Source organism: Herbidospora cretacea (assembly GCF_001570605.1).
Taxonomy (GTDB): Bacteria; Actinomycetota; Actinomycetes; order Streptosporangiales; family Streptosporangiaceae; genus Herbidospora; species Herbidospora cretacea.
Window position 1 is genome coordinate 16,566 of record NZ_BBXG01000028.1, and the last position, 55,969, is coordinate 72,534.

Sequence of the window (55,969 nt, forward strand, 5' to 3'; positions counted from 1 at the left end):
TTCGTGGAGGCGGTACCTGCGGTGTCTTTCGATGGGCGGGGTGGTGTGCGGGAAGGGGCGGCTTTCGGGGCGCTGCGAGAGCGGTGCCTTGGGACGTGACGGCACGGGCTTGGGGCTTGGCTGTGCCTTGTTGGGCGGGCGTGCGTGGTCTGACGTGATGTGAGAGCGATGTCCCGGTGTTGTGGGCATCCGGGTTGATGAGGGGCTCAAATGATCACTGGGCTGGTGGGGCTGTGTGTCGGGCTGGCCGTGTGGGTGGCGTGGGGGCCCTCGGTTCCGGTTGTGCGGTTGGCGCAGCTGACGCGGACTGTTGGCCCGGGGTTCTCGCTGCCCGAATTGGTGAAGGCTCGGCGGTCGCGTGCGGGGCTGGTTCGGGCCTGGCGGGGTGGAACGGTCGAGTTGTGTCAGGCGGTCGTGGCGGAGTTGGCGGCTGGGCGTACGTCCGGTGAGGCGCTGTCTCGGGCGATCAAGTCCGTTGAGGGGCCGCCGGAGTTGGTGGAGGCGCTCCGGCCGGTTGCCCGGGTTGCCCGCGATGGAGGGGATGTCGCGGCGGCGCTGGTGGATGCGGCGCCCGCATCCGGCGGTGAGGGGTTGCGGCGGCTGGCTTCCTGCTGGGAGGTCGGGGTGAGTGTGGGGGGCGGGCTCGCGCCGCTTGTGGAACGGGTGGGTGGGGCTCTGCGGGACATGGAGAACCATCGGCAGGAGATCTCGGCGCAGCTTGCCGGGCCCCGGGCCACTGCCCGGATGCTGGCGGGGCTGCCGGTGCTGGGGCTGCTGATGGCGGCCGGGCTGGGGATGCAGCCACTGCCGTTCCTCTTCACGACGCTGCCCGGGATCGGGTGCCTGGTCGTGGGGTTGCTGCTCAATGTGACGGGGCTGCGGTGGACGGACCGGATGGTGCGGAAAGCGGAGGACAGCGTGCGGTGACCGCCGGGAGGCCGCCTTGCTTGCGGCGACCCGCGTACGGAGTCGGCTTCTGAGGGAGAGCGTGGTGGTTGGGGTTCTTTCCGGGCTGTGCGTGACGCTTGCCGTTGTGTGCTGGCCGGTTCGGCGTAGTGCGGCCGATCGGCTGCGGGCGGTTGTCGCGCCTCCTGCGCCTCGGGTCGCCGTGACGGAGAATCCGGTCGGGCGGATGGCCATGGTCGCGGGGCCGGTGCTTGTGCTGGTGGTTCTCGTGGTCGGTGGGGTGGCCGGCGTCGTGATGGGCGTGGTGCTGGCTGGGCTTGTCGTCGCCTACTTCAGGCGGAAGGAGCCTCCGGAGGATCGGCGCCGCAAGGAACTCGTCCGGGCTGATCTGCCGTTCGCCGCGGATCTCGTCGCCGAGTGTCTGCGGGCTGGTCAGCCGCTCGTGGGGGCTGTCGAGATCGTCGCGCGGGTGGTGGACGGCCCGTTGGGGGAGCGGTTGCGGTGGGCGGGTGGGCAGATGCGGCTGGGCGCCGATCCTGTCGAGGTGTGGCGTGGGCTCGCCGCCGAGGAGTCCTTGGCCTTGCTGGCCCGGGCGATCGCGCGGGCGGTCGAGTCGGGGGCGCCTGTCGCCGATGTGCTGACTCGGGTCGCCGAGGACGCCCGCCAGGCCGGCCGAGCCGCTTCTTCGGCGGCTGCGCGGCGGGTCGGGGTGCAGGCGGTGGCGCCGCTTGGGCTGTGTTTCCTGCCGGCGTTCTGCTTCCTCGGGATCATCCCGGTGGTCGCGGGTCTGGCCGCCCAGGTTCTTGCGCCCTGACATGGCATGGCAGCACGTGTTCTAGTCACGCACCGGCAACACCAGAGCCGACTCTGGCTCTCGGATGGCGTGGCGCGGATCGGGCCTGCCATGATCTCCGCGCGAGATGTCGGAGGCGTGTTCGTGCTCGCGTCGGCATGTTCCCCAGTTCTGCACAGCCTGTGGACAGAAGTTGTCCACAGGTGTGGATAACGCGATGCCTCTATGCGGGCTGTCGCTTTGAAACCCCCGTACAGCATGGGCTTTTGGGTTATCCACAGGCCATCGGTTATCCACAGCTAGGGCTCGGGGGCGGTGGAAAGGTCGTCCGGGTCGGCAGGGTGGCTGTGCCGGGGCGGAGGGTCCGGTCCGGTGACAGGAGGACGCGTGAACGTCAAGACCAAAGGCATCTCGTGGACCAGGGCCGCCGCCTCCCTGACCGCCCCCGACACCATGGCAGTCCCGGACGATGCCACCGCCGACGCCAAGCGGGCTCGGGCCTCCGCCCGGTTGCGGGAGGCGGCCGCCCGGGCGGCTCGGGTGCTGGGCGAGCGGAACGGCGCCCTGCGGCCGGACGCCGGGATGTCGACCGCCGAATACGCCGTCGGCACGATCGCCGCCTGTGGCTTCGCCGGGCTGCTGTTCAAGGTGGTGACGTCGCCCGATGTTCAGCAGATGCTCGTCTCGCTCGTGCAGAAGGCGCTGGCGCTGGCCGGATGATCCGGCGTGACCGTGGATCGGTCACGGCCGAGACGGCCGCGGCGCTGCCCGCGCTGGTGGTCGTTCTCGGGGCGGCCCTGTGGGCGGTGGCCGTGGTGGGAGCGCGGCTGGAGTGCGTCGACGCCGCTCGGGCCGGTGCGCGTGCGGCGGCGCGGGGAGACGCGGTTCCGGCCGTACGGGAAGGGGCTCTGGCGGTGGCGCCGGCCGGCGCTTCGGTCGACGTGACGGTGGGTGCGTCGCTCACGGAGGTGACGGTGCGGGCGCATGTTCGTCCGTCGTGGGCGGTGATGCTTCCCGGCGTGACGGTGTCCGCGTCGGCGACCTCGGCGACGGAGAAGGGCGTTCTGCCCTGACATTGATCGTGGTGAGAGCGGGAGTCAGGCAGTGGATGCGTGTGAGGGTCGAAGTGTCCGGGTGAGACGTGATCGGGGGTCGGCGACCGTGTGGGTCGTCGCGGCCATGGCCTTGGTGTGGGGGCTGGCTTATGTGTTCGTCCAGGTCGGAATGGCGAGAGTGGCCGTCCACGCGGCCCGTACCGCCGCCGACCTGGGCGCCCTGGCCGCGGCCGAGCTGGCCGTCGCGGCTCCGGGCGAGGCTTGTGAACAGGCGGCGGAAGTGGTCGCCGCCAACGACGCGCGGCTCACGTCGTGCGAGATCAAGGACGGGGTGTCCGAGGTGACCGCTTCGGTGGAGTTGCGGTTTCCGGGGCTGAGGCAACGCGAGGCCTCAGCGCAGGCCCGGGCGGGGCCGGTGTATCTGAACGCCGAGCGCTGAGGCCACCGGCTGCGGGCCAGGGCGTGTGGATGCGACAGCACTACGACGCCCTGCCATGGGTCTCCAGAACTTCCACCCAGGTGCCTCTCAACGCTTCCGGCCGGGTTCGCCTGGTCCAGGTGGCGGATGCCGCGCAGCATGGCAGGGCAGTCGTAGTGCTGTCCGGCCGGGTTCGGCCTGGACCAGGTGGCGGATGCCGCGCAGCATGGCAGGGCAGTCGTAGTGCTATCTGACCGGGTTCGCCTGGTCCAGGTGGCGGATGGCGCGCAGCATGGCAGGGCGTCGTGGTGCTGTCCGGCCGCTATTCCGGACGTCCGGAAACCGGCTTCCTGCAAGCGCAAGACCCAGCGACTTCGTCGAACCGCCTGAGCTCCACCAAACCCTCGGCCGGAACGGCGACCGCCTCTCCATAAGTGCGGGCACCATCCCGTGGGGCCGGGTGACCTACTTTTGGCCTCGTCGCTCTGGGCCGGATCATCCGGCCGGGATGATCGACGCTGCGGATGCCTTTCCCGCCTTCAAGGCTGCCTGCGTCGCGACTCAGGCAGTTCGGCCGACACTGTCGACCTCATCCCGTCCGGGGACATCGCTCATCGGGCTCTCATCAACGACCGCATCGCGCCCAGCTCTATGCCCTGCACCGCTTTCACTTCGCCGAGGACGCCAACATCCAGCCCTAGCTGGGAAGGAAGGCGTCACAGGTGGTCGGCGTCCTGGACCGGCTCGAAGAGGAGCGCCATGGGACAGACAGGGTCATCGGGCGCTTCGCCAGCTCGTGTTTTGCACCCACTCCATGAGCTTCCAGACGCCAATCCGAATCTGGTGGAGGGGGAGAGATCGTCTCGCTGACCTGGGTGCACATGCGCCATCCGTTGAAGGGAGTCGGGCGAAGAAGGTCACCAAGAGCCACCGCCGAGGCCTTCCCTTCGTCGCCGCTTGGGCCCTCGACGCCGCCACCTCGAACAGCACGACCGCACCCATAGAACCGCCCGTAGAACCGCCCAGTGGCAAGCCGTTCTCCAACGCCTGAGCTGGCGTCATACCTACGAGCGCCAAGCCCCTTCGTTTTTTGGCTGGCCGAAATGGTCAAGGAGTGCAGCCCAACTGCCCCATTTGAGATCGGCATCGTGCGACACCGCTGAGCCTTGTACATGACATCCGGATGGCATCAGTGGCGAGCAGCCATGACATCCCAACCACCGGAATCAGCCAGACAGGAGTCCTTGTTCCGTGGCCGGAATCGCGCCGCCCCCGTTTCGAGGTCGACCTCCACGAGATCGCCTTGGCCAGGCGTGCCCGGCGACCCCGGGGTCGGGCTAGAAGACTCGGCCGATCGGAGCTCGTCCAGCTCGGTCTGCCTTGAGGCTGGGCCTCGTCCCCTGTCCGAAGGGCCGGTAGACGCCTCGCCCAGCGCTTCAGGTCACTAGTTCAGCAGGACGTCAAGAAGCTCCAGCGCCCCCCGCTTGCTCAAGGGTTCGTTGCCGTTGCCGCACTTCGGGGACTGGATGCAGCTCGGGCACCCGTGCCCGCACTCGCACGACGCGATCGCGTCCCGCGTCGCCGTCAGCCATGCCACCGCGTTTCCGAAGCCACGCTCGGCGAACCCCGCCCCGCCCGCGTGCCCGTCGTACACGAAGACCGTCAGTCGCCCCGTGTCGGGATGCAGTTCCGTCGACACCCCGCCGATGTCCCAGCGGTCGCAGGTCGCGAACAGCGGCAGCAGGCCGATGGACGCGTGCTCGGCCGCGTGGGCGGCCCCGCCCAGGTCGCCGATGCCGGCGGGCAGGGACTCCGGAGGCAGCGTCCACCACACGGCTTTGGTGCGGAGGCTGCGCGGCGGCAGGTCGAGGGGTTCGTCGCCGAGCATCTCGCCGGTCGACATCCGCCGTTTCAGGTAGGAGACCACCTGGCGGGTCACCTCGACCGAACCGAAGTGGAGTTCTCCGGGGCCGAGCGCATGAGAGCGGAGCGACTCGATGACGGCGATGTCGGTGACGTCGCGGGCGAAGGTCGAGTAGTCGGGGGTTCCGGCGGTGACGAGGGCCACGCCCATCTCCAGGTCGAGTTCGTCGACGACGAACGTCTGGCCCTGGTGGAGGTGGACGGCGCCGGTGTGCACCGACGTGTGGGAGGAGGCCTCGTCGCAGGTGCCGAGCAGGCGGCCGGTCTCGTTCTCGACGATCTGGACCGGGGAGCCGCCGGAGCCGCGGATGTCGGCCAGGTCGGCTGCCCGGTCGCGGCTGGTCCAGAACCAGCCGGTCGGGCGGCGTCGCAGGAGGCCGTCGGCCACCAGTTCGTCCAGGACCGACAGGGCCGCCGGGCCGAAGATCTCCAGGTCGGCCTCTGTCAGGGGGACCTCGGAGGCGGCGGCGCACAGGTGGGGGGCGAGCACGTAGGGGTTGTCGGGATCGAGGACGGTCGCCTCGACGGGGCGGCCGAAGAGGGCCTCGGGGTGGTGGACGACGTAGGTGTCGAGGGGGTCGTCGCGGGCGATCAGCACGGCCAGGGCGTCCTGGCCGTCGCGGCCCGCGCGGCCGGCCTGCTGCCAGAGGGACGCCCGGGTGCCGGGCCAGCCGGCGATCAGGACCGCGTCGAGGCCGGACACGTCGACGCCGAGTTCCAGGGCGTTGGTCGTGGCGACGCCGAGCAGGTCGCCCGACCTCAGGGCCTTCTCCAGCAGGCGGCGGTCTTCGGCCAGGTAGCCCGCCCGGTAGGCCGCGATCTTGTCGCCGTGGGGCACGCCGGCGTCGTCGAGGTGGCCCCGCGCGGTCAGGGCCACGCTCTCGGCCGCCCGGCGTGACCGGACGAACGCCAGGGTCCGCACCTCGTCGATCACGAGGTCGGCCAGCAGGTCGGCGACCTCGGCCGTGGCGGCGCGGCGAATTGGAGCTCCACCTTCACCGCGCAGATCGGTCAGGGGCGGCTCCCACAGGGCGATCGTCGTCCGGCCTCTCGGGGAGGCGTCCCGCGTCACCTCGGCCATCTGGAGGCCCGTCAGGCGCATGCCCGTCGTCGCCGGGTCGCTCGCCGTGGCCGAGGCCAGGAAGAACACCGGCGAGGAGCCGTATTTGGCGGACACCCGGCGGAGCCGGCGCAGGATCTGGGCCACATGGGAGCCGAAGACGCCCCGGTAGCCGTGGCACTCGTCGACGACCACCAGGCGCAGGCGGCGCCAGAACGACGTCCAGGCCGAGTGTCTGGGCAGCATCGAGCGGTGCAGCATGTCGGGGTTGGTGAGCACGTAGTTGGCGTTGCGCCGGATCCAGGCCCGTTCCTCGTGGGGCGTGTCGCCGTCGAAGGTGGCCGCCCGGACGCCGTCGAGGCCCAGATTCGCCACCGAGCGGAGCTGGTCGGCGGCCAGCGCCTTGGTCGGCGTGAGGTAGAGCACCGTGCCGCCGGAGAGGACCTCCGTGAGGGCCGGCACCAGATAGGCCAGCGATTTCCCCGACGCGGTGCCTGTGGCGATGATCACGTTTTGGCCACGCCTGACCAGGTCGGCCGCCTCTGACTGGTGACTCCACAACCCCTGTATCCCGTGTCCCTCCAAACCCTCCCTCACCAGGTCGGGAACCCAGGAAGGCCAGTGGGCTTGACCTGCCTGACGTGCCGGAACATGCTCCACATGGGTGACCCGCCCGTGGCGGCCCGGGACCGTGACGAGACGGTCGAGAAGAGGGCCGCCTCGGTTTGGCGTACGCTCTCGGGGAAGAGCTGGGGATGTCGGCGAAGTCATGGGTTTCCATCCTGGCATCTCGGGGGAGAGTCGCCCGGAGTCGTGATTTCGTATAGACACAGGGGCGTGGCGTGGTTGAATGCCGCGCGTCGGGGTCGTGCTTCTTCAGGATGCACGATCCGCATCGGAACCTACGCAGGCAAGGCGCTGGAGGATCTGTGGATCTGAAGTTGGACCACCGTACCGAGGACCGACTCACCATCGTCGAGGTTGAGGGTGAGATCGACGTCTACACCGCGCCCAGATTGCGTGAGCTGCTCATCGATTTGGTGAACAAGGGGAACTTCCACCTTCTCGTCAACATGGAGAAGGTCGACTTCCTCGACTCGACCGGCCTTGGTGTGCTGGTCGGCGGGCTCAAGCGGGTGCGGGCGCACGATGGCTCCCTGGAACTCGTCTGCACTCAGGAGCGGATTCTGAAGATCTTCCGGATCACCGGACTGACCAAGGTCTTCGGGATCTACGCCTCGGTGGAGGAGGCCAAGGAAGCCCACGGCCGAGACAAGTAGTCATGGCCACCGTCGAGCTGACATTCAGCGCGCTCCCGGCCCACGTGCGGACCGCTCGGTTGGTCGCGACGGCCATCGCCCGCCGCACGGGCGTCGCCGAGGCGCTGCTGGACGAGGTGCGGCTCGCCGTCGGAGAGGCGTGCTCCCGGGCCGTGGAGGCACACCGTCTCCACTGCCCGGGGGAGCCGATCCGGATCGAGCTCAAAGACGACTCGGGGCGGTTCGAGGTCACGGTGACCGACGCCGCCCCCAGTGACGATCTGAAAGCCGTCGACTCATCCGACGGCTATCGGCTCGTCGACGCGATGCTCGGGATAGTGCCTGAGATGCCCGGCCTCGGGATCGCGGTGATCGCGGGCCTGGCCGATGACGTCGAGGTCTCACCCGGTCCGACCGGTGTGAAGATCCGAATGAGCTGGCCGGCCGCCCCGACTCCCAACGGGCTGGCCGCGGTCTGAGGTCTGAAGTGAGACACGATCGGCCGACGGCCGGTCGTGCCTCCCACCTCTGATCTGCCTCCGAGTCAGGTTCCCGGTCAGGTGGGAGCCCTTTTTTACCTGAGCGCAATCCCCACGACATACGGCGATGCCCATTCCGCAGCCGATCTGTTCACCAATTTGCGGGGCGCAGGGGGTTCATATATGGCGAAGCGCTGCGTAGAGTACCCGGCACCGGCCAAGGTATTGCGGAACGCAACCGGAAGCGGCACTGCCAATGACCCGGAAGTGCGCCGCCGGAGCTCTCCTCCAACGGGGCAGCCGTAACATTTTGGGGCAGCCACTCCCGGGCAGGACCTACCCGTCTGGCCGAGGAGGACGGATTGTCTGCTCCTGCACATTTTCTAGCCGTGGATGATGGCACGGCGGTTTCCCTGAGCGGTGGTCACCTCACTCTCGTTGTCGTGGTGGCGGCCGTGGCCCTGCTCGCCCTCGCTGTCGCGGGCGGGCTCGTACGCGAGGTTCTCGCGGCAGGCCAGGGCACCGAGCGCATGCAGAACATCGCGAAAGCGGTGCAGCAAGGCGCGTCCGCCTATCTGACCCGGCAGTTCAAGACGCTTGCCATCTTTGTCGTCCTGATCCCTCTGGTGCTCCTTTTGCTGCCGGCGGCGACGACGGAGGTACGTATCGGCCGCAGCGTCTTCTTCGTGGTCGGCGCGGTCTTCTCCGCGCTGACCGGATTCATCGGCATGTGGCTGGCGGTGCGCGGCAACGTCCGCGTCGCCGCGGCGGCCCGCGAGTCCGGTGAGAAGGTGGCGATGCGCATCGCCTTCCGCACCGGTGGTGTGGCGGGCATGTTCACGGTCGGCCTGGGCCTGCTGGGCGCGGCGATCGTGGTGTTCTTCTACAAGGGGGACGCCCCCAGCGTCCTTGAGGGCTTCGGTTTCGGCGCCGCGCTGCTCGCGATGTTCATGCGGGTGGGCGGCGGCATCTTCACCAAGGCCGCCGACGTCGGCGCCGACCTGGTCGGCAAGGTCGAGCAGGGCATCCCCGAGGACGACCCGCGCAACCCGGCGACCATCGCCGACAACGTGGGCGACAACGTGGGCGACTGCGCCGGCATGGCGGCCGACCTGTTCGAGTCCTACGCGGTCATGCTGGTCGCCTCGCTGATCCTGGGCAAGGTGGCCTTCGGCACCGAGGGTCTGGTGTTCCCGCTGATCGTCCCGATGATCGGTGTTCTCACCGCGATCATCGGCATCTTCATCACCGCCCCCCGGGCGGGTGACCGCAACGCGATGGCGGCGATCAACCGCGGCTTCTTCATCAGCGCGGTCATCTCCGCGATCCTCGTGGCCGTCGCCGCGTTCCTCTACCTGCCGGGCAGCTTCTCCGAGCTGAACGGCGGCGTGCAGACGCTCGACGCCGACCCGCGCTGGATCGCCATCGGCGCGGTCCTGATCGGCCTGGTGCTGGCCAGCGCGATCCAGATCCTCACCGGCTACTTCACCGAGACGAACCGCCGTCCGGTGAGGGAGATCGGCGAGAGCTCGCTGACCGGCCCGGCGACCGTGATCCTGGCCGGCATCTCGGTCGGCCTGGAGTCGGCGGTCTACTCGGCGCTGCTCATCGGCGGCGCGGTGTACGGCGCCTTCCTGCTCGGCTTCGGCAACGTCACCGTGGCGCTGTTCGCGGTCGCGCTGGCGGGCACCGGCCTGCTGACCACAGTCGGCGTGATCGTGTCGATGGACACCTTCGGCCCGGTCTCCGACAACGCGCAGGGCATCGCCGAGATGTCCGGCGACGTCGAGGGCGAGGGCGCCGCGGTGCTCACCTCGCTCGACGCCGTGGGCAACACGACCAAGGCGATCACCAAGGGCATCGCGATCGCGACGGCCGTGCTCGCCGCGACGGCGCTGTTCGGATCGTTCCGGACCGCCGTCGAGGGAGCGCTGGCCGACGCCTCACCGGCGGTCAAGGACATGCTGGGCGGCTTCTCGACCTTCTCGCTGAGCGTCGACGCGCCCAACGTGCTGGTCGGTCTGATCATCGGCGCGGCCGTGGTGTTCCTGTTCTCCGGTCTGGCGATCATGGCGGTCGGGCGCGCCGCGATGCGGGTGGTCTTCGAGGTCCGCGACCAGTTCCGCAGCAAGCCCGGGATCATGGCGGGCACCGAACTGCCCGACTACTCCCGCGTGGTCGACATCTGCACCAAGGACTCGCTGCGTGAGCTGGCGACGCCGGGTCTGCTGGCCGTCATGACGCCGATCGCGGTCGGTTTCGCGCTGGGTTACGCGCCGCTGGGCGCCTTCCTGGCCGGTGCGATCGCGGCCGGCACGCTGATGGCGGTCTTCCTGTCGAACTCGGGCGGCGCCTGGGACAACGCCAAGAAGCTCGTCGAAGACGGCCACCACGGAGGCAAGGGCTCCGAGGCCCACTCCGCGACCGTCATCGGCGACACCGTCGGCGACCCGTTCAAGGACACCGCCGGTCCGGCCATCAACCCGCTGATCAAGGTGATGAACCTGGTCGCGCTGCTGATCGCGCCGGCCGTGGTGACCTACTTCGACAACGCCGCGCTGCGGATCGGCGTCACCGTCGTGGCCGTGGTCATCGTCGTCGGGGCGATCATCGTGTCGAAGCGCCGCCGGGTGACGATCGACAACCCGAACACCGACAACGAGAAGAAGCTGGAGCCGGTGGTCAACTAGTCCACCGGTCCGGCGGCCCCCCGGCACCCGTGTGCCGGGGGGCCGCCGCACGTTCATAGACTCGTGAACCATGGAAGAGAAGCCGACGTCGAGCGGCCGTGCGCTGGTGGGCATCCTGCTGGGCATGGCCCTGATGTTCGCCGTGATCGTGTCCCTCGCCGTGTGGGCGATGCCCTGATACGGAGCAGACCGGATGAAGAAGCTGATCGTGCTGCGCCACGCCAAGGCCGAGCACACTCCCGGGGTCCTCGACTTCGACCGGGTGCTGACGGCGCGGGGCGAGCGCAACGCCCGTGAGGCCGGTGAGCTGATCGGGAAGCTGGCGCCCGACCTGATCGTGTCGTCGCCCTCGGCCCGGACCCGGCTGACGGCCGAGCTGCTCGGCCTCGACGGTGTGCCGATCGAGTTCGAGCGGGACATCTACGAGGCCTACACCGAAGACCTGGTCGAGATCGTCCGGCGGACCGACCCCGAGGTCGGCACGCTGGTGCTGGTCGGCCACAACCCGTCGGTCCACGACCTGGTCGTCCAGCTCGCGGGGCCCGAGACCGACACGTTCAAGCCGGGGGCGTTCGCGGTGATCGAGTTGCCGGGGCCGTGGGAGGAGCTCGACCCGGGCACCGGCACCCTCCTCGATGGCCACCAGCCTTAGAGACCGCGGCCTCGCCGTCGGCTACGGCCTCGTCGGCGCGGCCTGCCTGCTCATCCCGCTGCTCGTCGGCCTGGCCGCCGGGCAGCCCGCCCAGGGCGGCGTGGTGGCGCTCGGCGCGTTCCTGGTGACCATCAGGGCCAACCCCGATCCGCCGGGCGTGACGCTCGGCTTCATGCTCGCCGGCGTCCTGGTGCTGGCCCTGGGCTCGATCGCGGGCGTCTTACTCGTCGGCCACGACCTGCTGCTGATCCCGGTGGCGACGGTGGCGGCGGCGCTCGCCATCCGGTTCCCGGTGGTCGGCTTCACCGCGCCGCTGGCGCTGCTGCTGACGGCGGCCAACCCGCTGCCGGTCGATCCGGTGCCCCACCTGCTTCTCCAGATGGCCGGCGGGCTCCTGGCCGCCTTCCTGCTGACGCTGCCGTGGGCGTGGCGGCGGACCCGTCCGCTCGCGGCAACCCTGTCGGAGGCCGCCGGGATCCTGGCCGACCTGGTCGAGGCGACGTTCGACGAGGAGCGGTGGGAGGAGCTGCGGGGCGAGGTCGCCGACGCGCTCCAGAAGGCCCGGACCGCCTGCGCCCGCCACCGGTGGGAGCGCCGCTCCCGCGACGCCGAGAGGATCACCACGGCCCTGCGGCGGGTCTTCTACGAGGCGATCACGCTGCGCGAGCTCGCCGAGGCGGCCGGGACACGCGAGGAGATCGAACCGCTGACCGCCGAGCTGGCGGCGCGCATCCGGGCCCTTTTCCGTGACGACGTCGAGGTCGCCGAGGTCGACTTCGCCGCCCGGATCGACGACCTGCGCGGCGACCGGCCCGACGACGAGCGGGAACTGCTGCGGCTGGTGCTGCTGCGGCAGATCGACCATGCCGCCACCCGGATCAGAGCCACCCTCGACCACGTCAGGGTCCCGGCGATGAAACTGAAGTCGGTGCTGATCCCGATCCCGCGGCTGCCTGCGGAGAGCCCGGTCACCGACGCCATCATGATCGTTCCGAGATCCCCGGCGATGCGGATGACCAGGGACGATCCACAGTTCCGTCATCTGCTGCGGGCGACGCTCGGTACCGCCATGGCGTGTGTGATCATCGCGATCTTCACGCCGGAGCACGCGCAGTGGCTCGCGCTGGGCGTCCTGCTGACCATCCAGCCGACCTACGGCGAGACGCTCGACAAGGCGGGCGCCCGCGTCGGCGGCAGCATCGCCGGGGCGCTGGTCGCCGCCGTGGTGCTGCTGATCGCTCCCGGGTACGGCTGGCTCGCCGCCCTCATCGTCATCAGCGCCGGCCTGGGGTACGGGCTGTACGCCGTCCACTACGCCTACTGGGCCACGTTCATGACCATGTGCGTGCTGCTGCTGATCGACATCCAGGCCATGCAGAGCTGGGAGATCGCCGGGTTCCGGATCGGGCTGAACGTGCTCGGCGGGGCGATCGCGCTGGCCTGCGTGCGGCTGATGTGGCCGCGCGGGGAGGCGGTCCGGCTCAGGACGCGGCTGGCCGGGCTGCTGAAGGCCCATGCGACAGCGGCCCGGACACTGGCCGAGACGACCCGGGGACGGCGGCCGGAGGGCGCCGCCGAGCTGGCCATCAGGAAGGCCGCCGACGAGGCGGAGAGGGTCGAGTCGGCCATAGCGGCGATGGTCCACGAACCCGGCGTGGGCGAGACCGGGCACATCGCGGAGCTGCTGGAGGAGGTCACCCGGGTCCGAGACGGGCTCATCACGCTGACCTCGGTGCTGCGCGAGGATCCGGGCAACGATGTCGGACCAGCTCCGGCTGTGCTGCACGCGGTGGCGGATCGGCTGGAGCGGGGGGCGGAAGCCGTAAAAGAGAACGGCTCTTACGAACCTGGGGGCGAAGTGGACCAGAAGCTTTCCGACCTGCGGATGTGGCTCGGGAAGCTGGCTCTCAAAAGACTGGACGAGCTCGACGGCGACCCGGTCGACTCCCGCACCGAGGTCAGGAGGGCCCTGCTCCACGCGGCCGCCGCCGACCACGCGCTCAAGGCCCTCGCCGACGACTCGGCGCGGGTGGTGATCCTGGCTACCGGGGACCGGTGAGGCCGTCTTCGGCGTCGGCCGCCTCGACTTCCTCGCGGGAGATGCCGAGCAGGTAGAGGATCGAGTCGAGATAGGGCACGTTCAGCGCGGTGTCGGCCTTGGCCCGGACCACCGGCTTGGCGTTGAAGGCGATGCCGAGCCCGGCGACCTCCAGCATGTCGAGGTCGTTGGCGCCGTCGCCGACCGCGACCGTCTGGCTGACCGCGATCCCGGCCTGCTCGGCGAAACGCTCCAGGGCGCGCGCCTTGCCGGGCCGGTCGACGATCTCGCCGACGACGCGGCCGGTCAGCCGCCCGTCGACGACTTCGAGGGTGTTGGCGGCCGAGTAGTCGATGCCCAGGTCGGCCACGAGGGTGTCGGTGATCTGGGTGAACCCGCCGCTGACGATGGCGAACTTGTAGTCGAGCCGCTTCAGCGTGCGGACCAGGGTCCGGGCGCCGGGAGTGAGCACGACCTCTTTGGCGACCTTCTCGAAGACCTCCTCCGGCAGCCCTTCGAGCAGGGCCACCCGGCGGACGAGGGACTCGGCGAAGTCGAGCTCGCCGCGCATCGCCTCCTCGGTCACCCGGGCGACCTCGTCGAGGTTGCCCGCGTGGCGGGCCAGCAGTTCGATGACCTCGCCCTGGATGAGGGTCGAGTCGACGTCCATGACCACCATGCGCTTGGCCCGGCGCAGGATGCCGGTGCGCTGGACGGCCACGTCGACCTGCTGGTGGCTGGCCTCGACGGCGAGCTCGGCCCGCAGCATCCTGGAGTCGGCGCCGGAGACGGCCATCTCGATGCACGTCACCGGATAGGACGACAGGCGTTCGATGCGGTCGATGTTGGCCCCGCTCGCGGCGATGCGGCCGGTGATGCCGGCCATCGCGGCGGGGGTGAGCGGGTTGCCGAGCACCGAGATGTGCAGGCGTCCTCGCCTGCGGGCCTCCTTGGAGGCCGTTCCGGTGGTCAGTTCGAGGTCCATGTCCAGGTCGGCGGCGACCTGCTCGATGGCGGTCCACAGGCCGCCGATGGTCTCACCGGTGCCCTTCGGTTTGCCCCCCGCGTAGGCCACCAGGACGCCGAGCGTCAGGCGGCCACGGATGACCACCTGCTCGACGTCGGCGACGGTCACGGGGAAACCGGAGAGTACGGAGAACAGTCGGGAGGTGACCCCAGGGCGGTCAGGACCGGTGAGCGTGATCAGAAGAGTGCGCTGTTTCATCCCGGATCTCTGGGCGTAGGACGGTTCCGTCGTCTCAACGCTACTGGGCCTGCTACACAGGGCGTACACCAGGTTCACCATGCGGACGCCGACACGCCCGAAAAGTGAGAGATCTTCGTCACTTCCCCATGTCGTCATTTCAGGCATGAAGACTGAAAGGGAACTTCACCTCACAGACGCCCGCGGGCGTTACTCCGTCAGCCTCGCCACCAGCGCGGCCGACGTGCAGGCGGCCCAGCGGCTGCGCTACGAGGTGTTCGCCGGGGAGATGGGCGCGCGGCTCGACTCCCCGGTCTCCGGGCTCGACGCCGACCGGTTCGACGCCTACTGCGACCACCTCATCGTGCGCGCGGGCACCGAGGTCGTCGGCACCTACCGGATGCTGCCTCCGGGACGGACCGACCGCCTCTACTCCGAGGGCTACTTCGACCTCGCCGGACTGTCGCCGGAGATCCGGAGCGGTCTCGTGGAGGTGGGCCGCACCTGCGTGCGCGCCGACCACCGCAGCGGCGCGGTCATGGGCCTGATGTGGGCCGGCATCGCCCACTACATGGTCGGCGGCGGCCACACCTGGCTCGCCGGGTGCTGCTCGGTCCCCCTCGACGACGACGGCACGACCGCCGCCGGCGTCGTCGCCAACATCGACCTCGGGCCGGCGGAGCACCGCGTCCGCCCGCACCGGCCGTGGTCGGGCGGCACCCCGCCGGAGCGGTTCGTGATCCCTCCGCTGCTCCGCGGCTACCTGCGGCTCGGCTCCTGGATCTGCGGCGCGCCCGCCCACGACACCGACTTCGGCACGGCCGACTTCTTCGTGCTGCTCTCGCTGGCCAACGTCGACGCCCGCTACCTGCGGCACTTCCTGGGAGAGGCGGCATGACCATCACGGCGCCGGTCAGGGCGCTGACGCCCTGGTTGCCGCTGGCGCCCTGCGAGCCGATCACCTGCGTGGCGCCCGCCCACCGGCCCGCCGGGATCGTCCGGCTGGCGGCCCGGCTGACCGGTGCGGTCCTGGTGCTGCTGGCCGGGGTGGTGCTGGCCCTCGTCGTCCGGTATCTGCGGCCCGGCGTCCTGGCCAGGGTGACCATGGCCTGGTCGCGGCTGCTGCTGCGGGCCCTCGGGGTGAGGGTCGCGGTGTCGCGGGGGTTCGCCTTCGTCGGCGGGGCGGCCGTGGCGGCCAAGGCCGTCTCCGACGAGGCGGGCGTCCTGCTGGTGGCCAACCACATCTCGTGGCTCGACCCGCTCGTGATGGCGGCGGTGCTGCCCTCGCGCCTGCTCGCCAAGAGCGAGATCTCCCGCTGGCCCGTCATCAGCACGCTCGTCGCGGGCTCGGGCGCCATCTTCATCGACCGCGAACGGCTCAGCCTGCTGCCCCGCACGGTCGGCGAGGTCACCGGGGCGCTGCGCGCGGGCGACACCGTCGTCGCCTTCCCCGAGGGCACCACCTGGTGCGGGCAGGACATGGGCGGCTTCCGCCCGGCCATGTTCCAGGCCGCCATCGACGCGGGCGCGGCCGTCCGTCCGGCGACGATCCGCTACCTGGAGGACGACGCCACCTCCGCCCGGCCCAGCTACGTCGGCGGCGACTCCCTGGTCGGCTCGATCGCCCGGGTCGCCTCCACCAAGCACATGATCGTCGAGGTGACGATGTTCCCGCTGGTCGCCGGGGCCGGTCAGACGCGGCGCTCGCTCGCCGGGGTGGCCGAGGCGCAGGTCAGGACCGCTCTCGGCACGTCCTTCATCGGCCCGCACTCATGAAGACGAACAAGCGACCGGGCCATGGGGCCTGATCGCCTGTCCTCGTCTTCACGATCAGTTGTTCGGCGGCGTGTGGTCGACGAACGGCGAACAGTTGCCGGGCCACGCCGGGTTCATGCCGGTGCCCGGGGTCGGGTTGACCGTGCACGACGTCTGCCGGATCACGCCGGTGGAGCTGACGACCGTGACGTGCAGGTCGTTGCCCATGACGGCGAGGGACACCCCGGTCACGTTGCCCGGGTAGTTCGGCACGGTGACGAGACTGCGCCAGCGGGGCACGGCGAGCCGCGGGTCACGGATCAGCGTGGAGCCGTCACCCGGGGCGTACCCGATGAACTTGTTGTTGCCCTGGTAGGCGCTGTCGATCGAGCTGCCCGAGCGTCCGGGAGGGCCGGGAGGGCCCTGCATTCCGGGCGGCCCGGGAGGGCCCTGCATTCCGGGCGGGCCCTGAACTCCGGGGGGGCCCTGCATTCCGGGCGGCCCGGGAGGGCCCTGCGTTCCAGCCGGGCCGGGAGGGCCCTGCATTCCGGGCGGTCCAGACGGTCCGGGCGGTCCAGACGGTCCGGGCGGTCCGGGCGGGCCGGGACGGCCCTTGCAGATCACGCACGGCGGCTTGGGCTTGTGGTGGTGGTGGCGGTCGCAGCTCCAGTGGTTGCAGCTGGACGTCTGAGCCTCGGCCACGTACTGCGGCGTCACCGGCTGGACCTCGCTCGCCTGAGCGGGCGTCGTCATGGAGAGGAGACCGCCGGCCATCAGCGCCGCCGTCGCCACAGCGGCCGCGAGGGACCCCTTGGCCGGCGGGCGCGAGGACCCGGTCGTAAGTCGGTGAATCATTGAGTGTCTCCTGGGTCGGTCTGAACGAAGCACCCCGCGCGTTCGGCCTCGCGAAGGGCGCCAAGATCAGCGATACCCGGTGACGAACGGGAATCGTGAGACGCCGGTTACCGATAGTGCAAAATGAGTGCGCAAGTACAAACCGTGACAGTTGTGGCGAATCGCCCACCGACCTTCATCCCTGGGTAGTCTTCGCCCCATGGGGTCCACGATCATCGTCAATGATCTGCGAAAACACTATGGTCAGGTGCATGCCGTCGACGGCGTCTCGTTCTCCGTCGAAGAGGGTGAGTTCTTCGGGATCCTCGGCCCGAACGGCGCCGGGAAGACCACCACCCTGGAGATCGTCGAAGGCCTGCGGCAGGCCGACTCCGGCACCGTCGAGGTGCTCGGCGAACGCCCCTGGCCGCGCAACCACAAGCTGCTGACCCGCATCGGCGTGCAGCTGCAGGCGACGTCGTTCTTCGAGCGCCTCACCGCCCGCGAGCAGATCAGGACCTTCGCCTCCCTGTACGGCACCGCCCCGAAGAAGGCCGACGAGATGCTGGCCACGGTCGGGCTGGAGGACAAGGCCGACACCCCGGCCGAGAAGCTCTCCGGCGGCCAGGCCCAGCGGCTGTCGATCGCCTGCGCTCTCGTCCACGACCCCGACATCGTCTTCCTGGACGAACCCAGCGCCGCCCTCGACCCGCAGGCCCGCCGCAACCTCTGGGACCTGCTCCGCAGGCTGAACGAGGGCGGCCGCACGGTCGTGCTGACCACCCACTACATGGACGAGGCCGAGTCGCTCTGCGACCGGGTCGCCATCATGGACCAGGGCCGGATCCTCGAATCCGGCCCTCCGGCCGCGCTGGTCCGGGGCCTCGACGCGGTCACCCGCATCAGCCTGGAGACCGGCACGATCAGCGTCGCCAAGGCCGCCGAGCTGGCCTCGCCCGACGACGTGATCGACGACGACGGCGTCTCCCTCACTATCGCCACCAGGACCCCGGCCGTCGTGCTGACCGCGCTGGCCGAGCGCCGGCTCCTGACCGGCCTCCAGGTCCGCGGCGCCACCCTCGAAGACGTCTTCCTCAACCTCACCGGCCGGGAGTACCGCGCGTGACCGCCTTCCAATCGCTGTCCCGGGCCATGCTGTTCGGCTACCTGCGGGACAAGTCGGCGCTGTTCTTCTCGATCCTGTTCCCGCTGATGTTCCTGGTCCTGTTCGGCGGCGTCTTCACCGGCAGCGGGGTCTCCAAGTCGCAGGTCGTCCAGGTCGGCGCGGTGCCGGTCCTGGACCGGGCGGCGGGGGAGCTGGGCGACGTACTGGAGATCAAGAAGAGCAACGACCTGGCCGCCGCGCAGGACGAGGTGAAGAAGGGCGACTCGGTCGCGGTCGTCACCCAGCAGGGCGACGCGCTGCGGCTCTACTTCTCGGCCGCCGACCAGGTGCGCGCGGCGACCGTCCAGGGCGTGTTCCGGCAGATCGTCACCCAGGCCAACAGCGTCGGCGTGCCGCAGAAGTACACGCTGGCCACCCAGCAGGCCGAGGACGACTCGCTCGAAGTCATCCAGTACGTCACGCCGGGCCTGCTGAGCTGGGCCATCGCCATGGGCGCGGCCTTCGGGGCGGCGGCCACCCTGGTGACGTGGCGGGAGAAGCGCATCCTGCGGCGGCTGCGGCTGGCCCCGGTCGGCACCGGGTCGATCGTCGGCGCGCGGGTCCTGGTGAGCGTGGTGATCGCGCTCATCCAGATGGCGATCTTCCTGTCGGTGGCGTCGCTGCCGTTCTTCGGGCTGCAACTGGCCGACGCCTGGTGGATGGCGATCCCGCTGATCATCGCCGGGACGCTGACGTTCATGGCGATCGGCATGGTGGCCGGCGGGCTGGCCAAGTCGGCGGAGGCCGCGGCGGGCATCTCCAACCTGATCGTGCTGCCGATGGCGTTCCTGTCGGGGTCGTTCATCCCGCTCGACTCCGCGCCCGGATGGCTGCAGACGCTGTCGAACGTCTTCCCGCTCAAGCACCTCAACCAGGGCATGGTCGACGTCATGGTGCGAGGTCAGGGGGCGCTCACCGCGCTGCCCGAGCTCGGCATCGTGCTGGCGTTCGGGCTGGTCATCGGGCTGATCGCGGTCAAGATCTTCCGGTGGGACTCCATCTGAGACAGCGAGAGACCCGCCGTCGCGGCCACGACGGCGGGTCTCACGGGTGGAGCTACTTCTTCTTCACGACCGAGGTCTTGACCGGCCGCATCATCTCCCAGCCCTTCAGGTTCTGCTCGCGCAGCCGGGCCCGGTCGAGGTCCTCCGCGCCGGCGGGGATGTCGTAGACCCACGCTCCGACCTTGCCGGCCTGGGTGCCCTTGGCCGTCTTCTTGAGCTGGAACCGCAGGGTCATGTACGCGGTGTCACCGACCTCCAGGATGCTGACGTTCGGGCAGAAGAACTGCCGTCCGTCGATGTAGCACCGCATGTTCCGGTTGTCGGTGGAGTAGCCGATCCGCTTCTTCAGGTCGGCGTCCTTGGGCAGGACCCCGCCCAGTTCGAAGATGTCGGCCTTGTACGGGCCGGTGTTGGTCACCTTGAAGGCGTAGGTGACGTAGCCGCCCGGCTTCGCCTTCTTGGTGTACGACAGCGACGTGATCTTGAACAGCGACCACGGGTCGGCGGCCTTCGTCGCGGTGACGGAGGCGGCGGAGGCGGTGGAGGAAGCGGTGGTGGCCGAGGCGGCGGCAGGGGCGATCAACGCCGCCGCCGCGAGCACGGCGACCCCCGCGATCGCGCGCGTGACAGTGCGCATGAGTGTGATGTCTCCCAGGGAACAGACGGGGAGAAAGAGCCCCCGTAATACTCGAAGGGAGTTTTTACCAGTTTTTTAGCGAAGTTCGATAGATCTTTAATGTAGAGATTTAGCGCGGTCCAAGGATGAGATGGACATCCCCGAACTCGTGCCACAGATACCCGTGGGCGAGAGCGGCCTCGTACGACCTCATGACAAGGTCGGCGCCCCCGATGGCCGACAGCATCATGAGGTGGGTCGACCGGGGCTCGTGCAGCCCGGTGAGCAGGCCGTCGACGACCTTGGCCGGGTCCTCCGGCGAGACGATCCGCTCCGTCCAGCCCTCGTCGTGGCCGGTCTCCAGCGCCCGGACCACGGTGGTGCCGACCGCGATGACCCGGCCGCCGTTCTCCCTGGCCAGCGCGACCTGCCGCCGGGTGGAGGCGGGGACGGTGAAGCGTTCGGCGTAGGGCGGCTCGTCCTTCTCGGGTGAGGCCACCCCGGTGTGCAGGGTGATCGGCGCGATCGTGATCCCTCTCGCGACCAGGTCGGTGACCAGGCGGGTGGTGAACGGGCGGCCGGCGCTGGGCATCTCGGCGCTGCCGGGGATCGTGCCGAAGACGGTCTGGTAGTCGTCGATCGGCCAGTCGCGGTCGACGTAGGAGTAGCGGATCGGGGCGCCGTACCGCTGGAGGTAGGCGATGACGTCGGTGTCGAGCCGCGCCTTCCACAGGCGCGGGGTGAAGCGCTCGGCCAGCCGCAGTGTGGCCCCGCCGGGGAGCGGCAGCCACTCGCCCGGCGCGCCGCCCTTGTAGGTGGTGCCCCCCGGGCACCGGAGCTCGACCAGCCACTCTCCCCAGGGCAGCTCGGTCGAGAAGTGCACCCAGAGCCGGTCGAGCTTCACCGAGGCCGGCAGAGTGCGCGAGTTGTTCACCACCACGAGATCGCCGGGATCGAGCAGTTCCGGCAGGTCATTGAAGGCATGGTGGGTGATCTCGCCGGTGTCGCGGCGCGAGACCATCAGCTTGACCAGGTCGCGCGCCTCGGGCGGCCGGTGGGCCTCGTTGACCGAGGGGAGGGCGAAGTCGATGCTCATGCCAGGCTCCCCCGGGTGTGCCGCCCGCTGGCCCGGCGCTCGGTGACCAGTTTGACGATCAGCGGGGCGACCTCCTCGGGCAGCGGGGCCTCGCCGGCCTCCTGCGGACCGACCGCGTCGGCCAGCATCCGGGTGCGCATCTCGCCCGGGTCGATCCACCACACGGCCAGGTCCGGCTCCTCGGCGGCCAGCACGTGGGACACCCGCTCCAGCGCGGCCTTGGTGGCGCCGTAGCCGCCCCAGCCCTCGTAGGCCTCGACGGCGGCGTCGGACGAGATGTTGAGGACCGCTCCCCGGTTCCGCCGCAGCGCGGGGAGGACCGCCTGGGTCAGCGCCAGCGGCGCGACCACATTGGTCTCCAGCAGCTCCCGCAGCGTGGGGATCGGATAGTCGCCCAGCCGCGGCAGCGGCACCGCTCCCAGCCCACTGGCGTTGTTCACCAGCAGATCCAGGTCCTGTACGGCCTCCGCCAGCCGCAGACGATGCGCAGGGTCGGTCACGTCCCCCGGAATCGCGGTCGCGCCCAGCCGGTCGGCCGCGGCCGAGAGGTCGCCGGCCCCCCGGGCGGTCAACGTGAGGGTCCAGCCGTCCTTGGCCAGTTCGGTGGCCAGCGCCAGCCCGAGGCCCCGGGACGCGCCGGTGATCAGTGCGTTCTTCATGGCTCAACGCTAGGAATCGCGGCCTTTCACCACATCGGGCCCGGGACGGGCCGGTCCTAGGCCTTCCGGCATAGGTCTTAGGGTGAAGCCGTGCGGCAAAGTCAGGACGCCCTGCTGCAAGCCGTCAGCTCGGCCGTCCTCGCGGTCACCCGGCACCTGTCCCCACGGGAGGTGCTGCAGGTCATCGTGCGCTCGGCCAGGGAACTGCTCGACGCGCGCTACGCCGCGCTCGGCGTCCCCGACGACGACGGCAGCTTCGCCGAGTTCGTCGCCGACGGCATCACCCCCGAACAGTGGGCCGCCATCGGCCCCACCCCCCGGCAACACGGCCTGCTGGGCGCGATGCTGCGCGAGGGCACCCCGGTCCGGCTCGGCGATGTCCGGCGCGACCCCCGGTTCGACGGCTGGCCGAAGGCCCATCCCGTGCTGAAGGACTTCCTCGGCGTCCCCATCCAGGACGGCGACCAGGTCCTCGGCATCATCTTCCTGGCCAACAAGGCCTGCGGCCCGTTCACGACCGACGACCAGGACGTCCTCACCCTGTTCGCCGCCCACGCCGCCATCGCGCTGACCAACGCCCGCCTCTACGAGCGCGGCCGGGAGCTCACGGTCATCGAGGAGCGCCAGCGGATGGCCCGCGAACTCCACGACGCCGTCACCCAGAAGCTCTTCTCGCTCCGGCTCACCGCCCAGGCCGCCTCGGCGCTGCTGGCCACCGATCCCGACAGGGCCGCGCGGGAGCTCGACGCCGTCCAGAGGATGGCCGGGGAGGCGCTGGCCGAGCTCAGAGACGTCATCGTCGAGCTCAGGCCGGCCGAGCTCGACAGCCACGGCCTGGTCGAGACGCTCCGCAAGAACGCCCGCCTCCTCGACCGGCTCCACTCCGCCACGATCACCTTCGAGGGCCACTTCGAGGGCGAGCTCCCGGCCGCGACCGAGGTGGCGGTGCTGCGGGTCGCCCAGGAGGCCGGGCACAACGCGCTGCGCCACTCGGGCTGCTCCTCGCTGCGGACACGGCTGTGGCGCGACCGCTCCGACCTCGTGCTGGAGGTCACCGACGACGGCTGCGGCTTCGACGGCGAGCCTGCCCAGGGCCTGGGGCTGGAGTCGATGCGGGATCGGGCGGCCGGGGCCGGTGGCAGGCTGGAGGTGATCTCCCGGCCGGGCGCCGGGACGACGGTGAGGATGGTGGTGCCGACATGATCCGGGTGCTGATCGCCGACGACCATCCGATCGTGCGCCAGGGCCTGCGCACGTTTCTCGAGGTCCAGGGCGACATCGACGTGGTGGGGGAGGCCGGTGACGGCGCGGAGGCGGTCGAGCTGGCCCGCTCGCTGTCGCCCGACGTGGTGCTGCTCGACCTGAAGATGCCCGTCCTCGACGGGCTGGGCGCGCTGGCCGAACTCGACGGAGCCGCCCGGGTGATCGTGCTGACCTCGATGACCGACCGGGGCGACGTCGCGCCCGCGATGCGGGCCGGGGCGGCCGGCTTCCTCTACAAGGACGTCGACCCGTCGGCGCTGGTGTCGGCCATCCGGGCCGTCCACGGCGGGCAGGTCGCGCTGGCGCCCGAGGCGGCCGACGCGATGCTGAAGCCGTCGGCCGAGGCGGTGGCGCTGACCGACCGGGAACGCGAGGTGCTGGCGCTGATCGCCGGCGGCCGGTCCAACCGGGAGATCGCGCGGGCACTCGACGTGGCCGAGAAGACCGTCAAGACGCATGTGTCCAACGTGCTGATGAAGCTCGGCGTACAGGACCGCACCCAGGCCGCCCTGTACGCCGTCAGGCACGGGCTCGGTTAGGTGCCCTTCTTGCGGTTGCGCGTGGGGGCGCGGTCGGGCTTGGGCGGCGGCGGGGGCGGCGGCACGTAGACGTGCGTCGGCTTGGTGTTCTTCTTCTTCACCGTCGGGGCCACGATCTTGGTCTTGACCGTCTTGAGGAACGACCAGCCCTTGATGCCGAGGTCGCGCAGCCTCCGCTCGTCGAGGTCGCCCGCGCCCGTGGGCACGTCATAGGTGATGGCGCCCAGCTTGGCGGTGGCGGTGCCGCGCGTCTTCTTGTTCAGCGTGACCTGGACGGTCAGCCACGCCGAGTCGGTCTGCCAGTCCTCTTCCGGGTTGGGGTAGAGGATGTCCGGGGTCCAGCACCAGAACTCGTTGCCCTCCCACGTGCAGGAGGTGCCCTTCGGGCCGTTCCACTTGAGGGTGCTGACGATGCCCTTCGGCAGGTAGCCCCCGATCCAGAAGTAGTCGGCGCTGTGCGGGCCGACGTTGGTGATCTCGAAGTAGTAGGTGATCTTGGCCCCGGCCTTCACCTTCTTCGGATAGACGACGTGGTGCACCGCGAAGTTGGCGAAGGGGTCGGCCTTCGCGGCCTTGGCGGTGACGGCCGTCTGAGCGGGCGCGGCGTTCGCGGGAAGGCTCACCGCGAGCGGCGCTAAAAGCATGAGTCCGGCGGCGATGCCGGATGTTCTGCGCATGAAAATCTCCGTTGGACAAGACATGGCAATCCCCGTATGTCTAGACCAATATCACTTTGGAACGGTTGAGCACTACTAGACTTCGCGTACAGTTGATCGTTTTGCACGGGGGAGAACCGCAGTGCCGCCTACATCGCCATTACGGCCTGGCGAGCCGACTGAGCTGGGGGTCTACCGCATCACCGGGCGCCTTGGGGAGGGCGCTCAGGGTGTGGTTTACGCCGGTACCGCACCGGACGGCACACCGGTCGCGATCAAACTGTTGCGCGTTACGGACGCAATCGACGCAGACTCGTTCCTGCGTGAGGTGTCGGCCGCGCGCCGGGTCGCGCAGTTCTGCACCGCCCAGGTCCTCGGCGCCCACATGGACGGCGACCGGCCCTACATCGTCTCCGAACTCGTCGACGGGATCTCGCTCCAGCGGGTCGTCCAGCAGGAGGGCCCCCGCACCGGCGGCAACCTCCACCGGCTGGCGGTCGGCACCATCACCGCGCTGGCCGCGATCCACCGGGCGGGGATCGTCCACCGCGACTTCAAGCCGTCGAACGTGCTGCTGGCCCAGGACGGGCCGCGGGTGATCGACTTCGGCATCGCGCGGGCGCTCGACTCGTCGTCGACGCTGTCGAGCGGGGTCGTGGGGACCCCGGCGTACATGTCGCCGGAGCAGATCGAGGCCAAGCGGGTCGGGCCGCCGTCGGACATGTTCAGCTGGGCCGTGACGATGTTCTACGCGTCGACCGGGCGGCCCGCGTTCGGCCACGACAGCCTGCCCGCCGTGCTCTACCGGGTCATGAACGACACCCCCGACGTCTCGACGCTGCCCGACCTGCTGCGCCCGGTCGTCGAGGCCAGCCTCGACAAGCAGGCCGACAACCGCCCGACCGCCAGCGAGGCCCTGTTCGCCCTCCTCGACCACCAGGTCGACGACGACCTCGACAAGTCCCTCCTGGCCGGCCTCAACGCCGCCTCCCGGAACGGCAGGAACGCCAAGAAGGACGCCGCGCCCCCCGCGCGCCCATTCGTCCCTGCCCCGCCGCCATCAGCAGATTCCGATACGCCCCCACCGGTGACGCCGGGCTTCGCCCCACCGGACCCCCAGGCCCCCCACCTCCAGCCCCCGGCCCAGAGCTATCCGCCCCCGGGATACCAGCCCGCTCCGGGCCAGGCCTACCCGCCGCCCTACCAGGGACAACCCGGCCCGAACCAGAGCTACCCGCCGCCGGGCCACCACCCGCAGCCGCCGGTCCAGAGCTTCCCGCCGCCGGGTTACCAGCCCCCTCCCGGCGCGAACCACCCGCCGCCGGGACATCAGCCTCCTCCGGGGCCGCCCTACCCGCCGCCCTACCAGGGGCAGTCGCACCAGAGCCTCCCGCCGACCGCACCGTCCAAGAAGAAGAAGGGCAAGGAGCCGCAGCCGGTCGACTCCGACGCGACCACCTTCCACCCCCGCCCCGACCCCACCGGCGGCTGGCTGGGGGAGGCTCCGCCGACGAAGAGCAGGGCGGGGCTGGTCACCGGCGTGCTCGTCGGCGTGCTCGCGGTGGCGGCCACCGCGCTGTTCCTCGTGCCGAACATCTTCAAGGGTGACGACGAGCCGGAGACCGTCCCGGCCGCCGCCCAGGGCGGGGTCACCCAGGAAGCGGTCGTCGACCTGCCGGCCACGACGGCCTCCGCACCGGTCCCGTCGCCGGTCGCGGCGTCCCTGTCCCCGGCGCCCTCGCCGTCGCCCAGCCCCACGGCGACCGCGGCTCCGGTCCCCGCGCTCGGCAAGCAGGACGGGAGCTCGCTGGCCGGTCACCGGAGCTCGATCTACTCCGTCGCCGTCGGCGGCGACAAGGACAAGCCTGTCGTCGTCACCGCCAGCGTCGACCGGTCGGTCCGGATGTGGAACGCCGAGTCGCACAAGGCGCTCGGCAAGCCGATCTACGCCCACGGCGACTGGGTCTACGCCGTCGCCACCGCCGAGGTCAACGGCCGCCCGCTCGCCGTCACCGGCAGCCGCGACGGCTCGGTCCGCGTCTGGGACGTCGAGAAGCGCAAGGCCGTCGGCGGCGGCCTGTGGGGCCACGGCAACTCGGTCTACACGGTCGCCATCGGCAAGGTCGGCAGCAAGTGGGTGGCCGCCTCCGGCGGCGCCGACGGCCGGATCCGGCTGTGGGACCTGAAGACCCGCCAGCCGATCGGCGGCGCCATCAGGGCCCACCGCAAGGACGTCAACTGGCTGGCCTTCGGCCAGGTCGGCGACCGCGCCGTCATCGTCTCGGCCAGCGAGGACGAGAGTCTCAAGGTCTGGGACGCCTCGTCCAGGAAGCAGTACGGCAAGACGTTCAAGGGCCACGGCAAGCCCGTCTACTCCGTCGCCACCGGCGAGGTCGACGGCAGGGCCGTGGCCATCTCCGGCGGCGAGGACAACAAGATCCGCGTCTGGGACCTGAAGACCGGCAAGCAGATCGGCAGGTCCCTGACCGGCCACAAGGACAACGTCTACTCGCTGGCCTTCCGCGAGATCGGCGGCCACCCGATGGCGGTCTCCGGCTCCACCGACGGCACGCTCCGGCTGTGGGACCTGGCGGAGTCGGAGGAGGTCGGCAAGCCGGTGAAGGCCCACGACGGCAAGAACGTCTACTCGGTCGCCTTCACCGAGGTCGACGGGAAGACGCTGGTCGTCTCGGCCGGTGAGGACAAGCGCGTCCGGTTCTGGAAGCTGGCCGGCTAGAGCCGGGCCAGCTCGTCGGCCGACAGCCGCAGCGCCCCTGCGGCCATGTTCTCGGCCAGATGGCGGGGGTTCCCGGTGCCCGGGATCGCCAGCACGTGAGGCCCCTGCCCGAGCGTCCAGGCCAGCCTGACCTGCGCGGGCGTCGCGCCGTGGGCGCGGGCCACCGCGAGCACCTCCGGGTTCTCCGCCGCGGTCGCCCCCGCCTCCCGCCCGGCGCCCGCGACGGCGAAGAACGGCACGAAGGCGATGCCCTGCTCCCCGCAGCGCCGGAGCAGCTCCCGGTCCCCGGGCGGCGCGCCGACGCCGAACGGGTTCTGCACGCACACCACCGGCGCGATGGCCCGAGCCTCGGCCAGGTGGGCGGCCGTCGCGTTGGACAGCCCGAGGTGGCGGATCAGACCGGCGTCGCGGAGCTCGGCCAGCGCGCCGAAGTGGTCGCCGACCGAGCCGTCGCGGCGGCTCGGCGGGACGCGCAGGTTCACCACGTCGAGGTGGTCGCGCCCGAGCTGGCGCAGGTTCTCCTCGACCTGGCCGCGCAACTGCTCCGGCGTTGCCCACCACCAGGCCCCCGACGGGTCGCGCCCGGCCCACACCTTGGTGGCGATGACGAGATCGTCGGGATAGGGGGCCAGCGCCCGGTTGATCAGCTCGTTGGCCGACAGGCGCGGCGAGAAGTAGTAGGCGGCGGTGTCGATGTGGTCGACCCCGAGTTCGATCGCCCGCCGCAGCACGGCGATCGAACGGTCGCGGTCGGCCGGGACGCCGGGCCCGAAGGCGACGCTTCCGGTCAGGCGCATCGCGCCGAGGCCGATCCGGTTGACGGTCAGATCGCCGAGATTCCAGGTGGAGGTGGTCATAAAAAAAGCCTCCCCGGCAGGGGAGGCTTAAGGGTTCGTGATCATTTTAGCAGGTCAGGCGCTGAGCTGCTCCAGGATCGCGTGGTGGGCGGCGACGCGCGCGCGGCGTACGGCATGGTCGAGGGCCTTGAGCGCCTCGCGGCGCGAGGCGACCTGGCCGGAGGTCAGCCCGCGCTCCTCGGCCAGCCGCAGCGCGAGCGCGAGGCGGGCCGCCAGATGGCCGACCCGGTGGGCGCGGCCGGGGTAGCCCGGCGCCAGCGCGCCGTCGACGTGGTCGAGCGCAGGGAAGCCCTGCATCGGCCCGTCGACCGAGGTCAGCGCGTCGGTCGCCGACCGCATCGCGGCCGACAGGGCGCGCTCGGCGTCGGCCAGCTGCGGCACGTCGGCGTCGGCGACGTGGGCGTCGTGGACCGTCCAGCGGATGCCCGAGTAGGACGACCCGCGCCGGTCGGGCGAGGGCACCAGCCCGAACCGGCGGGCGCCCAGCACCGCGATGACGGCCTGGCCCGCTTCGAGCGCGGCCCCGTTGAAGACCGGCGGGCCGGTGAGCCCCAGAAGGTCCCCCGGGATCGGCAGAGCCAGCCGGAACGACGTCAGCCCGGTCGCCCGCAGCTGCGCGAGAAAAACCCGCAACGGCGACTCGCCAGTGATATCCGTCACGATCTGGGGGCCGGCCGACCGCTCAAGCGCGTCGACGGCGTCGTCGAGACCGGTGTGGCCGGTCAGCCAGGCGTTCCCCCAGGAGACCAGGGCCGCCGAGATCGGTGAATCGGTGCGCACCCCAACCACGATAAGGCAATAGATTTTACGCGGACGGATTCGGACGTGAGGGGGATCGTCGTGGGCGGTCAGGTGCTCAACATGCGTGGCGTGGCCATCCGGCGCGACGGCGCGGTCCTGGTGCGCGACATCGACTGGGCGGTGGCCGAAGACGAGCGCTGGGTGGTCATCGGTCCCAACGGCGCCGGCAAGACCACGCTGCTGCAGATCGCCGCCGCGCTGCTGTTCCCCACCGACGGCTCGGTCGACATCCTGGGCGAGCGCCTCGGCCAGACCGACGTGTTCGAGCTGCGCCCCCGCATCGGCCTGGCCAGCTCGGCCCTGGCCGAGAAGGTCCCGGCCGAGGAGAAGGTCATCGACCTCGTCCTCACCGCCTCCTACGCCATCCTCGGCCGCTGGACCGAGGAATACGACTCCCACGACGTGACCCGGGCGGTCGAGCTGATCGACCAGCTCGGCTGCGCCCACCTGATCCGCCGCCGGTTCGGCACCCTGTCCGAGGGGGAGCGCAAGCGCGTGCAGATCGCCCGCGCCCTGATGCCCGACCCCGAGCTGCTGCTGCTCGACGAGCCGGCCGCCGGCCTCGACGTCGCCGCCCGCGAAGACCTCGTCCGCCGTCTGTCCCAGCTCGCCCAGGACCCCAAGGCGCCCACGATGGTGCTGGTGACCCACCACGTCGAGGAGATCCCGGCCGGGTTCACCCACGCGATCATGCTGCGGCACGGTTCGGTCGTCGCCCAGGGGCCGATCGACTACGTCATGACGGGCGACAACCTGTCGAAGACGTTCGGGGTGCCCTTGGGACTGGAGAGGAACGCGTCCGGCCGCTGGTACGCCCGGCCATTCTGATATTTCGTTTCTCATCCTCTTGTAAAGCGGCGTCCAAATATCATTTACTCCAGTCGGCACAGACTGGAGTGGACGTATGACCCAGCTCGTCATCACCTTCGCCGTGGTCCTTCTCGCCGCGTTCGCACTGGCCCGGACGATTCGCATCGTGCCGCAGGCGACCGCGAGAATCGTCGAGCGGTTCGGCCGATATCACCGCACCCTGAACGCGGGGCTGAACATTGTCGTGCCGTTCATCGACCGCATCAAAGTCGAGGTGGACCTGCGCGAACAGGTCGTGACGTTCCCTCCCCAGCCGGTCATCACCTCCGACAACCTGGTCGTCTCCATCGACACGGTCATCTATTTCCAGGTGACCGATCCGAAGGCGGCGACGTACGAGATCGCGAGTTTCATCGTCGCGGTCGAGCAGCTGACCGTGACGACCCTGCGCAACGTGGTCGGCGGCATGGACCTCGAACGGACCCTCACCTCCCGCGAGGAGATCAACACCGAGCTGCGCGGGGTGCTCGACGACGCGACCGGCCGCTGGGGCATCCGGGTCAACCGGGTCGAGCTCAAGGCGATCGACCCGCCCGCCTCCATCCAGGACTCGATGGAGAAGCAGATGCGCGCCGACCGTGACAAGCGCGCCGCCATCCTCACCGCCGAGGGCAACAAGCAGTCGGCCATCCTCACCGCCCAGGGCGAGCGCGAGGCGGCCGTTCTGAAGGCGCGCGGCGAGGCCGAGGCCGTGGTGCTGCGGGCCCAGGCCGACGCGGAGGCCCGCGCGATGCGCGCCAAGGGCGAGGCCGACGCGATCGGCATGGTCTTCAAGGCCATCCACGACGGCAACCCCGACGAGAAGCTGCTGGCCTACCAGTACCTGACGACGCTGCCGCAGATCGCCAAGGGCGACGCGAACAAACTGTGGATCGTGCCCTCTGAGATGGGCAAGGCGCTCGAATCGCTGGGCGGCCTCTTCCAGCCGCCGAGCAAGCCCGACAGGGACCTGCCCGCCAAGCCCTGAGTTCCCCCCGCGTCCTGAGCTCGTACCGCTGCCGCCTAGGCTTTCGGTCAGCCGGTACGAGAAGAGGGTCAGTGACTTGACACCGTGGGAAGCGGCCGCGGTGTTCGCGGCCGGGATCGGGGCGGGCGGCATCAACGCCGTCGTCGGCTCCGGGTCGCTGATCACGTTCCCGACGCTGCTCGCGCTGGGCTATCCGCCCATCGTCGCGAACGTGTCGAACAACATCGGGCTGGTGCCCGGCGGGGTCACCGGGGTGCTCGGCTACCGGGCCGAGCTCCAGGGCCAGCGGACCCGGCTGACCCGGCTCGCCGCCGCCTCGGTCCTGGGATCCCTGGTCGGCGGGTTCCTGCTGCTGCGGCTGCCGGCCCAGGCCTTCGACGTGATCGTGCCGATCCTGATCGCCGTCGCGTGCGTGCTGGTGGTCATCCAGCCCCGGGTGGCCGGCTGGATCTCCCATCGCCGCCGCTCGGAACACGGCGGCCCGTGGCTCTGGCTGGGGGTCTTCGGGGCCGGCATGTACGGGGGCTACTTCGGCGCCGCCCAGGGGGTCGTGCTCATCGGGCTGATGGGCCTGTTCCTCGACGAGGAGCTCCAGCGGCTCAACGCGGCCAAGAACCTGCTGTCGCTGCTGGTGAACTTCACCGCGGCGGTGCTGTTCGTCGTGATCGCCGAGGTCGACTGGACCGTGGTCGCGCTGATCGCGGCCGGGTCGGCGCTCGGCGGGTTCGTCGGCGCGCGGATCGGGCGGCGCATCCCCTCGCCGATCCTGCGCGGGGTGATCGTGGTCGTCGGGATCGTGGCGATCGTGAAGTTGTTGGCTTGATTTATGCGTACAAATTATCGAAAACGGGTATGAAAGCCCATGTGAAAGGCGATCGCGTAGAAATCGTCATCGATGCCGGAGGCACTCCCCGAACCTACGAAGTCATCGCGACGAAGGCCGGCCGCCGGGTCGAGGTGACCACCGGCCGGGGCGTCGTCGAGGTCTCCGAGGTGACCAGGAACGGCACTCCGGTCCGCACCGCCCGGTTCATGCAGAGCCGGGTGCTCGCTCTCGTGGAGCACCCGATCGACGCTAGTGAGCCGGCCTGACCTGAACCACGCCGTCGCGGCGGACCCGCGTCTCGAACGAGGGTTGCCGCGCCGTCGCCGGGCCGTGGATCACCGCGCCGTCGGCGATCCTGAACACGCTGCCGTGCCACGGGCACACCACGCACGGCTCGCCGTTCTCGACCGTCACCCGGCCCTGGTGGAGCGGCCCGGCCAGGTGGGAACACCCGTCGGCCAGAACCGTCACGCCCTCGCCCAGGCGCAGCACGAACAGGTCGATGTAACCGAGCCTGCGGGCCACCGGACGGCCGTTGGGCAGGTCGCTGATCGGGCCCAGGTCGTGCCAGCCGGTCGGCACCAGGTGGCTGACCTGCTCGGCGTGGTTGGCCCCGGCGGCGAGCCGGTAGGCCAGGTGGCCACCCAGGTAGGCGCCCGCGCTCGCGGCCATCAGACCGGCCGTGGCGAAGAACCGGCCCGCCTTCTCGCGCCCGGCGATCCGGAAGGCCAGCGACCCGGCGTAGAGGCCGAAGGCGGTGGCGTTGGCGACGGCGTGCACGAACCCGACCCTCTGCTGCTCACGGTGGAGCGTCGACCAGTCGGTCACGCCCGCCGCCGCGGTCGGGAGGGCGGTGGCCAGGCCCGCCGCCAGCACGGTCCGGGCGGCCATCGGGTCGGCCTTGGCGGCGTCGAGGATGGCGGTGGCCACGAAACAGCCCACGGCCACCGTCGCCAGCGGCGGATGCACCGGATGGCCGATCGGCACGCCGTGGAGCGCGTCGCGCACCCAGCCGGGCCCGATCCGCGCTCTCACGGCCTTGGCGAGCCCTCTGATCGGCCTGTCGAGCGTCGTCGCGTGTTCAAGCCGGTCCAGCAGGTCGCCGCCGCCGTTGCCGCTTTTGCGAGGCTTGGCGGACTTCTCGGTGGATCTGTCCATCGATGTCACCCCCTGACACGACGTACCCGGCCTGTCAGGAGACGAACGTCATCGCGCGAGGTGACCTCTGAGCACGGAGGTCTCCACCAGGTCGTGGGCGTAGGCGCCCAGCGTGGGGGAGCCCTCGGCGATGATCGCGACGTTGGCGAGCACCTGGGAGGCGGTGACCTTGTACAGGGCCCAGGTGCCGCCGTCGTTGTGGTGGTTGGCCATGATCGGCGCGAGCCGGTCGAGGGCCTTGGCGTAGCGCGACTCCGGGGTCTGCCGCGCCTCGAACTCGTCCCAGAGCTCCCGCAGGGGCTCGGCCTGGTCGCTGGGGAGTAAACCGAAGATCCGGTCGGCGGCGGCCCGCTCCGCCGCCTCCTGGGCCTCGACCGCCACCCGGTCGTAGATGAAGGTGTCACCGGCGTCGATCTCGACGATGTCGTGGACGAGCAGCATGCGCACCACCCGGTCGATGTCGGTGCCGGCCGGGGCGTGCTCGGCCATCACCAGCGCCCAGACGCCGAGCTGCCACGAGTGCTCGGCGTCGTTCTCGCGACGCGACCCGTCGATGAGGGTGTTCCGGCGGATGACACGCTTCAGCTTGTCGATCTCCACCACGAAGGCGAGCTGAGCGTCGAGGCGATCCCGGTGCTGCGCGATGGTCACCGCGCCACCCTATTCTCTGGTGATCAAACGCGGCACAGGATCACCGGAACACCGTTGAACACGGCATTCCCGGACAGCGGATCGATGACCTTTTCATCCGTCAGCACGTTGACGTTCACTCCGGCGTTCCCGGAGGCCACCTTCTGCGGCACCCCGTCGTGCCCCCAGCCGTGCGGCAGGCTCACCACGCCCGGCATGATCGTGTCGGTCGGTTCGAGCTGGACGGTCAGTTCGCCCGCTTCCGAGCGGATGAGGGCGTGGTCCGCCAGGCCGAGCCGTTCGACGTCGGCGGGGTTGATCTGGAGGGTGCACCGGTTCGTGCCGCCGACCAGCGGGGCGATGTTGTGCAGCCACGAGTTGTTGGACCGCAGGTGCCGCCGGCCGATGAGCACGAACTCGGGCCTTGCCTCGTCGAGGCGGCGCCGGAGCCTCTCGACGTCCTCGACGATCTCCGGCGGGGCGAGCTCGACCTTCCCGGAGGCCGTGGTGAGGATCTCCGGCAGCCGGGGCACCAGAGGGCCCAGGTCCAGGCCGTGGGGGTGCTCGTCGCGGAGTTTGCGCAGCGTGAGGTCGCCGCCGTTCCATTTCCCGTACGGCCCCAGCCGGAGCATGGCGTCCAGCCGCCGCTCCGCCCCGCTGTCCCCGTCGAGCTCGGCCGGGTCGTGGTCGCCGATCATCTGCCCGATGATCAGATCGTCGACGCCGGAGAAGCCGGAGGCGATGGTGATCAGCTCGGCCATGATCTCCGCCTCCGACGGCCCTTCGGAGGCCAGGACGGGCGGGGAGTAGCGGGCGTAGTTGCGGACCGCGAAGTTGAGCAGGGCGAAGTCGTAGTGGCCGGTGGCGAGGAGCCGCGGCGGCGGCAGAATCACGTTGGCGTGCCGCGTCGTCTCGTTGAGGTAGATGTCGACGCTGACCATGAAATCGAGCTTCTCCAGCGCCCTGGCCACCCGGGCCGCGTTCGGCGCCGAGCTGGCCGGGTTCCCCGCCACGGTCACCAGGGCGCGGATCCTCCCCTCGCCGGGGGTCTCGATCTCGTCCGCCAGGGTCGCGACGGGGAACTCGCCGTTGGTCTCCTTCAGGCCGCGGACTCGGCTGGTCCATCTCCCGGTCCTGTACGGCTTGCGCCTGCGCGGCCCCTCCGTCGCGGGCGTCGGGAACATCGCCCCACCCGGCCGGTCGAGGTTGCCCGTGAGGACGTTCAGCACGTCGACCAGCCACTGGGTCACCGTGCCGAACTCGGCGGTGCAGGTCCCGATGCGGGCGTACACGGCGGCGCTCGGCGCGGCGGCCAGCGCCCGCGCGAGCCGCACGGTGACCTCCGCCGGGACGCCGCAGGCGGCCTCCACCACCTGCGGCGGGAAGTCCTTGACCGCCGCCTCCACCTCCGCCAGCCCCTCGACCGGCAGCGCGACCGTCACCAGATCCTCGGCGAACAGCGTGTGCGCGATCCCGGCCAGCAGGAACGCGTCGGTGCCCGGCTTGACGAACACGTGCTCGTCGGCCAGCTCGGCGGTCCGCGTCCGGCGCGGATCGACCACGGTCAGCCGCCCGCCCCGCCTGCGCAGGGCCTTGAGCCGGCCGGGGAAGTCGGGCGCCGTGCAGAGGGAGCCGTTCGACTCCAGGGGATTGGCCCCGAGCATCAGCAGGAAGTCGGTCCGGTCGAGGTCGGGCACCGCGATCGTCATCTGGTGGCCGAACATGAGCCCCGAGGCGACGTGCTTGGGCATCTGGTCGGCCGTGCTGGCCGAGAAGACGTTCCGGGTGCCCAGCGCCCTGACCAGCGCCCCGCCGTAGAGGGCGCCGGCCATGCTGTGGGCGCTGGGATTGCCCAGGTAGATGGCCCGCTCGGGTCCCGAGACGTCCTTCAGGCCCTTGGCGACGGCCGCGAAGGCCTCCGGCCAGCTCACCTCGCGCCACTGGTCACCCTCGCGAACCAATGGTGCCGACAGCCGGTCGGGGTCTTCGTCGAGCCGCCCGAGCGAGGCCCCCTTGGGGCAGATGAAACCCTGGGAGAACGGGTCGTCCCGGTCACCGGTCACCCTGGTGACGCGCGTTCCGTCGAGGGTGATCGTGAGACCGCAGACGGCCTCGCAGAGCGGACAGGTGCGGTGGACGGTCGTCATGAATCTCATCGTGCGCTGTGAACCGGAGGGGGCGGAAGCCCCAGAACGGAATAAAATTCTGCGGCCTCCGCCAACGCCCAGACGCCCCCGCGGACCGTCCGGGCCTCCCCCATGAGCCGTGCCCGGCGCCCGGTGGGCACGGCCCAGCTCAAGCGAACCGCAGTCGGCCGCAGGCCGGCCGTGGCTCGCGCTCGGAATCTGCCGCCATGTGCCGCTCAGCCGGCCAGCACGAGCCGGCCCGCCTCCTCGACCTCACGGACGACATCGAAACGGGGGTCGCGGTAGAGACGACTCCCGAAGCCCTGGCGAGTGGTGGTCCACTCCAGCTCATAGGCCCACCGGTCCTGCGCCGAACACAGCCGCCGATCGGCCCCATCACGGAGCAGTATGAGTCGGGCCTTGCATAGCAAGAGTGCGTTGGTACGGTGGAAGGGCATAGGAGACTCCTTATCGGTGGCTTCGAGTGGAGCTCTCGGGTCGGGTCGTCGGTGGCAGCCTTCGGCCCGGCCTTTTTTCATTGCCGGAAGGTCCCGGAGGCACAGAGTGTCCGGTTGGCGATCTTCTGTGAACCTTTCTATCCTGATGTTCCATCAGATGAGAATTGTCGGCAAGACACCGCGAAAGAATTTCTGCGTCTTACACTGCAAGTTCCGGTGCAAATTGCATACGATGCGAGGTAGCCCTCAAGACGAGGGCTCCCGGTCCAGCATGATCAAGGACAAAGGGGACAAGCATGGCAGAAAAGTCTGTCACGCCCCGTCGCCAGCGTCTCGGTCAGGTCCTGAGGACCCTCCGCGAAGCCACTGGCAAGACGGGGAGTCAATCAGCCGATGAGCTGGGCTGGTCAGCCGCCAAGGTCAGTCGTATCGAGACCGCACTGACGCTTCCAAGCGAGGACGACATCACCACCCTGATCGATCATTACGGGGGTGATGAGGCGACCCTTCGCGAAGCGCTCAATCTTCGCCATGCCGCTACCCAAAAAGGGTGGTGGGAGAAATACAGCGACTCCCTAGATCAGGGCTACCTCGCGTTCATTGGCCTTGAGGCCGAAGCGACAGAAATGCGTAACTGGGAACCGATGGTGTTCCCGGGGCTGTTGCAGACGGCAGCATACGCGCGCTCCCTTGTGGGAAACACGATCCATCCGAAGATTCCGCCGGCGTTCGTTCGAGACCGGGTAGAGGTGCGATCGCGACGGCAGCAGCTTCTGCTGCATGGAGACAAGCCTCTTCGATTCAAGGCGATCTTCGATGAATCGGTGCTCAAGCGCGAGATCGGCGGATCCGAAGTGATGCTGGAGCAGTTGCGGCATGTGCTCGATCTGGCGTCTCTTCCCCATGTGGAGATTCGGATCAACGCTCTGAACACCCCGGTGCCCGCGCCCTGGGGTTCCTTCGTGCACCTCCGATTCAGTGACTTCCCCGACATCGTCTACCTGGAGGACCCCGATGGTGGACGGTTCTGGAGTGACCCCGAACGGGCCTTCTCTTACGAGAGCTCCTTCGAGGAACTTGCGGATGCGGCTCTCGATGGATCTGCCTCAAGGCGGCTGATTGAAGAGACGATTGCGCAATGGCGAGCGTAGAGCGCCCCAGTGTGCGGACAGGATTCGATCAGTCAATGGACATCAACGGTGCTGTCTGGAAGAAGAGTTCCTGGAGTGCCAACGGCAACTGTGTCGAGGTTGCCCAGCTCGGTACCGATCGAGTCGGAGTTCGCGACAGTAAAGATGTGCAAGGTTCGCCGCTCGTCTTCACCTCCGAGGAGTGGCGGGCATTCGTCGGTGGTGTGAAGGACGGAGAGTTCGACTTGTAGCGGTGCGCCGCCACAGTGCGCCGCCACGGTGCGCCCAGTGATGCCGGGTCCGGTTGTGTCTCCGGGTGCATGGCCGGACCTCACAGTCACCCTGGCGATATTGAATGGTATTGACCCCTTTGTCATTCTGGCGTTGACCAAGACGAAAAGGGGTGGGCCGTGTCGAATGTCGACATGTCCGATGCCGTCTGGCACAAGAGCAGCTTCAGCACCAACGGCAACTGTGTTGAAGTCGCTCGGGTTGCAGGGAGCCACACCGCACTACGCAACAGCCGGGACCCCGATGGGCCCGTACTGGTGTTCACCGAAGCCGAGTGGAACGCCTTCCTCCAGGGTTTGGCGGTTGGAGAGTTCGACTGAGGCCTGACGTGACATCGGCCCGCACTCCTCGGTGGGGAGGAGGCGGGCCGTACTCATTTCCCTAGGAGATTCCCAGGCCGCGGGCCACGCCCTGCCCCAGGTCCTTGTGGACGTTGGTCCAGTACTCCACCACCCGCTTCTGCACCTCAGGCGTCATCTCCGGCGCCGACGCGTGCCCGACGATGTTGCTCGTCAGGTTCGCCCTGTCCTCGTCGCTCAGCACGTTCTCCCACAGTGCCCTCGGCTGCACGAAGTCGTCGTCCTCGGCGTGCGGACGGTAGGCGGAGCGCATGATCTCGCCGGTCACCTGGTAGGTGTCGCCCGCGTACAGGTCCTCGAGGGCCGCGGGGCCGTTCACGCTGTTGGGCGCGTACACGGGATCAGGCATGTTGGCGTACCGCATCGCGCCGTCGCGGTTGTAACTGTGGACCGGCACCTTCGGCGCGTTGATGGGCAGTTGCTGGTAGTTGGGCCCGATCCGGTAGCGGTGCGTGTCCGGGTAGGAGAACAGCCGGCCCTGGAGCATCTTGTCCGGTGAGGGGCCGATCCCGGGCACGAAGTTCGACGGCTCGAACCCGGCCTGCTCCACTTCGGCGAAGTAGTTCTCCGGGTTCCGGTTCAAGGTGAACCGGCCGATGGTGATCTCCGGGTAGTCGGCGTGCGGCCACACCTTCGTCAGGTCGAACGGGTTGAAGCGGTAGTCGGCCGCCTCCTCGAACGGCATGATCTGCACGTTCACCTGCCACGACGGGTGGTCGCCGCGCTTGATGGCGTCGTACAGGTCACGGATGTGGAAGTCGGCGTCCTGGGCGACCATGGCGCCCGCCTCGGCGTCGGTGAAGTTCTTGATGCCCTGTTCGGTGCGCAGGTGGTACTTGATCCAGAACTTCTCGCCGGCCGCGTTGTACCAGAGGAAGGTGTGCGACCCGAAGCCGTGCATGTGCCGCCACGACGCCGGGGTGCCCCGGTCGCTCATCAGGAACGTCACCTGGTGGGCCGACTCCGGTGACAGGGTCCAGAAGTCCCACTGCATGTTGTGGTCGCGCATGTGGTTGTCGGCGCGGCGCTTCTGGCTGTGGATGAAGTCCTGGAACTTGGACGGGTCCCGGACGAAGAAGATCGGTGTGTTGTTGCCGACGAGGTCGTAGTTGCCCTCGTCGGTGTAGAACTTGATCGCGAATCCGCGCGGGTCGCGCTGGGTGTCGGCGCTGCCGAGCTCGCCGGCGACCGTCGAGAAGCGCAGGAACAGGTCGGTCCGGGCGCCCTTCTGGAACAGCCCGGCCTTGGTGAACTGGCTGACGTCCTCGGTGATCTCCATGAATCCGTGGGCGCCGCCTCCCTTCGCGTGGACGACGCGCTCGGGCACCCGCTCCCGGTTGAACTGGGCCATCTTCTGGATCAGGTAATGGTCCTGGAGCAGGAGCGGGCCGTTCGGGCCGACGGAGAGCGAGAACTCGTCACTCGGGGCCGGGGTGCCGGAATCCGTCGTCGTACGTGGCCTGTCAGTCATCAGGTGTCCTCCAGAGCGGCTGGTCTACCACCTCTTTCCCCACCGTACGGCTGATAACTTGAATCATTCAAGTAAATGAATTGCCCTGGTTTGACCGGCAACGGTCTCCATAAGGCGCGAACCTTCATGAGATGGCATGCTCTGGACCGTGAGACGTGCAATCGCGATGTTCGCCATGGCTGTCCTGAGTGTCGGATGTGCCGCCGCCGTGGACGATCCCGGCGTCGAGCGCGTCAAGGCGCCCGAACAGCCCCAGGCGCGGGCGAGCGCGTCCCCCAAACCGGTCAAGAAGCCGTTCACCATCGCGTTCGGCGGTGACGTCCACTTCGAGGGGATCCTGCGGACGCGGCTCAACGCCAACCCCAAGACCGCGCTCGGGCCCATCGCGAAGGTGCTGTCGAAGGCCGACATCGCGATGGTCAACCTGGAGACCGCCATCACCGAGGCGGGCACCCCCGCGCCGGGCAAGCAGTACACCTTCCGCGCCCCGGCCACCGCCTTCACCGCGCTGAAGGCCGCCGGGGTCGACGTCGTGTCGATGGCCAACAACCACGGCATGGACTACATGCAGAGCGGCCTGGACGACTCCCTCGCCGCCGTCAGGAAGTCCAAGTTCCCCGTGGTCGGGATCGGGCGCAACGCCACCGAGGCCTACCGGCCCTGGCGGACCGTCGTGAACGGCAACAAGGTCGCCGTCATCGGCGCGACCCAGGTCCTCGACGCCGAGTTCATCTCCGCCTGGACCGCCACCGGCTCCCAGGGCGGTCTCGCCTCGGCCAAGGAGGAGGCCCGGCTCATCCAGGCGGTCAGGAACGCCAGGAAGAACAGCGACACGGTGATCGTCCACCTGCACTGGGGGACCGAGCTCCAGAAGTGCCCCAACGAGGCGCAGCTCTCGCTCGCCCCCAAGCTGGTCGCGGCCGGCGCCGACGTCGTGGTCGGCGGGCACGCCCACATCCTGCTCGGCGCGGGCTACCTCGACAACGCCTACATCAGCTACGGCCTGGGCAACTTCGTCTTCTACAACTGGGGCCCGGACACCGGCCGGACCGGCGTGCTGACCCTGACGATCAACGGCCGCAAGGTGATGAAGGACACCTGGACGCCCGCCCGCATCAACGGCGGCGTGCCGGTCCCGGTCACCGGGTCGGCGGGGCGGCAGGAGGTCGCCTACTGGCGTTCGCTGCGCGAGTGCACCGGACTTTCGGCCAAGCCCTGAATTTGTTAACGGGCTGGTCATGGTGCGGTGAGCCCTACCGGCACTAGCGTCGTCCCATGACGCAGCGGTCCCAGTTCATTCTCGACGTCCTGATGGCCGAGTTCGGTGACTCCATCGACCGTGAACCCGGGGCGTTCCGGGCCAAGTTCCGCAAGATGGCGGCCTCCCCGTTCGCCTTCTACCGGGGCAGCGCCTGCCTCTTCTACGCCGACCTCTCGGGTGAGCTGGCCGACGACGCGTTCCTCGACGACCTGACCCGCCGCGTCTGGATCCACGGCGACCTGCACGCCGAGAACTTCGGCACGTACATGAACTCCTCCGGCCGCCTGGTCTTCAACGTCAACGACTTCGACGAGGCCTATGTGGGGCCGTACATCTGGGACCTGAAGCGGTTCGTGGCCAGCGTCGCCCTGATCGGCTACGCCAAGGCGCTGTCCGACGACGTCATCAGCGAGCTGGTGCGGGAGTTCGCCGGGTCGTACCTCCACGAGCTGGGCGCGATCGCGCACGGCGGCGACGACGCCATCGGGTCGCTCACCCTGGAGACGACCACCGGGGTGCTCCACCGGGTCCTGCAGACCGCACGGCTGAACACGCGGGTCTCCCTGCTCGACGAGGAGACCACGATCGAGAACTTCGAGCGCCGCTTCGCCGTCGCCGACAACCGCCACCCGGTCGACGACGCCACCCGCGACGCCGTGCTGGCGGCCTACGAGGAGTATCTGGCCACGCTGCCGTCGCCGCTCAACCCGATCGAACACCACGTGAAGGACGTCGTCCTGCGCCACGGCATCGGGATCGGGTCGGCGGGGCTGCCGTCGTACAACCTGCTGCTCGAAGGGCACACGCAGGCGCTGGAGAACGACGTGATCCTGTACATGAAGCAGGCCCAGGTCCCGGCGGTCGCCCGCTACATCGACGACGAGAAGGTCCACGGCTACTTCAGGCACCAGGGCCACCGCACCGCCGAGTCGCAGCGCGCCCTCCAGGCCTACGCCGACTCCTGGCTCGGCTACGCCACCCTCAACGGCGTCGGCCAGCTCGTCGCCGAGGTCTCGCCCTACTCGGCCGACCTCGACTGGAGCGACGTCAACGAGCCCGTCGAGATCGCCTCGGTGATCACCGACCTGGGCCGCGCGGTGGCCCGCATGCACTCGGTCGCCGACGACGAGTCGAGCCACGACCTGGTCGACTTCTCCACCGAGGAGGCGATCGTGGCGGCGATCGGCGGCGCCGACGACGAGTTCACCGCCCTGCTCGTCGACTTCGCCCACACCTACGGCGCCCGCGCCCGCCAGGACCACCAGCTCTTCGTGGATCTGTTCCGCAACGGCCGATTCCGCGGTCTGTAGTTCTGCGGGCAAGATAGGGAGAGTGTCCAGCCAGCCCCTTGACTACTGTGACGATGCCGGAAACTCCTCCCTCCGCCGTCAGCCGACACAGCGCCGCAGCGCGCGCCGGGTCGAGCGGATGCTCGACGCCTGCGCGGAGCTTCTGGACGAGGTCGGCTACGACGGCCTGTCGACGACCAGGATCGCCGAGCGCGCCGACGTGGCGATCGGCTCGGTCTACCAGTTCTTCCCCGACAAGCGAGCCATCAGCCAGGCGCTGACCAGGAGAAACGTCGAACTGTTCGTGGCCCGGGTGGGCCGCCGCTTCATCAGCGAGGAATACGCCGGCTGGTGGGACGCCGTCGACGCGATCATCGACGAGTACGTCGAGATGCACCGCAGCGTCCCGGGCTTCAAGTCGCTGCGGTTCGGCGACGCCGTCGACCTCAACCTGCTCGACGCGGGCACCGACAACAACACGGTCATCGCCGGCCGCCTGCGCGGGCTGCTGCTCAAGGAGTTCGGGCTGGCCGACAGCGAGGGCCTCGACACCGCCGTGCTGGTGGCCGTCGAGGGCGGCGACGCCGTCTTGAAACTGGCCTTCCGGCGCGATCCCGACGGTGACCCCGAGATCATCGCGGCGGCCAAGACCCTGGTGCGCAGCTACCTGTCCCGTCAGCTGCGCGACTTCAACGCGTCGGCCACCCGGCCGGCGCCTGCTGCTCGATCTGGCGCCTGATGATCGCCTCGACGGCCGCCGGGTCGGGCATCGGCTGACGCGGCACCACCAGAGTGATGTGTTCCAGCGCCGGCCGGCACGGCTGACGCTGGGCGTTCTGATACCGGACGTGCGCGGCGCGCAGCTCGGCGTCGCGCAGTTCGAGGGTCCGCATGTCCGCGCCCCGCGCGGCGCGGATGTCCTGCAGCTGTGCCCGCAGGCGGAGCACCTCTCTGACGGCTTGTTCGTGGGCCTCGAAACGCGCCGCGACATAACCCGCCAAACCGGGCACTATCGCCGCCGCCGTGAGCGCGCAGGCCACTGTGAAGGTCGTCTGCCTGGAAACGCCCATCGCAGTCCCGTTCCCTCCAGATGGAGCTCAGGTCCCGTCAATATGCCCGTGAGCTGGAACGACACACGCTCTGTAGATGACCTGGAGCTAATCGTTGCCAGAGGAATGCCTGCGGTTGTCCGGGCAAAGACCCGCCGCGCTCGCTAGCCTCATCCTTGTGGCACATGTGACGCGGGAGCAGCTTGATCGTCTGCTCGAACAGACCCTGCTGTCCGACGACCACGGTGCCCTGGCGCGGCGCCTCGACGAGTTGGCGCAGGGGTACGAATCAGGTGAGGTCTCCCGGGCCTACATCCTGGCCCTGTCCGCCGAGGAGTGGCGTCAGGCGGGTCACCCCGACGCGGCCCTCGACCGCTACCAGCAGGCGGCCGACGGCGACGGGGGAGACGTCAACGTCGACCCGCGCGCGGGCATCGCCGACACCCTGTTCGAGCTCGACCGGCCCGACGAGGCCCGCGACGTCATCGAGGCCCTGCGCGCCGCGCCGTGCTCCCCGGCGACCGTGCTCAACGTGGCGGAGACCCTGGCGGCGTACGGAGACCTGACGGGAGCCCACGAGTGGGCCACCGAGGGCGTCACCGCCTGCCCTCCGGGCAACTCGCTCCGCGAGTCCCTGCTGCGCACCCGCTACCGGATCCGCATCGACCTGGGCCTCCCCGAAGACGATCTCGACGCGCTGGCCTCCTGACACAGAGAAAGGAGCCGCGAGACGAAGTCTCTGCGGCTCCTTGGTGCTCTATATGTGGACGGCCCGCACGCCTGGAGGCGCTGGCCGGATGCGATGGGGAACTGCGGGGAAGAAGATCAGTCGCCTCAGTTGAGGAGAGCGCCGCCGAGGAGCTTCCCGGCGAGCCCGGTGAGGCCGGCCAGGTCGGCGCCGCCCAGACCGCCGGTGAGACCGGCCGGCTCGCGCTTGGCGGGGGCCTGGCGGGGCTGGACGCCGCTCACGACCTCGCCCACCGAATCGGTGATCCCGCCGGGGACGACGCCGACCTTCGGCACCTTCGGCAGCATCTTCGACATCCGGGGCACCGGCGGCACGCCCGGCAGGTCGGGCAGCACAGACAGGTCGGGGATCACGTTGGGCACGCCCGGCAGCGCCGACCCCGACGCGATGCCGAGCACGCCGTCGGCCCGTGCCAGGCCCGCCAGGCCGAGGAGCGAGGCCGCCCGCTGGACGGTCCGGGACACCTCGTCGCCGGGGGCCACCCGGCCGCACGGCACCCCGGCCAGCCGTCCGGCCTGGGCCATGGTCATCGCCGTGGAGCCGCCCGTGCGGGTCAGGTCGCGGACCGTCTTCCTGGCCGCGCCCGCCGACCTGGCGACGTCGGCGGCGCCCTTCACGACCGAGGCGGCGACCGCGCCGGTCCTGGCGGCGGCCTTGTAACCGGTCACGCACAGGCCGTCGTCGGCGTGGGCCTGCTGCCCGGCGGCGGACAACCAGCTCACCCCGGCGGTGACGACCGCCAGAGCGACGAGCCGCCCCCGGATGCTACGTGATGTCATCGACATCAACGCCCCCCTGTTGCTTGCGGTAGTTCGGTGAGTGCCGAACGTAGCAGCGGGGTTTTCGCAGCCGGGAGCGGCTTGTCCCAGTCGTGGAGAACTGATTACACGCCGGGCCGCACGCTCAGCGTGTCGCCGGCCTCGTCGAGGTCGACGATCACCTCGTCGCCGTCGCGGATCTCCCCGGCCAGCAGGGCGCGGGCCAGTTTGTCGCCGATGGCCGACTGCACCAGGCGGCGCAGCGGCCGGGCGCCGTAGAGCGGGTCGTAGCCGGTCAGCGTCAGCCACTCGCGGGCCGCCGGGGTGACCGTCAGCGTCAGCCGCCGGTCGGACAGCCGCCGCCCCAGGTGCTCGACCTGGAGATCGACGATCTGCGACAGCTCCTCGGAGCCGAGCGCGTCGAACAGGATCACGTCGTCGAGCCGGTTGAGGAACTCGGGCTTGAACGAGGCGCGCACCGCCTTCAGCACCGCCTCGCGCTTGGCGTCCGGTGGCAGCGCCGGGTCGACCAGGAACTGCGAACCGATGTTGGACGTCAGGATCAGGATCGTGTTCCGGAAGTCGACGGTACGCCCCTGCCCGTCGGTCAGCCGCCCGTCGTCGAGCACCTGGAGCAGGATGTCGAAGACCTCCGGATGGGCCTTCTCGACCTCGTCGAGGAGCACGACCGTGTAGGGACGCCGCCGCACCGCCTCGGTGAGCTGGCCGCCCTCCTCGTAGCCGACGTAGCCGGGCGGGGCGCCGACCAGGCGGGCCACGCTGTGCTTCTCGCCGTATTCGCTCATGTCGATGCGGGTCATCGCCCGCTCGTCGTCGAACAGGAAGTCGGCCAGCGCCTTGGCCAGCTCGGTCTTGCCGACGCCGGTCGGGCCGAGGAACAGGAACGAGCCCGTCGGCCGGTCGGGGTCGGCCACGCCCGCCCGCGCCCGCCGGACCGCGTCGCTGACCGCCTGGACGGCGGCCTTCTGGCCGATCAGCCGCCGGCCGAGCTCGTCTTCCATGCGCAGCAGCTTGGCGGTCTCGCCCTCCAGCAGGCGGCCCGACGGGATGCCGGTCCAGGCGGAGATGACCTCGGCGATGTCGTCGGGGCCGACCTCCTCCTTGACCATGGTCTGCTCGCGCTGGGAGGCCTGGATGGCGTCGGCGAGCTCCTTCTCCAGGCGGGGCACCTCGCCGTACATGAGCCTGGCGGCCTCTTCGAAGTCGCCGTCGCGCTGGGCCCGCTCGGCCTGGCTGCGGATCTCGTCGAGGCGCATCTTCAGGTCGCCGACCCGGTTGAGGCCGGCCTTCTCGGCCTCCCAGCGGCCGACCAGGCCGTTGAGCTCCTCCTGGCGGTTGGCCAGCTCCTCGCGGAGACGGCCGAGGCGGGCCACGCTCGCCTCGTCGGTCTCCTTGCCCAGGGCCAGCTCCTCCATCTTGAGCCGGTCGACGATGCGCTGGAGCTCGTCGATCTGCACCGGCCGTGAGTCGATCTCCATGCGGAGCCGGGAGGCGGCCTCGTCGACCAGGTCGATGGCCTTGTCGGGCAGGAACCGGGCGGTGATGTAGCGGTCGGACAGGGTCGCTGCGGCGACCAGCGCGCCGTCGGCGATCTGGACCTGGTGGTGGGCCTCGTAGCGGCCCTTCAGGCCACGCAGGATGGCGATCGTGTCTTCCACGGTGGGCTCGCCGACGTACACCTGCTGGAAACGGCGCTCCAGCGCCGGGTCCTTCTCGATGCGCTCGCGGTATTCGTCGAGCGTGGTCGCGCCGATCATGCGCAGCTCGCCCCGTGCCAGCATGGGCTTGAGCATGTTGCCCGCGTCCATCGCGCCCTCGGCCGCGCCCGCGCCGACCATCGTGTGGAGCTCGTCGATGAACGTGATGACCTGGCCGTCACTCTCCTTGATCTCGTTGAGCACGGCCTTCAGGCGCTCCTCGAACTCGCCCCGGTACTTGGCGCCCGCGACCATCGCGCCGAGGTCCAGCGCCACGAGCCGCTTGTTCCGCAGACTCTCCGGCACGTCGCCCGCGACCACCCGCTGGGCCAGCCCCTCGACCACGGCGGTCTTGCCGACGCCCGGCTCACCGATGAGGACCGGGTTGTTCTTGGTCCGCCGCGACAGCACCTGCACCACGCGCCGGATCTCCGAGTCACGCCCGATGACAGGGTCGAGCTTGCCGTGGCGGGCCCGCTCGGTCAGGTCGACGCCGTACTTCTCCAGCGACCGGTAGGTGTCTTCGGGGTTCTCGCTGGTGACGCGCGTGTGGCCGCGCACCTTCTCGAACGCGTCGAGCAGCGCCTGCGCGGTCGCCCCCTGCTCCTTCAGCAGGTCGGCGATCTGCCCTCCGTCGGTGGCCAGGCCCACGAGCAGGTGCTCGGTCGAGACGTAGTCGTCTTCGAGCTGCGCGGCCCGCTGGGCGGCGGTGTGCAGCACGGTCAGCAACTGGCGGGAGGTCGACGGCGCGCTCACCGTGGCGCCCTGCGCCTTGGGCAGCCCCGCCAGCAGGGTCTCGGCCCGCGTCCGCATGGCCTTCCAGTCGGCCCCCACGGCCTCCAGCAGCGGTACGGCGGTGCCCCCGCTCTGGGCCAGCAACGTGGTCAGCAGATGGGCCGGCGCCACCTCCGGGTTGCCCTCGGCCGCCGCCCGGCGGACCGCCCCCGCGAGCGCTTCCTGGCTCTTCTGGGTGAGCTTGTAATCCATGTCTATTGGCCTCGCCTTCGCTCGGCGGCCTGGCCGCCTTCAGCCACTGTCTTCCCTCGTCGCTCCGCTCCTCAGTCCAGACAGCGGCGCGGCCGGGCACTTCCCCCGTACGACAAATGTCTTTGCTATGACGGCGGTAGTTCGTATCTGACCAGAGCCCGGATCAGCTTCAGTTCCGTGGCTATGCGGTTGAGTTCGTCTCTTAGGCGGAGGTTCTCGGTCTCCAGCTCCAAGATGCGTTTGATGCCTGCCAGGTTTATGCCCTCCTCCTGCGACAGGCGCTGGACCTCTCTGAGGAGGACGATGTCGCGGGTCGAGTAGAGGCGGCCCCGGCCTGCCGTGCGGCCGGGGCTGACCAGACCCAGACGGTCGTACTGGCGCAGCGTTTGCGGGTGGAGGCCGCTCAGCTGGGCGGCCACGGAGATCACATAGACGGGCGTCTCGTCGGACAGGTCGAAGAAATTGGCGTCCATCCGCTACTCGCTTCTGGCCTGCTTGATCAGTTCCTCGCGGAGGTCGGGTCCGTCGGTCGCGTCACGGAACTGCTCCAGCGCCGCCCTCGCCTTGTCGTCGAGGTGTTCGGGCACGACGACCTGGACGGTCGCGAGCATGTCGCCCTTCGTGCCGTCCTTGCGGGGGGCGCCCCGGCCGCGCACCCGGAAGGTGCGGCCGTTGGGAGTGCCCTCGGGGATGCGGAGCGTGACCGGCATGCCGCGCAGCACCGGCACCCGGATCTCGGCGCCCAGCGCGGCCTCGGGAAACGTGACGGGCACGGTCACCGTGAGGTTCTCGCCGCTGCGGCCGAAGACGGGGTGGGGCTGGACGTGGACCAGCACGTAGAGGTCGCCCGCGGGGCCGCCGTTCTCGCCCGGTGCGCCCTTGCCCTTGAGCTTGACCCGGCTGCCGTCGCTGACGCCCGCCGGGATGCGGGCCTGGATCGTGCGGGTGCTGCGGCCGCGGCCGCTGCCCTCGCAGACCGGGCACGGGTCGTCGACCAGCAGCCCCCGGCCCCGGCAGTCGCGGCAGGGCTCGGAGAAGGCGAAGTTGCCCAGGTTGCGGCTGGCCGCGCCGGTGCCGTCACAGGTCGGGCAGACGCGGGGCGTGGTGCCGGCCTTGGCGCCCGTGCCGGAACAGGCCGGGCAGGCCGACGAGCTGGTCAGACGCAGGGAGACGGTCGCGCCGTCGATCGACTCGGCGAACGACAGGGTGACCTCGGACTCGATGTCCTGGCCGCGGCGGGCCCGGCCGGCCGTGTTGGCCTTCGGTCCGCCGCCCCGGTTGAACAGGCCGCCGAACAGGTCGCCGATGCGGTCGCCCGCCTGGTTGGTGCCGCCGAAGAGGTCGCCGAAGTCGAAGCCCTGCTGCCCGGCGCCCGGCCGCCCGGGACGGTTGTAACCGCCGAGGCCGCCGCCGAACAGGCTCCTGGCCTCGTCGTACTCCTTGCGCCGCTTGGTGTCGCTCAGGGTGTCGTAGGCCTCGGAGACGGCCTTGAACTTCTCCTCGGTCTCCTTGTTCCCCTTGTTCGCGTCAGGGTGGTACTGCCGGGCCAGCTTGCGGTAGGCCTTCTTGATCTCTTCGGGGGTCGCGGTCTTGGGCACACCGAGGACGCCGTAGTAGTCCTTCTCCAGGTAGTCCTTGGTGCTCATCTAACGCTTCCTCCGCGTGAACAGACACATATGTGATGGGTGCCCCTCCCGCGTGGTGCGGGAGGGGGCTCCCTCAGAGATTCAGGCGCCGGCGGGCTCGTCGTCGAGGACGTCGCCACCACCGGACTCCGGCTCGGCCACCGCGACCCGCGCGGGACGCAGGACACGCTCGCCGAGGCGGTAACCGGGCTGCAGGATCTCGACACAGGTCGCCTCGGCGACCTCGGCCGAGTAGCTGTGCATCAGGGCCTCGTGGATCGTCGGGTCGAAGGGGTCGCCCTTCGAGCCGAACGACGACAGGCCCAGCTTGCCGACGGCCGATTCGAGCGACTCGCTCACCTTGGCGAAACCACCGGTCAGCTCCCCGTGGTCACGCGCCCGGCCGATGTCGTCGAGGACCGGCAGCAGCTCGTTGATCACACCGGCGACGGCCTGCTCACGAACGGTGATCCGGTCGCGCTCGACCCGCTTGCGGTAGTTGGAGAACTCCGCCTGGAGGCGCTGGAGGTCGGCGGTGCGCTCGGCCAGGAGCTCCGCGGCCGCCCCGCCCAGGGCGGAGGTGTCGGCCGCGGTCTCGTCGGGCGCGGGCGCGGTCTCGCGGGCCGCCAGCGTCTCGGGGTCGATCTTGCGGTTGTCGCGGATCACCGGCTCCTGCTCGGAACCGTTCTCACGCGGGGTCACTTGGCGCCGCCCTCCCGCTTCGGCTCGTCGTCGACGATCTCGGCGTCGACGACGTCGTCGTCGGCCTTGGCCGTGTCGTCCTGGTCGGCGCCGGCCTGCGCGCCCTCGCCGGCCTGACCCTGCGAGTTGGCGTAGATCGCCGAGCCCATCTTCTGGCTGACGGTCGCGAGCTTGTCGGCGGCGGTGCGGATGGCCGCCACGTCGGTGCCCTCGAGCTCCTTCTTCAGCTCGGTCAGGGCCTCGTTGACCTCGGCCTTGATGTCGGCCGGGACCTTCTCGTCGTTCTCGCGGAGGAACTTGTCGGTCTGGTAGGCCAGCGAGTCGGCGTTGTTGCGGACCTCGGCCTCGTCGCGACGCTGCTTGTCCTCCTCGGCGTAGGACTCGGCCTCGCGGACCATGCGCTCGATGTCGTCCTTGCCCAGGGAGGAACCGCCGGTGATGGTCATCGACTGCTCCTTCCCGGTGCCCAGGTCCTTCGCGCCGACGTTGACGATGCCGTTGGCGTCGATGTCGAAGGTGACCTCGATCTGCGGGATGCCGCGGGGGGCCGGGGCGATGCCGGTGAGCTCGAAGGTCGCCAGCTTCTTGTTGCGCGCGGCGATCTCGCGCTCGCCCTGGTAGACCTGGATCTGCACCGACGGCTGGTTGTCCTCCGCCGTGGTGAAGACCTCGGAGCGCTTGGTGGGGATCGTCGTGTTGCGCTCGATGATCTTGGTGAAGATGCCGCCCTTGGTCTCGATGCCCAGCGACAGCGGGGTCACGTCGAGCAGCAGGACGTCCTTGACCTCACCCTTGAGCACACCGGCCTGGAGCGCGGCGCCGATGGCCACGACCTCGTCGGGGTTGACGCCCTTGTTGGGCTCCTGGCCGCCGGTCAGGTCCTTGACCAGCTCGGACACGGCGGGCATGCGGGTCGAGCCGCCGACGAGCACCACGTGGGCGATGTCGGAGACCTTGATGCCGGCGTCCTTGATGACCTGGTGGAACGGGCCCTTGCAGCGGTCGAGCAGGTCGGAGGTGATGCGCTGGAACTCGGCGCGGGTCAGCTTCTCCTCGAGGTGGAGCGGGCCCTCGGCGGAGGCGGTGATGTAGGGGAGGTTGATCGTGGTCTCGGTCTGGGCCGACAGCTCGATCTTGGCCTTCTCGGCCGCCTCGCGGAGACGCTGGAGGGCCATCTTGTCCTTGGACAGGTCGACCCCGTGGGCGTTCTTGAACCGGGTGACGAGCTCGTCGACGACGCGCTGGTCCCAGTCGTCGCCACCGAGGTGGTTGTCACCGGAGGTGGCCTTCACCTCGACGAAGCTGTGGCCGTCTTCCTGGCCGACGTCGAGCAGGGACACGTCGAAGGTGCCGCCGCCGAGGTCGAAGACCAGGATGGTCTGGTCCTTGTCCTTGTCGAGGCCGTAGGCCAGCGCCGCGGAGGTCGGCTCGTTGATGATGCGCAGGACGTTGAGGCCCGCGATCTGGCCGGCCTCCTTGGTCGCCTGACGCTGCGCGTCGTTGAAGTAGGCCGGGACCGTGATCACGGCGTCGGTGATCTTCTCGCCCAGGTAGGCCTCGGCGTCCTGCTTGAGCTTCTGCAGGACGAAGGCGCTGATCTGCTGCGGGGTGAACTTCTTGCCGTCGATCTCGACCGACCAGTTGGTGCCGATCTCACGCTTGACGGAGCGGATGGTCCGGTCGACGTTGGTCACGGCCTGACGCTTGGCGACCTCGCCGACGAGGACCTCTCCGTTCTTCGCGAAGGCCACCACCGAGGGGGTGGTGCGGGAGCCCTGCGCGTTGGCGATGACGGTGGGCTCACCACCTTCGAGGATCGAGACGACGGAGTTGGTCGTCCCCAGGTCGATACCTACCGCACGTGCCATGAGTACGTCCTTGTAGTCAAAGTTGAGTCGATGTGACTCAATACTCGGTGAGTACGGAAGCGCTTGTCAAACGCTGTCCTGTCAACGGTCTTGAGTCTAGTGGGCTCAACTCTCGGCGCGAGCGGAATGTTCCCTAGATGTCCCTGATTCGACCCCTAGGGGTCACCGGGCCCCGTCGAAGATCACCCTCTTCCCGACCGGGTTCTTGAGCCGCACGTACGTGGCCTTCTTGATCGCCATCGCCACGCACATGCCGGCGTCCTTGACCGAGCCCTCGTACAGGGTGATCCGGACCGTCTTCCTCGTCTCCTTGACCGCGACCCTGGTGAGGACCGTGCACGGCTCCACCCCCGACCACCACACGACGCGCACCCCGCGCATGTGGGGCCTGGCGGTCAGCCACCTCACCTTGTGGGGGTTGAGCGCGCCCTTCTGGATCTTGACCACCTTCGGCCCGGGGGCGGCGGCCTGGGCGGGGGCGGCGGGAACGAGCAGGGCGGCCACGGCCGCGCCGACGACTAAGAGTCTCATTGGGCACCATCCACGACTTCCCGGCCGGCCAGGGGTTTGGCCAGCTTGACGAACGTCTCCTTCTCGATCGCGATCTGGATGCAGGCCGCCTCGGGATCGGTGGTGCCCTCCCAGAGGGTCACCGTGACCTCCGTGTCGGTTTCCTTCACGTCGACGCGGTCGAGGGTGTAGCAGGGCTCGACCCCCGAACTCCACGAGATCATCACGCCGTCGCCGGCGGGGGTGGCGCGCGTCCAGGGCACCTTGCGTGGTTCCACCGTGCCGCCCTTGGGCTGCACCAGCGTCGGCCCGCTCGGCGTGGCCGAGGCCGGCGGGGCGGCGGGCTGGTCGGGGCCGATCGGTGAACCGCTGTCCACGGCGTCTCCATTTCCGCAGGCCGAGGCCATGATCACGGTCGTGAACATGGCCGCGATGACGAGCCGGATCCTTCTCATGTCCGTATGACGGGTGTCACTCCGAAGGGGTTCAGCGACCCGTTGACTCCGGTATGGCCACGGGTTTAATTTCATCACATGATGAGTTCTGAAGAACCCGCGATAGCCGTCACCGGGCTGCGGGTCGTCCGGGGAGCCCGCGAGGTGCTCCACGGGCTGTCGTTCCAGGTGCCGAAAGGGCAGATCACCGGGTTACTCGGGCCGAGCGGCTGCGGGAAGACCACGCTGATCCGGTCGATCGTGGGCGTGCAGGTCGTCGCCGGGGGCGAGGTGACCGTGCTGGGGCGTCCGGCGGGGTCGGCCGAGCTGCGCCGCCTGATCGGCTACTCCACCCAGAACCCGGCGATCTACCGCGATCTGTCGGTGCTGGAGAACCTGCGCTACTTCGCCGCCGTGCTGGGCGCGCCGAAGACCGACCCGGCCCGGGTCCTCGCCGAGGTGGGCCTGGAGGGCGCCGCCCACCAGCTCGGCGGCACGCTGTCGGGAGGCCAGCTCAGCCGGGCCAGCCTGGCGGTCTCGCTGCTCGGCTCGCCGCGGCTGCTCACCCTCGACGAGCCGACCGTCGGGCTCGACCCGGTGCTCCGCAAGGAGCTGTGGGAGCTGTTCCAGGGCCTGGCCGACCGGGGCGTCACGATCCTGGTCTCCAGCCACGTCATGGACGAGGCGGCCCGCTGCCAGCGGCTGGTCATGCTGCGCGACGGCGAGATCCTCGCCGACGACAGCCCCTCGGGCCTGCGCGCCCGCACCGGCACCGAGGACCTGGAGCAGGCCTTCCTGCGCCTCATCGAAGAGAGGCAGGCGGCATGATCACCCTTGCCACCGCGAGAAGGATCGGCGGCCAGCTCCGCAACGACCCCCGCACCATCGCCCTGATGGTCCTGGTGCCGACGCTGATCATGATCCTGCTCTACTACGTGATCGACAACGAGCAGGCGTTCGCCCAGTGGGCCCCCGTGCTGCTGTCGATCTTCCCCTTCCTGGTGATGTTCCTGGTCACCTCCATCTCCACCCTTCGCGAGCGCACGTCGGGCACGCTGGAGCGGCTGATGGCCTCCCCGCTGCGCCAGCTCGACCTCCTCCTCGGCTACGGCCTGGCCTTCGGCGTCGCCGCCGTCCTCCAGGTGACCGTCGCTCTCGCCGTCTCGCTGACCTGGCTCGGCTACGAACCGAGGGGAGACCTCTGGGCGCTGGTCCTGGTCGCCCTGCTCAACGCCCTGCTGGGCACCGCCCTGGGGCTGCTGTGCAGCGCGTTCGCCCGGTCGGAGTTCCAGGCGGTGCAGTTCATGCCGCTGGTGATGGTGCCCCAGATCCTCCTCGGCGGGGTCATCGTGCCGCGCGAGCAGATGGCGACCGTGCTGGAGTGGATCTCCAACGTCCTGCCGATGTCCTACGCCCTGGAGGCCATGAGGCTGGCCGTGATCGGCGGCGACCTCGGCGGTGACTTCTGGCGCGACATCGCGGTGGTGGCCGGTTGCGTGCTGCTGGCCCTCGTCCTGGGCGCGGCGACGCTGAAGAGGCGCACACCGTAAACTGCCACCCATGATCGCGATCCTGGGCACCGGCAAGATGGGTGAGGCGCTCCTTTCCGGCCTGGTCCGGGCGGGGCGGGCGGCTGACCAGATCATGGTCACCACCCGCCGGCCCGACCGGGCCAAGACGCTTGCCGACACCTACGGCGTCCGGGTCGTCACCAACGTCGAGGCGGCCGAGCGGGCCGACGCGCTGATCCTGGCGGTCAAGCCCCAGGACATGGGGACCCTGCTGCGGGAGATCGGCCCCGTGATGCCGGCCGGCAAGCTGGTCATCTCGGTCGCGGCGGGCATCACCACCGACTTCGTGCAGGCCCGGCTGGGCGGCCCGGTCCCGGTCGTCCGGGTCATGTCGAACACGCCGGTGCTGGTCGACGAGGCCATGAGCGTGATCTCGGGCGGCGCCCACGCCGACGAGGAACACCTCCAGCTGACCGAAGACCTGCTCCGGCCGGTCGGCAAGGTCCTGCGCATCCCCGAGGCCCAGCAAGACGGCGCGACCGCGCTGAGCGGCTCGGGCCCGGCCTACTTCTTCTACCTGGTCGAGGCCATGGTCGACGCGGGCATCCTGCTCGGCATGCCCCGGGCCGCCGCGCTCGACATGGTCAAGCAGTCGATCGTCGGCGCGGCGATCATGCTCCGCGACTCGGGCGAACACCCGGTGATCCTCCGCGAGGCCGTCACCTCCCCTGGCGGGACCACCATCGCCGCCATCGCCGAGCTGGAGCGCCACCGCGTGCGCGCCGCTTTCCTCGACGCGATCGAGGCGGCCCGGGACCGCAGCCGTGAACTGGGCGGGACGAACAAATAGTGATTAATAGATAGGAAGCTTTCCTTATAAGCTCGGGCGAGTGGTTGTACTCTCCCCGGCTCGCCTCTGGTCTCGTGACTTCTCCCTCTACTTCGTCGGCCGGGCGGTCGCCCTCATGGGCGACGCGATGTTGCCGGTGGCGGTGACGCTCGGCGTCCTCGGCATCTACGGCCCCGTGGGGGTCGGCGTCGTCCTCGCGGCCTGGATGGCGGCCTTCGGCGGCCTGGTCCTGTTCGGCGGGGTGCTGGCCGACTGGTTCACCGCCCGGCGCATGATGATCTTCGCGGACGTCCTGCGCGTCGGCACCCAGACGGTCATCGCCGTCACCTTCTTCACCGGCCAGCCCCCGCTCTGGCTCCTGATCACGATGTCGTTCCTGAGCGGCCTCGGGGCGGCGCTCTTCCAGCCCGGCGTCAACAGCATGATCCCGCAGATCGCCGCCGACCCCCAGCGCGCCAACGCGACCCTGCGGGTGGCCGACGCGGTGGCCCGTCTCGTCGGCCCCGGCATCGCGGGCGCGATCGTCCTGTTCGGCGGACCGGGCGTCGTGTACGCCATCAACGCCGGAACGTTCCTGGTCAGCGCCCTGTGCCTGCTGGCCATGCGGGTCAGGCTCACCAAGACCGAGGCGACCTCGCTCGTCAGCGATCTGCGGGAGGGCTGGGCGGAGTTCCGGTCCCGTACGTGGATGTGGTCGGTCATCCTCGTCTGGTCGGTCTACGGGATCGTCCTGTTCGGCCCGATGTGGCCGGTGGGCGCGCAGGTCATCTCCGAGGCCCACGGCGGGACCGCCTACGTCCTGGCCATCACGGGCGAGGGCCTCGGCAGCATCGTCGGCGGCCTGGTGGCCATGCGCTACCGCCCGGCCAGACCCCTCTTCTCGGGCGCGCTGGCGATGATCGCCTTCATGGCCATGCCGCTGGTCGTGGCCCTGGCCGCCCCCGTCCCGGTGATCGTCACCGGCTACACCCTGGCCGGCGCCGCCTGGGCGTTCTGGTCGGTGATGTGGGCGACCAGCGTCCAGACCCAGGTCCCGGGCGAGGTCCTCAACCGCGTCACCGCCTATGAGGTGGCCGGCTCGGTCCTGAGCATCCCCATCGGCCAGTCCCTCGGCCCGATCGTCGGCGAGGCCGTCGGCGCCCGGACGGTCATCTTGGCGGGCTTCTTCGCCGGCCTGGCCGGAATTGGCGTGCTGCTGTCCATCCGCCCGGTCAGGAACCTGCGCGCGGTGGGCCGCTGACTCAGAGGGCGACCATGCCCCGATCTACGATGGGCTGTTGTGGTGATCCGGCGTGGTATCCCCCTGTTGGCGTTCCTGCTCGCGTTATCCGCCTGCACAGCGGAGGAGGCGCCCGTCGTGCAGACCGCGGCCGTGGCGCGGGCGCCCGTCAGTGAGGTGGTGGAGGCCCCGGCGACCGTCGGGGCGCGGGCCACCGCGAGCCTCACCTCCCCGGCGGCCGGGACGGTCGCCAAGCTCTACGTCTCCGACGGCGACACGGTGAAGAAGGGCGAGATCCTCCTGCGGATCAGCGCGCCGCAGGCCCGCGAACGGCTGAAGCAGGCGAAGAAGGCCGACAAGCAGGCGGCCAGGCCGGTCTCGTTCGGGGGAGCGCCCACCGTGCCGTCGCTGCGGCTGCCGAACGGCGTCGACTCCCACGTGCGGAAGTCGTTCGCGAAGGCGCGCCAGGCCGCTCGCAAGGTCGAGGACAGGGCCATCCGCACGCACCTGCTGTCGGCGATCGAGCTGGCCGAGCAGCAGCACCGGTCCCAGCAGAAGGCGCTGAACGGGATCGTCGGCGGGCTCAACCGGATGCTGACCTCGTTCACGGGGCAGCTCGGGGCCGGGATGAGCGGGCTCTCGTCGTCCATGACCTCACTGCAGGCCGCCTCCCGGAGCCAGACGCGGGCGGCGGT

55 protein-coding genes and 1 pseudogene (1 of these 56 running past the window's edge) are annotated in these 55,969 nt (G+C 69.8%); 33 read left to right on the top strand and 23 right to left on the bottom strand.

Translation table 11 applies throughout. The features are described 5' to 3' along the window. Positions 1–210 precede the first annotated feature (210 nt). From AW270_RS34915 to AW270_RS34935, 5 genes are all read left to right on the top strand, one after another. On the top strand, positions 211–927 hold the full coding sequence (locus AW270_RS34915; RefSeq protein WP_063819454.1) for a type II secretion system F family protein: 717 nt from the start codon (positions 211–213) through the stop codon (positions 925–927). A gap of 205 nt (positions 928–1,132) precedes the next feature. Further along, positions 1,133–1,720 (top strand): type II secretion system F family protein, encoded by a 588-nt coding sequence (locus AW270_RS34920; RefSeq protein ID WP_063819455.1) that lies wholly within the window; start codon positions 1,133–1,135, stop codon positions 1,718–1,720. 366 nt (positions 1,721–2,086) lie between these two features. After that, positions 2,087–2,419, top strand: coding sequence for a DUF4244 domain-containing protein (locus AW270_RS42245; RefSeq protein WP_061300418.1), 333 nt, complete (start codon positions 2,087–2,089; stop codon positions 2,417–2,419). Further along, positions 2,416–2,772, top strand: a complete 357-nt coding sequence (locus tag AW270_RS34930; RefSeq protein WP_061300419.1) for a TadE family type IV pilus minor pilin — start codon at positions 2,416–2,418, stop codon at positions 2,770–2,772. The genes AW270_RS42245 and AW270_RS34930 overlap by 4 nt, the downstream gene beginning before the upstream one ends. Before the next feature lie 61 nt (positions 2,773–2,833). Then, positions 2,834–3,193, top strand: coding sequence for an Rv3654c family TadE-like protein (locus tag AW270_RS34935; protein WP_063819456.1), 360 nt, complete (start codon positions 2,834–2,836; stop codon positions 3,191–3,193). A gap of 1,423 nt (positions 3,194–4,616) precedes the next feature. Here AW270_RS34935 and AW270_RS34940 read toward each other — a convergent pair. Beyond that, on the bottom strand, positions 4,617–6,926 hold the full coding sequence (locus AW270_RS34940; protein ID WP_439649103.1) for a DEAD/DEAH box helicase: 2,310 nt from the start codon (positions 6,924–6,926) through the stop codon (positions 4,617–4,619). A 158-nt stretch (positions 6,927–7,084) separates the two neighbouring features. On the opposite strand from AW270_RS34940, the gene AW270_RS34945 reads away from it, so the two are divergent. The 5 genes from AW270_RS34945 to AW270_RS34965 all read left to right on the top strand — a co-directional run bounded on the left by AW270_RS34945 (position 7,085) and on the right by AW270_RS34965 (position 13,294). After that, positions 7,085–7,435: an STAS domain-containing protein gene (locus AW270_RS34945; RefSeq protein ID WP_030456213.1), complete on the top strand. Its 351-nt coding sequence runs from the start codon at positions 7,085–7,087 to the stop codon at positions 7,433–7,435. A 2-nt stretch (positions 7,436–7,437) separates the two neighbouring features. After that, complete coding sequence (locus tag AW270_RS34950; RefSeq protein WP_030456212.1) at positions 7,438–7,893, top strand: ATP-binding protein; 456 nt, start codon at positions 7,438–7,440, stop codon at positions 7,891–7,893. 389 nt (positions 7,894–8,282) lie between these two features. After that, complete coding sequence (locus tag AW270_RS34955) at positions 8,283–10,583, top strand: sodium-translocating pyrophosphatase (RefSeq protein ID WP_061300421.1); 2,301 nt, start codon at positions 8,283–8,285, stop codon at positions 10,581–10,583. Between the two features lie 193 nt (positions 10,584–10,776). Beyond that, positions 10,777–11,235, top strand: coding sequence for a SixA phosphatase family protein (locus AW270_RS34960; protein WP_061300422.1), 459 nt, complete (start codon positions 10,777–10,779; stop codon positions 11,233–11,235). Next, positions 11,219–13,294, top strand: a complete 2,076-nt coding sequence (locus AW270_RS34965) for an FUSC family protein (RefSeq protein WP_061300423.1) — start codon at positions 11,219–11,221, stop codon at positions 13,292–13,294. The genes AW270_RS34960 and AW270_RS34965 overlap by 17 nt, the downstream gene beginning before the upstream one ends. Here AW270_RS34965 and serB read toward each other — a convergent pair. Further along, positions 13,278–14,498, bottom strand: a complete 1,221-nt coding sequence (gene serB / locus AW270_RS34970; RefSeq protein WP_061300424.1) for a phosphoserine phosphatase SerB — start codon at positions 14,496–14,498, stop codon at positions 13,278–13,280. The genes AW270_RS34965 and serB overlap by 17 nt on opposite strands. 145 nt (positions 14,499–14,643) lie before the next feature. Here serB and AW270_RS34975 point away from each other — a divergent pair, with 145 nt between their 5' ends. Both AW270_RS34975 and AW270_RS34980 read left to right on the top strand, forming a co-directional pair. Next, positions 14,644–15,375 carry a GNAT family N-acetyltransferase gene (locus AW270_RS34975; RefSeq protein WP_157523116.1) on the top strand — a complete coding sequence of 244 codons (732 nt, stop codon included), beginning with the start codon at positions 14,644–14,646 and terminating at the stop codon, positions 15,373–15,375. Continuing rightward, entirely contained in the window at positions 15,372–16,253 is an 882-nt protein-coding gene (locus AW270_RS34980; RefSeq protein ID WP_061300425.1) for a lysophospholipid acyltransferase family protein, read from the top strand. Before AW270_RS34975 ends, AW270_RS34980 begins: the two co-directional genes overlap by 4 nt. Before the next feature lie 54 nt (positions 16,254–16,307). Here the strand turns inward: AW270_RS34980 and AW270_RS40855 are convergent, their stop codons facing one another. Next, on the bottom strand, positions 16,308–16,661 hold the full coding sequence (locus tag AW270_RS40855) for a hypothetical protein (RefSeq protein WP_061300426.1): 354 nt from the start codon (positions 16,659–16,661) through the stop codon (positions 16,308–16,310). A gap of 673 nt (positions 16,662–17,334) precedes the next feature. On the opposite strand from AW270_RS40855, the gene AW270_RS34990 reads away from it, so the two are divergent. Further along, positions 17,335–18,192 (top strand): ABC transporter ATP-binding protein, encoded by an 858-nt coding sequence (locus AW270_RS34990; protein WP_245675013.1) that lies wholly within the window; start codon positions 17,335–17,337, stop codon positions 18,190–18,192. Beyond that, the gene (locus tag AW270_RS34995; protein WP_157523119.1) at positions 18,189–19,235 is read left to right on the top strand and encodes an ABC transporter permease; all 1,047 of its coding nucleotides are present in this window, start codon (positions 18,189–18,191) and stop codon (positions 19,233–19,235) included. The genes AW270_RS34990 and AW270_RS34995 overlap by 4 nt, the downstream gene beginning before the upstream one ends. 52 nt (positions 19,236–19,287) lie before the next feature. On the opposite strand, the gene AW270_RS39960 is transcribed toward AW270_RS34995, so the two are convergent. The 3 genes from AW270_RS39960 to AW270_RS35010 all read right to left on the bottom strand — a co-directional run bounded on the left by AW270_RS39960 (position 19,288) and on the right by AW270_RS35010 (position 21,606). Further along, positions 19,288–19,872: a hypothetical protein gene (locus tag AW270_RS39960; protein ID WP_061300428.1), complete on the bottom strand. Its 585-nt coding sequence runs from the start codon at positions 19,870–19,872 to the stop codon at positions 19,288–19,290. A 109-nt stretch (positions 19,873–19,981) separates the two neighbouring features. Then, positions 19,982–20,947, bottom strand: a complete 966-nt coding sequence (locus AW270_RS35005; RefSeq protein WP_061300429.1) for an S-adenosylmethionine:tRNA ribosyltransferase-isomerase — start codon at positions 20,945–20,947, stop codon at positions 19,982–19,984. Beyond that, positions 20,944–21,606, bottom strand: a complete 663-nt coding sequence (locus AW270_RS35010; RefSeq protein WP_061300430.1) for an SDR family NAD(P)-dependent oxidoreductase — start codon at positions 21,604–21,606, stop codon at positions 20,944–20,946. The genes AW270_RS35005 and AW270_RS35010 overlap by 4 nt, the downstream gene beginning before the upstream one ends. 90 nt (positions 21,607–21,696) lie before the next feature. Between AW270_RS35010 and AW270_RS35015 the strand changes: the two genes are divergently transcribed. Both AW270_RS35015 and AW270_RS35020 read left to right on the top strand, forming a co-directional pair. Further along, positions 21,697–22,809 (top strand): GAF domain-containing sensor histidine kinase, encoded by a 1,113-nt coding sequence (locus tag AW270_RS35015; protein ID WP_061300431.1) that lies wholly within the window; start codon positions 21,697–21,699, stop codon positions 22,807–22,809. Beyond that, entirely contained in the window at positions 22,806–23,408 is a 603-nt protein-coding gene (locus AW270_RS35020) for a response regulator (protein WP_061300432.1), read from the top strand. Before AW270_RS35015 ends, AW270_RS35020 begins: the two co-directional genes overlap by 4 nt. Here the strand turns inward: AW270_RS35020 and AW270_RS35025 are convergent. Beyond that, positions 23,405–24,085, bottom strand: a complete 681-nt coding sequence (locus AW270_RS35025; protein ID WP_061300433.1) for a hypothetical protein — start codon at positions 24,083–24,085, stop codon at positions 23,405–23,407. The genes AW270_RS35020 and AW270_RS35025 overlap by 4 nt on opposite strands. Before the next feature lie 121 nt (positions 24,086–24,206). Here AW270_RS35025 and AW270_RS35030 point away from each other — a divergent pair, with 121 nt between their 5' ends. Beyond that, positions 24,207–26,801 (top strand): WD40 repeat domain-containing serine/threonine protein kinase, encoded by a 2,595-nt coding sequence (locus tag AW270_RS35030; RefSeq protein WP_082802088.1) that lies wholly within the window; start codon positions 24,207–24,209, stop codon positions 26,799–26,801. Here the strand turns inward: AW270_RS35030 and AW270_RS35035 are convergent. Continuing rightward, positions 26,798–27,658: an aldo/keto reductase gene (locus tag AW270_RS35035; protein ID WP_061300435.1), complete on the bottom strand. Its 861-nt coding sequence runs from the start codon at positions 27,656–27,658 to the stop codon at positions 26,798–26,800. The two genes, AW270_RS35030 and AW270_RS35035, sit on opposite strands and share 4 nt — an antisense overlap. 54 nt (positions 27,659–27,712) lie before the next feature. Beyond that, entirely contained in the window at positions 27,713–28,438 is a 726-nt protein-coding gene (locus AW270_RS35040) for an Rv1486c family protein (RefSeq protein WP_174549914.1), read from the bottom strand. Positions 28,439–28,498: 60 nt separating this feature from the next. On the opposite strand from AW270_RS35040, the gene AW270_RS35045 reads away from it, so the two are divergent. The 4 genes from AW270_RS35045 (at position 28,499) to AW270_RS35060 (ending at position 31,388) form a co-directional block, all read left to right on the top strand. Then, entirely contained in the window at positions 28,499–29,287 is a 789-nt protein-coding gene (locus AW270_RS35045; RefSeq protein ID WP_218009426.1) for an ABC transporter ATP-binding protein, read from the top strand. A gap of 76 nt (positions 29,288–29,363) precedes the next feature. Then, the gene (locus AW270_RS35050; RefSeq protein ID WP_061300436.1) at positions 29,364–30,296 is read left to right on the top strand and encodes an SPFH domain-containing protein; all 933 of its coding nucleotides are present in this window, start codon (positions 29,364–29,366) and stop codon (positions 30,294–30,296) included. 76 nt (positions 30,297–30,372) lie between these two features. Further along, positions 30,373–31,119, top strand: coding sequence for a sulfite exporter TauE/SafE family protein (locus AW270_RS35055; protein ID WP_061300437.1), 747 nt, complete (start codon positions 30,373–30,375; stop codon positions 31,117–31,119). Between the two features lie 41 nt (positions 31,120–31,160). Further along, positions 31,161–31,388, top strand: coding sequence for a DUF8836 family protein (locus AW270_RS35060; protein WP_061300438.1), 228 nt, complete (start codon positions 31,161–31,163; stop codon positions 31,386–31,388). Here AW270_RS35060 and AW270_RS35065 read toward each other — a convergent pair. From AW270_RS35065 to AW270_RS35080, 4 genes are all read right to left on the bottom strand, one after another. Continuing rightward, a complete protein-coding gene (locus tag AW270_RS35065) occupies positions 31,372–32,280 on the bottom strand; it encodes a Rieske (2Fe-2S) protein (RefSeq protein WP_061300439.1) in 909 nt (302 codons plus the stop codon). The two genes, AW270_RS35060 and AW270_RS35065, sit on opposite strands and share 17 nt — an antisense overlap. Before the next feature lie 48 nt (positions 32,281–32,328). Next, entirely contained in the window at positions 32,329–32,931 is a 603-nt protein-coding gene (locus AW270_RS35070) for an HD domain-containing protein (protein ID WP_061300440.1), read from the bottom strand. A 23-nt stretch (positions 32,932–32,954) separates the two neighbouring features. Next, positions 32,955–35,057: a molybdopterin-dependent oxidoreductase gene (locus AW270_RS35075; protein ID WP_061300441.1), complete on the bottom strand. Its 2,103-nt coding sequence runs from the start codon at positions 35,055–35,057 to the stop codon at positions 32,955–32,957. 215 nt (positions 35,058–35,272) lie between these two features. Next, a complete protein-coding gene (locus tag AW270_RS35080; RefSeq protein WP_061300442.1) occupies positions 35,273–35,494 on the bottom strand; it encodes a hypothetical protein in 222 nt (73 codons plus the stop codon). A gap of 296 nt (positions 35,495–35,790) precedes the next feature. Here AW270_RS35080 and AW270_RS35085 point away from each other — a divergent pair, with 296 nt between their 5' ends. The 3 genes from AW270_RS35085 (at position 35,791) to AW270_RS38240 (ending at position 37,235) form a co-directional block, all read left to right on the top strand. Beyond that, positions 35,791–36,645 (top strand): helix-turn-helix domain-containing protein, encoded by an 855-nt coding sequence (locus AW270_RS35085; RefSeq protein WP_061300443.1) that lies wholly within the window; start codon positions 35,791–35,793, stop codon positions 36,643–36,645. A 35-nt stretch (positions 36,646–36,680) separates the two neighbouring features. Continuing rightward, positions 36,681–36,875, top strand: coding sequence for a DUF397 domain-containing protein (locus AW270_RS38235; RefSeq protein WP_082802089.1), 195 nt, complete (start codon positions 36,681–36,683; stop codon positions 36,873–36,875). A 159-nt stretch (positions 36,876–37,034) separates the two neighbouring features. Further along, a complete protein-coding gene (locus AW270_RS38240) occupies positions 37,035–37,235 on the top strand; it encodes a DUF397 domain-containing protein (RefSeq protein ID WP_245675014.1) in 201 nt (66 codons plus the stop codon). A gap of 61 nt (positions 37,236–37,296) precedes the next feature. Here AW270_RS38240 and AW270_RS35090 read toward each other — a convergent pair whose 3' ends face one another. After that, positions 37,297–38,745: a catalase gene (locus tag AW270_RS35090; RefSeq protein ID WP_061300444.1), complete on the bottom strand. Its 1,449-nt coding sequence runs from the start codon at positions 38,743–38,745 to the stop codon at positions 37,297–37,299. 148 nt (positions 38,746–38,893) lie between these two features. Between AW270_RS35090 and AW270_RS35095 the strand changes: the two genes are divergently transcribed. The 3 genes from AW270_RS35095 to AW270_RS35105 are packed head-to-tail and all read left to right on the top strand — an operon-like array spanning position 38,894 to position 42,034. Further along, a complete protein-coding gene (locus AW270_RS35095; RefSeq protein ID WP_082802100.1) occupies positions 38,894–39,964 on the top strand; it encodes a CapA family protein in 1,071 nt (356 codons plus the stop codon). Positions 39,965–40,020: 56 nt separating this feature from the next. After that, on the top strand, positions 40,021–41,316 hold the full coding sequence (locus tag AW270_RS35100; protein WP_061300446.1) for a DUF2252 domain-containing protein: 1,296 nt from the start codon (positions 40,021–40,023) through the stop codon (positions 41,314–41,316). Positions 41,317–41,338: 22 nt separating this feature from the next. Beyond that, complete coding sequence (locus tag AW270_RS35105) at positions 41,339–42,034, top strand: TetR/AcrR family transcriptional regulator (RefSeq protein ID WP_063819457.1); 696 nt, start codon at positions 41,339–41,341, stop codon at positions 42,032–42,034. Here the strand turns inward: AW270_RS35105 and AW270_RS35110 are convergent. Beyond that, entirely contained in the window at positions 41,985–42,365 is a 381-nt protein-coding gene (locus tag AW270_RS35110; protein ID WP_061300448.1) for a hypothetical protein, read from the bottom strand. The two genes, AW270_RS35105 and AW270_RS35110, sit on opposite strands and share 50 nt — an antisense overlap. Before the next feature lie 157 nt (positions 42,366–42,522). On the opposite strand from AW270_RS35110, the gene AW270_RS35115 reads away from it, so the two are divergent. Next, positions 42,523–43,053, top strand: coding sequence for a tetratricopeptide repeat protein (locus AW270_RS35115; protein ID WP_245675015.1), 531 nt, complete (start codon positions 42,523–42,525; stop codon positions 43,051–43,053). 125 nt (positions 43,054–43,178) lie between these two features. Here AW270_RS35115 and AW270_RS35120 read toward each other — a convergent pair whose 3' ends face one another. The 8 genes and pseudogenes from AW270_RS35120 to AW270_RS35155 all read right to left on the bottom strand — a co-directional run bounded on the left by AW270_RS35120 (position 43,179) and on the right by AW270_RS35155 (position 51,715). Further along, positions 43,179–43,871 carry a hypothetical protein gene (locus AW270_RS35120; protein WP_061300450.1) on the bottom strand — a complete coding sequence of 231 codons (693 nt, stop codon included), beginning with the start codon at positions 43,869–43,871 and terminating at the stop codon, positions 43,179–43,181. Between the two features lie 104 nt (positions 43,872–43,975). Then, the gene (gene clpB, locus AW270_RS35125) at positions 43,976–46,555 is read right to left on the bottom strand and encodes an ATP-dependent chaperone ClpB (RefSeq protein WP_061300451.1); all 2,580 of its coding nucleotides are present in this window, start codon (positions 46,553–46,555) and stop codon (positions 43,976–43,978) included. 214 nt (positions 46,556–46,769) lie between these two features. Next, a pseudogene (locus AW270_RS35130) lies at positions 46,770–47,028 on the bottom strand (heat shock protein transcriptional repressor HspR); the annotation flags it as partial. A 3-nt stretch (positions 47,029–47,031) separates the two neighbouring features. Next, complete coding sequence (dnaJ, locus tag AW270_RS35135; protein WP_061300453.1) at positions 47,032–48,201, bottom strand: molecular chaperone DnaJ; 1,170 nt, start codon at positions 48,199–48,201, stop codon at positions 47,032–47,034. Positions 48,202–48,282: 81 nt separating this feature from the next. After that, positions 48,283–48,882 (bottom strand): nucleotide exchange factor GrpE, encoded by a 600-nt coding sequence (grpE, locus tag AW270_RS35140; protein WP_061300454.1) that lies wholly within the window; start codon positions 48,880–48,882, stop codon positions 48,283–48,285. Further along, positions 48,879–50,750, bottom strand: a complete 1,872-nt coding sequence (gene dnaK, locus AW270_RS35145) for a molecular chaperone DnaK (protein WP_061300455.1) — start codon at positions 50,748–50,750, stop codon at positions 48,879–48,881. Before dnaK ends, grpE begins: the two co-directional genes overlap by 4 nt. A gap of 162 nt (positions 50,751–50,912) precedes the next feature. Further along, on the bottom strand, positions 50,913–51,281 hold the full coding sequence (locus AW270_RS35150) for a hypothetical protein (protein ID WP_061300456.1): 369 nt from the start codon (positions 51,279–51,281) through the stop codon (positions 50,913–50,915). Beyond that, complete coding sequence (locus AW270_RS35155) at positions 51,278–51,715, bottom strand: hypothetical protein (RefSeq protein ID WP_061300457.1); 438 nt, start codon at positions 51,713–51,715, stop codon at positions 51,278–51,280. The genes AW270_RS35150 and AW270_RS35155 overlap by 4 nt, the downstream gene beginning before the upstream one ends. An 81-nt stretch (positions 51,716–51,796) precedes the next feature. Between AW270_RS35155 and AW270_RS35160 the strand changes: the two genes are divergently transcribed. From AW270_RS35160 to AW270_RS35180, 5 genes are all read left to right on the top strand, one after another. Beyond that, the gene (locus AW270_RS35160; RefSeq protein WP_245675016.1) at positions 51,797–52,522 is read left to right on the top strand and encodes an ABC transporter ATP-binding protein; all 726 of its coding nucleotides are present in this window, start codon (positions 51,797–51,799) and stop codon (positions 52,520–52,522) included. Next, positions 52,519–53,244: an ABC transporter permease gene (locus AW270_RS35165; RefSeq protein ID WP_061300459.1), complete on the top strand. Its 726-nt coding sequence runs from the start codon at positions 52,519–52,521 to the stop codon at positions 53,242–53,244. Before AW270_RS35160 ends, AW270_RS35165 begins: the two co-directional genes overlap by 4 nt. A 10-nt stretch (positions 53,245–53,254) precedes the next feature. Next, on the top strand, positions 53,255–54,055 hold the full coding sequence (proC, locus tag AW270_RS35170) for a pyrroline-5-carboxylate reductase (protein ID WP_061300460.1): 801 nt from the start codon (positions 53,255–53,257) through the stop codon (positions 54,053–54,055). Positions 54,056–54,095: 40 nt separating this feature from the next. Beyond that, a complete protein-coding gene (locus AW270_RS35175) occupies positions 54,096–55,295 on the top strand; it encodes an MFS transporter (protein ID WP_061300461.1) in 1,200 nt (399 codons plus the stop codon). Positions 55,296–55,412: 117 nt separating this feature from the next. Continuing rightward, on the top strand, positions 55,413–55,969 hold the start of the coding sequence (locus AW270_RS35180) for an efflux RND transporter periplasmic adaptor subunit (RefSeq protein ID WP_061300462.1). Its footprint extends 712 nt past the window's final position; 557 of the gene's 1,269 nt are visible here — the first part of the coding sequence; its start codon is at positions 55,413–55,415; its stop codon lies off the right edge, out of view.

Excerpts from the sequence above, each read along its gene's own strand:
- AW270_RS34915 (WP_063819454.1), top strand. The coding sequence starts at position 211 with ATGATCACTGGGCTGGTGGGGCTGTGTGTCGGGCTGGCCGTGTGGGTG.
- AW270_RS34920 (WP_063819455.1), top strand. The coding sequence starts at position 1,133 with ATGGCCATGGTCGCGGGGCCGGTGCTTGTGCTGGTGGTTCTCGTGGTC.
- AW270_RS34930 (WP_061300419.1), top strand. The coding sequence starts at position 2,416 with ATGATCCGGCGTGACCGTGGATCGGTCACGGCCGAGACGGCCGCGGCG.
- AW270_RS34940 (WP_439649103.1), bottom strand. The coding sequence starts at position 6,926 with ATGACTTCGCCGACATCCCCAGCTCTTCCCCGAGAGCGTACGCCAAAC.
- AW270_RS34950 (WP_030456212.1), top strand. The coding sequence starts at position 7,438 with ATGGCCACCGTCGAGCTGACATTCAGCGCGCTCCCGGCCCACGTGCGG.
- AW270_RS34960 (WP_061300422.1), top strand. The coding sequence starts at position 10,777 with ATGAAGAAGCTGATCGTGCTGCGCCACGCCAAGGCCGAGCACACTCCC.
- AW270_RS34965 (WP_061300423.1), top strand. The coding sequence starts at position 11,219 with ATGGCCACCAGCCTTAGAGACCGCGGCCTCGCCGTCGGCTACGGCCTC.
- serB (WP_061300424.1), bottom strand. The coding sequence starts at position 14,498 with ATGAAACAGCGCACTCTTCTGATCACGCTCACCGGTCCTGACCGCCCT.
- AW270_RS34975 (WP_157523116.1), top strand. The coding sequence starts at position 14,644 with ATGAAGACTGAAAGGGAACTTCACCTCACAGACGCCCGCGGGCGTTAC.
- AW270_RS34980 (WP_061300425.1), top strand. The coding sequence starts at position 15,372 with ATGACCATCACGGCGCCGGTCAGGGCGCTGACGCCCTGGTTGCCGCTG.
- AW270_RS40855 (WP_061300426.1), bottom strand. The coding sequence starts at position 16,661 with ATGCAGGGCCCTCCCGGCCCTCCCGGACGCTCGGGCAGCTCGATCGAC.
- AW270_RS39960 (WP_061300428.1), bottom strand. The coding sequence starts at position 19,872 with ATGCGCACTGTCACGCGCGCGATCGCGGGGGTCGCCGTGCTCGCGGCG.
- AW270_RS35005 (WP_061300429.1), bottom strand. The coding sequence starts at position 20,947 with ATGAGCATCGACTTCGCCCTCCCCTCGGTCAACGAGGCCCACCGGCCG.
- AW270_RS35010 (WP_061300430.1), bottom strand. The coding sequence starts at position 21,606 with ATGAAGAACGCACTGATCACCGGCGCGTCCCGGGGCCTCGGGCTGGCG.
- AW270_RS35020 (WP_061300432.1), top strand. The coding sequence starts at position 22,806 with ATGATCCGGGTGCTGATCGCCGACGACCATCCGATCGTGCGCCAGGGC.
- AW270_RS35025 (WP_061300433.1), bottom strand. The coding sequence starts at position 24,085 with ATGCGCAGAACATCCGGCATCGCCGCCGGACTCATGCTTTTAGCGCCG.
- AW270_RS35035 (WP_061300435.1), bottom strand. The coding sequence starts at position 27,658 with ATGACCACCTCCACCTGGAATCTCGGCGATCTGACCGTCAACCGGATC.
- AW270_RS35050 (WP_061300436.1), top strand. The coding sequence starts at position 29,364 with ATGACCCAGCTCGTCATCACCTTCGCCGTGGTCCTTCTCGCCGCGTTC.
- AW270_RS35065 (WP_061300439.1), bottom strand. The coding sequence starts at position 32,280 with ATGGACAGATCCACCGAGAAGTCCGCCAAGCCTCGCAAAAGCGGCAAC.
- AW270_RS35075 (WP_061300441.1), bottom strand. The coding sequence starts at position 35,057 with ATGACGACCGTCCACCGCACCTGTCCGCTCTGCGAGGCCGTCTGCGGT.
- AW270_RS35080 (WP_061300442.1), bottom strand. The coding sequence starts at position 35,494 with ATGCCCTTCCACCGTACCAACGCACTCTTGCTATGCAAGGCCCGACTC.
- AW270_RS35085 (WP_061300443.1), top strand. The coding sequence starts at position 35,791 with ATGGCAGAAAAGTCTGTCACGCCCCGTCGCCAGCGTCTCGGTCAGGTC.
- AW270_RS38235 (WP_082802089.1), top strand. The coding sequence starts at position 36,681 with ATGGACATCAACGGTGCTGTCTGGAAGAAGAGTTCCTGGAGTGCCAAC.
- AW270_RS35090 (WP_061300444.1), bottom strand. The coding sequence starts at position 38,745 with ATGACTGACAGGCCACGTACGACGACGGATTCCGGCACCCCGGCCCCG.
- AW270_RS35100 (WP_061300446.1), top strand. The coding sequence starts at position 40,021 with ATGACGCAGCGGTCCCAGTTCATTCTCGACGTCCTGATGGCCGAGTTC.
- AW270_RS35110 (WP_061300448.1), bottom strand. The coding sequence starts at position 42,365 with ATGGGCGTTTCCAGGCAGACGACCTTCACAGTGGCCTGCGCGCTCACG.
- AW270_RS35120 (WP_061300450.1), bottom strand. The coding sequence starts at position 43,871 with ATGACATCACGTAGCATCCGGGGGCGGCTCGTCGCTCTGGCGGTCGTC.
- clpB (WP_061300451.1), bottom strand. The coding sequence starts at position 46,555 with ATGGATTACAAGCTCACCCAGAAGAGCCAGGAAGCGCTCGCGGGGGCG.
- dnaJ (WP_061300453.1), bottom strand. The coding sequence starts at position 48,201 with ATGAGCACCAAGGACTACCTGGAGAAGGACTACTACGGCGTCCTCGGT.
- dnaK (WP_061300455.1), bottom strand. The coding sequence starts at position 50,750 with ATGGCACGTGCGGTAGGTATCGACCTGGGGACGACCAACTCCGTCGTC.
- AW270_RS35150 (WP_061300456.1), bottom strand. The coding sequence starts at position 51,281 with ATGAGACTCTTAGTCGTCGGCGCGGCCGTGGCCGCCCTGCTCGTTCCC.
- AW270_RS35155 (WP_061300457.1), bottom strand. The coding sequence starts at position 51,715 with ATGAGAAGGATCCGGCTCGTCATCGCGGCCATGTTCACGACCGTGATC.
- AW270_RS35160 (WP_245675016.1), top strand. The coding sequence starts at position 51,797 with ATGAGTTCTGAAGAACCCGCGATAGCCGTCACCGGGCTGCGGGTCGTC.
- AW270_RS35165 (WP_061300459.1), top strand. The coding sequence starts at position 52,519 with ATGATCACCCTTGCCACCGCGAGAAGGATCGGCGGCCAGCTCCGCAAC.
- proC (WP_061300460.1), top strand. The coding sequence starts at position 53,255 with ATGATCGCGATCCTGGGCACCGGCAAGATGGGTGAGGCGCTCCTTTCC.